The 57,671-nt window shown below is 35.4% G+C and carries 45 protein-coding genes (2 of these 45 cut by a window edge); 13 read left to right on the forward strand and 32 right to left on the reverse strand.

Annotated features, from left to right (window positions below; all coding sequences use genetic code 11):
* Both AC000W_RS08640 and AC000W_RS08645 read right to left on the reverse strand, forming a co-directional pair.
* Positions 1 to 266 carry the start of an ATP-binding protein gene (locus AC000W_RS08640; RefSeq protein ID WP_474747604.1) on the reverse strand. Its footprint begins 3,094 nt before the window's first position, so the window shows 266 of its 3,360 coding nt (coding positions 1–266); the start codon lies at positions 264 to 266; the stop codon falls past the left edge of the window.
* A 171-nt stretch (positions 267 to 437) separates the two neighbouring features.
* A complete protein-coding gene (locus tag AC000W_RS08645) occupies positions 438 to 851 on the reverse strand; it encodes a DUF2141 domain-containing protein (protein ID WP_474747605.1) in 414 nt (137 codons plus the stop codon).
* A 267-nt stretch (positions 852 to 1,118) separates the two neighbouring features.
* Here AC000W_RS08645 and AC000W_RS08650 point away from each other — a divergent pair, with 267 nt between their 5' ends.
* Entirely contained in the window at positions 1,119 to 3,281 is a 2,163-nt protein-coding gene (locus AC000W_RS08650) for a TonB-dependent receptor (RefSeq protein ID WP_474747607.1), read from the forward strand.
* Positions 3,282 to 3,353: 72 nt separating this feature from the next.
* On the opposite strand, the gene AC000W_RS08655 is transcribed toward AC000W_RS08650, so the two are convergent.
* Positions 3,354 to 4,187, reverse strand: a complete 834-nt coding sequence (locus AC000W_RS08655; RefSeq protein ID WP_474747608.1) for a DUF4249 family protein — start codon at positions 4,185 to 4,187, stop codon at positions 3,354 to 3,356.
* Between the two features lie 4 nt (positions 4,188 to 4,191).
* A complete protein-coding gene (locus tag AC000W_RS08660) occupies positions 4,192 to 6,558 on the reverse strand; it encodes a TonB-dependent receptor (protein ID WP_474747610.1) in 2,367 nt (788 codons plus the stop codon).
* A gap of 328 nt (positions 6,559 to 6,886) precedes the next feature.
* Here AC000W_RS08660 and AC000W_RS08665 point away from each other — a divergent pair, with 328 nt between their 5' ends.
* Positions 6,887 to 8,590: a PorP/SprF family type IX secretion system membrane protein gene (locus AC000W_RS08665; protein WP_474747612.1), complete on the forward strand. Its 1,704-nt coding sequence runs from the start codon at positions 6,887 to 6,889 to the stop codon at positions 8,588 to 8,590.
* A gap of 62 nt (positions 8,591 to 8,652) precedes the next feature.
* On the opposite strand, the gene AC000W_RS08670 is transcribed toward AC000W_RS08665, so the two are convergent.
* The 6 genes from AC000W_RS08670 to aqpZ form a co-directional block, all read right to left on the reverse strand.
* Positions 8,653 to 9,792 (reverse strand): cellulase family glycosylhydrolase, encoded by a 1,140-nt coding sequence (locus tag AC000W_RS08670; RefSeq protein ID WP_474747613.1) that lies wholly within the window; start codon positions 9,790 to 9,792, stop codon positions 8,653 to 8,655.
* Positions 9,793 to 9,910: 118 nt separating this feature from the next.
* Positions 9,911 to 10,288 (reverse strand): hypothetical protein, encoded by a 378-nt coding sequence (locus tag AC000W_RS08675; RefSeq protein WP_474747615.1) that lies wholly within the window; start codon positions 10,286 to 10,288, stop codon positions 9,911 to 9,913.
* Positions 10,289 to 10,400: 112 nt separating this feature from the next.
* Entirely contained in the window at positions 10,401 to 11,003 is a 603-nt protein-coding gene (locus AC000W_RS08680) for an FMN-binding negative transcriptional regulator (RefSeq protein ID WP_474747616.1), read from the reverse strand.
* 2 nt (positions 11,004 to 11,005) lie between these two features.
* Positions 11,006 to 11,737 (reverse strand): 23S rRNA pseudouridine(2604) synthase RluF, encoded by a 732-nt coding sequence (gene rluF / locus AC000W_RS08685; RefSeq protein WP_474747618.1) that lies wholly within the window; start codon positions 11,735 to 11,737, stop codon positions 11,006 to 11,008.
* 71 nt (positions 11,738 to 11,808) lie between these two features.
* Positions 11,809 to 12,756, reverse strand: a complete 948-nt coding sequence (locus tag AC000W_RS08690; RefSeq protein ID WP_474747620.1) for an MBL fold metallo-hydrolase — start codon at positions 12,754 to 12,756, stop codon at positions 11,809 to 11,811.
* Between the two features lie 83 nt (positions 12,757 to 12,839).
* Complete coding sequence (gene aqpZ / locus AC000W_RS08695; protein ID WP_474747621.1) at positions 12,840 to 13,532, reverse strand: aquaporin Z; 693 nt, start codon at positions 13,530 to 13,532, stop codon at positions 12,840 to 12,842.
* 169 nt (positions 13,533 to 13,701) lie between these two features.
* On the opposite strand from aqpZ, the gene AC000W_RS08700 reads away from it, so the two are divergent.
* The 7 genes from AC000W_RS08700 to AC000W_RS08730 are packed head-to-tail and all read left to right on the forward strand — an operon-like array spanning position 13,702 to position 17,662.
* Positions 13,702 to 14,325 carry a hypothetical protein gene (locus tag AC000W_RS08700; protein WP_474747623.1) on the forward strand — a complete coding sequence of 208 codons (624 nt, stop codon included), beginning with the start codon at positions 13,702 to 13,704 and terminating at the stop codon, positions 14,323 to 14,325.
* 6 nt (positions 14,326 to 14,331) lie between these two features.
* Entirely contained in the window at positions 14,332 to 15,660 is a 1,329-nt protein-coding gene (locus AC000W_RS08705; protein ID WP_474747624.1) for a 2TM domain-containing protein, read from the forward strand.
* A 5-nt stretch (positions 15,661 to 15,665) separates the two neighbouring features.
* A complete protein-coding gene (locus AC000W_RS08710) occupies positions 15,666 to 15,968 on the forward strand; it encodes a 2TM domain-containing protein (protein WP_474747626.1) in 303 nt (100 codons plus the stop codon).
* Positions 15,969 to 15,979: 11 nt separating this feature from the next.
* Complete coding sequence (locus AC000W_RS08715) at positions 15,980 to 16,258, forward strand: 2TM domain-containing protein (protein ID WP_474747628.1); 279 nt, start codon at positions 15,980 to 15,982, stop codon at positions 16,256 to 16,258.
* Positions 16,259 to 16,291: 33 nt separating this feature from the next.
* On the forward strand, positions 16,292 to 16,573 hold the full coding sequence (locus AC000W_RS08720) for a 2TM domain-containing protein (RefSeq protein ID WP_474747630.1): 282 nt from the start codon (positions 16,292 to 16,294) through the stop codon (positions 16,571 to 16,573).
* Entirely contained in the window at positions 16,563 to 16,898 is a 336-nt protein-coding gene (locus AC000W_RS08725) for a 2TM domain-containing protein (protein ID WP_476658672.1), read from the forward strand. The genes AC000W_RS08720 and AC000W_RS08725 overlap by 11 nt, the downstream gene beginning before the upstream one ends.
* A gap of 8 nt (positions 16,899 to 16,906) precedes the next feature.
* Positions 16,907 to 17,662 carry a LytR/AlgR family response regulator transcription factor gene (locus tag AC000W_RS08730; RefSeq protein ID WP_474747633.1) on the forward strand — a complete coding sequence of 252 codons (756 nt, stop codon included), beginning with the start codon at positions 16,907 to 16,909 and terminating at the stop codon, positions 17,660 to 17,662.
* Between the two features lie 96 nt (positions 17,663 to 17,758).
* Here the strand turns inward: AC000W_RS08730 and AC000W_RS08735 are convergent, their stop codons facing one another.
* The 4 genes from AC000W_RS08735 to AC000W_RS08750 all read right to left on the reverse strand — a co-directional run bounded on the left by AC000W_RS08735 (position 17,759) and on the right by AC000W_RS08750 (position 23,945).
* Positions 17,759 to 18,943 carry an LETM1-related biofilm-associated protein gene (locus AC000W_RS08735; protein ID WP_474747634.1) on the reverse strand — a complete coding sequence of 395 codons (1,185 nt, stop codon included), beginning with the start codon at positions 18,941 to 18,943 and terminating at the stop codon, positions 17,759 to 17,761.
* A 433-nt stretch (positions 18,944 to 19,376) separates the two neighbouring features.
* Positions 19,377 to 20,027, reverse strand: coding sequence for a hypothetical protein (locus AC000W_RS08740; RefSeq protein WP_474747636.1), 651 nt, complete (start codon positions 20,025 to 20,027; stop codon positions 19,377 to 19,379).
* 52 nt (positions 20,028 to 20,079) lie between these two features.
* On the reverse strand, positions 20,080 to 23,292 hold the full coding sequence (locus AC000W_RS08745; RefSeq protein ID WP_474747638.1) for a VPS10 domain-containing protein: 3,213 nt from the start codon (positions 23,290 to 23,292) through the stop codon (positions 20,080 to 20,082).
* Between the two features lie 77 nt (positions 23,293 to 23,369).
* Entirely contained in the window at positions 23,370 to 23,945 is a 576-nt protein-coding gene (locus AC000W_RS08750; protein WP_474747639.1) for a YdeI/OmpD-associated family protein, read from the reverse strand.
* A 112-nt stretch (positions 23,946 to 24,057) separates the two neighbouring features.
* Between AC000W_RS08750 and AC000W_RS08755 the strand changes: the two genes are divergently transcribed.
* A complete protein-coding gene (locus AC000W_RS08755; RefSeq protein WP_474747641.1) occupies positions 24,058 to 27,468 on the forward strand; it encodes a ThuA domain-containing protein in 3,411 nt (1,136 codons plus the stop codon).
* Positions 27,469 to 27,518: 50 nt separating this feature from the next.
* Here the strand turns inward: AC000W_RS08755 and AC000W_RS08760 are convergent, their stop codons facing one another.
* The 9 genes from AC000W_RS08760 to AC000W_RS08800 all read right to left on the reverse strand — a co-directional run bounded on the left by AC000W_RS08760 (position 27,519) and on the right by AC000W_RS08800 (position 39,104).
* Complete coding sequence (locus tag AC000W_RS08760) at positions 27,519 to 28,586, reverse strand: DUF3500 domain-containing protein (RefSeq protein WP_474747643.1); 1,068 nt, start codon at positions 28,584 to 28,586, stop codon at positions 27,519 to 27,521.
* Between the two features lie 262 nt (positions 28,587 to 28,848).
* The gene (locus AC000W_RS08765) at positions 28,849 to 30,357 is read right to left on the reverse strand and encodes a S41 family peptidase (RefSeq protein WP_474747644.1); all 1,509 of its coding nucleotides are present in this window, start codon (positions 30,355 to 30,357) and stop codon (positions 28,849 to 28,851) included.
* A 16-nt stretch (positions 30,358 to 30,373) separates the two neighbouring features.
* Positions 30,374 to 31,234 carry a hypothetical protein gene (locus AC000W_RS08770; RefSeq protein WP_474747646.1) on the reverse strand — a complete coding sequence of 287 codons (861 nt, stop codon included), beginning with the start codon at positions 31,232 to 31,234 and terminating at the stop codon, positions 30,374 to 30,376.
* Positions 31,235 to 31,576: 342 nt separating this feature from the next.
* Positions 31,577 to 32,287 (reverse strand): membrane or secreted protein, encoded by a 711-nt coding sequence (locus AC000W_RS08775; protein ID WP_474747648.1) that lies wholly within the window; start codon positions 32,285 to 32,287, stop codon positions 31,577 to 31,579.
* A 260-nt stretch (positions 32,288 to 32,547) separates the two neighbouring features.
* Complete coding sequence (locus tag AC000W_RS08780; protein WP_474747650.1) at positions 32,548 to 32,949, reverse strand: hypothetical protein; 402 nt, start codon at positions 32,947 to 32,949, stop codon at positions 32,548 to 32,550.
* Positions 32,950 to 33,283: 334 nt separating this feature from the next.
* Positions 33,284 to 34,915 carry a M1 family metallopeptidase gene (locus AC000W_RS08785; RefSeq protein WP_474747651.1) on the reverse strand — a complete coding sequence of 544 codons (1,632 nt, stop codon included), beginning with the start codon at positions 34,913 to 34,915 and terminating at the stop codon, positions 33,284 to 33,286.
* Positions 34,915 to 36,246, reverse strand: coding sequence for a M28 family metallopeptidase (locus tag AC000W_RS08790; RefSeq protein ID WP_474747653.1), 1,332 nt, complete (start codon positions 36,244 to 36,246; stop codon positions 34,915 to 34,917). The genes AC000W_RS08785 and AC000W_RS08790 overlap by 1 nt, the downstream gene beginning before the upstream one ends.
* 2 nt (positions 36,247 to 36,248) lie before the next feature.
* The gene (locus AC000W_RS08795; RefSeq protein WP_474747654.1) at positions 36,249 to 36,887 is read right to left on the reverse strand and encodes a TMEM175 family protein; all 639 of its coding nucleotides are present in this window, start codon (positions 36,885 to 36,887) and stop codon (positions 36,249 to 36,251) included.
* A 9-nt stretch (positions 36,888 to 36,896) separates the two neighbouring features.
* Entirely contained in the window at positions 36,897 to 39,104 is a 2,208-nt protein-coding gene (locus AC000W_RS08800; protein ID WP_474747656.1) for a bifunctional alpha,alpha-trehalose-phosphate synthase (UDP-forming)/trehalose-phosphatase, read from the reverse strand.
* Between the two features lie 103 nt (positions 39,105 to 39,207).
* Between AC000W_RS08800 and AC000W_RS08805 the strand changes: the two genes are divergently transcribed.
* The gene (locus AC000W_RS08805; RefSeq protein WP_474747657.1) at positions 39,208 to 41,010 is read left to right on the forward strand and encodes a glycoside hydrolase family 15 protein; all 1,803 of its coding nucleotides are present in this window, start codon (positions 39,208 to 39,210) and stop codon (positions 41,008 to 41,010) included.
* 70 nt (positions 41,011 to 41,080) lie between these two features.
* Here AC000W_RS08805 and AC000W_RS08810 read toward each other — a convergent pair whose 3' ends face one another.
* The 8 genes from AC000W_RS08810 to purL form a co-directional block, all read right to left on the reverse strand.
* Positions 41,081 to 42,892 carry an acyl-CoA dehydrogenase family protein gene (locus AC000W_RS08810; protein WP_474747658.1) on the reverse strand — a complete coding sequence of 604 codons (1,812 nt, stop codon included), beginning with the start codon at positions 42,890 to 42,892 and terminating at the stop codon, positions 41,081 to 41,083.
* A gap of 16 nt (positions 42,893 to 42,908) precedes the next feature.
* Positions 42,909 to 44,099 (reverse strand): acetyl-CoA C-acyltransferase, encoded by a 1,191-nt coding sequence (locus AC000W_RS08815; RefSeq protein WP_474747660.1) that lies wholly within the window; start codon positions 44,097 to 44,099, stop codon positions 42,909 to 42,911.
* 8 nt (positions 44,100 to 44,107) lie between these two features.
* Positions 44,108 to 46,504 carry a 3-hydroxyacyl-CoA dehydrogenase/enoyl-CoA hydratase family protein gene (locus AC000W_RS08820; protein WP_474747661.1) on the reverse strand — a complete coding sequence of 799 codons (2,397 nt, stop codon included), beginning with the start codon at positions 46,502 to 46,504 and terminating at the stop codon, positions 44,108 to 44,110.
* Positions 46,505 to 46,521: 17 nt separating this feature from the next.
* The gene (locus AC000W_RS08825; protein ID WP_474747662.1) at positions 46,522 to 46,974 is read right to left on the reverse strand and encodes a MarR family winged helix-turn-helix transcriptional regulator; all 453 of its coding nucleotides are present in this window, start codon (positions 46,972 to 46,974) and stop codon (positions 46,522 to 46,524) included.
* A 124-nt stretch (positions 46,975 to 47,098) separates the two neighbouring features.
* Positions 47,099 to 47,338 (reverse strand): hypothetical protein, encoded by a 240-nt coding sequence (locus AC000W_RS08830; RefSeq protein ID WP_474747664.1) that lies wholly within the window; start codon positions 47,336 to 47,338, stop codon positions 47,099 to 47,101.
* A gap of 38 nt (positions 47,339 to 47,376) precedes the next feature.
* Positions 47,377 to 49,146 carry an AMP-dependent synthetase/ligase gene (locus AC000W_RS08835; RefSeq protein ID WP_474747665.1) on the reverse strand — a complete coding sequence of 590 codons (1,770 nt, stop codon included), beginning with the start codon at positions 49,144 to 49,146 and terminating at the stop codon, positions 47,377 to 47,379.
* A gap of 104 nt (positions 49,147 to 49,250) precedes the next feature.
* Complete coding sequence (locus AC000W_RS08840) at positions 49,251 to 49,919, reverse strand: DinB family protein (protein WP_474747666.1); 669 nt, start codon at positions 49,917 to 49,919, stop codon at positions 49,251 to 49,253.
* A gap of 69 nt (positions 49,920 to 49,988) precedes the next feature.
* Positions 49,989 to 53,678 carry a phosphoribosylformylglycinamidine synthase gene (gene purL, locus AC000W_RS08845; protein WP_474747668.1) on the reverse strand — a complete coding sequence of 1,230 codons (3,690 nt, stop codon included), beginning with the start codon at positions 53,676 to 53,678 and terminating at the stop codon, positions 49,989 to 49,991.
* A gap of 287 nt (positions 53,679 to 53,965) precedes the next feature.
* Between purL and AC000W_RS08850 the strand changes: the two genes are divergently transcribed.
* Positions 53,966 to 55,564 carry an amidohydrolase gene (locus tag AC000W_RS08850; protein WP_474747669.1) on the forward strand — a complete coding sequence of 533 codons (1,599 nt, stop codon included), beginning with the start codon at positions 53,966 to 53,968 and terminating at the stop codon, positions 55,562 to 55,564.
* 16 nt (positions 55,565 to 55,580) lie between these two features.
* Here the strand turns inward: AC000W_RS08850 and AC000W_RS08855 are convergent, their stop codons facing one another.
* Complete coding sequence (locus AC000W_RS08855) at positions 55,581 to 56,792, reverse strand: RsmB/NOP family class I SAM-dependent RNA methyltransferase (RefSeq protein WP_474747670.1); 1,212 nt, start codon at positions 56,790 to 56,792, stop codon at positions 55,581 to 55,583.
* Positions 56,793 to 56,863: 71 nt separating this feature from the next.
* Between AC000W_RS08855 and AC000W_RS08860 the strand changes: the two genes are divergently transcribed.
* Positions 56,864 to 57,671 carry the 5' portion of a WD40/YVTN/BNR-like repeat-containing protein gene (locus AC000W_RS08860; protein ID WP_474747671.1) on the forward strand. The gene runs 221 nt beyond the window's last position, so 808 of the gene's 1,029 nt are visible here — the first part of the coding sequence; its start codon is at positions 56,864 to 56,866; its stop codon lies off the right edge, out of view.

Genomic DNA, 57,671 nt, shown 5'->3' on the forward strand with positions numbered 1-57,671 from the left:
TCATAGTTTCCCTTCTGTCTTTCAAGAACCCCATATTGATAATTGGCGATTGCCACCCCTCTTGAAGAATTCACTTTTTGACTTAATAAAAGAACACTATCAATGTATTTTTCGGCCATGGGCATGTTAGACCTATTGTTAAGATACTCCCATGAAATATTCTTTAAAACTTGAATTTTAGCAGAATCTGAAACTGTATTTTTTAATTCTATTTGAAGACTATCAATTTTATTTGTTTGGCCATAAAGAATATTGCCAAATAACATAAACAACAGAATTATTATATATACTGAATTTTTAATAATGTAGTGGGTTTGGTTAAAAATTGGTTTTTTAAAAGTACAGCATATAGTTTAATAACCAAAATAGGATAAAAAGCAAAAAGGCTTGCCATTTGGCAAGCCTTTACTTATTGATTTTGATTGATGAATATGGTGTTAGAATCGGACTTTTAAATCCAAATCAGAATCAGTTACTTCAAACTTGGCTCCCTCAAAGGACGGTGGTCCAAAACTCATATCATTACCAGACATTCCATAGGCTTCTTTTGGCATTCCACTAGCTTCAAAATCCATTTGTCTATTTTCATTAACATCATGTAAAGCCATAATCGCATAAGTGCCAGGATTAACATTTTCAAAAGTAAAGTTGACCTTTCCATCTTCTATAACACTTTCTAAGTTTTGGATTCCAGGACCTTTCATAAAAGTGTCAGCTGTATGTAGTGAGACCATCACTTTACCTTCATTGCTTTGTACATTATCAATTGAAACTGTTATGGTTACGTTTTCTTGCGCCATAGTTATTAGGCTTGTTAATAGGCATCCGATAATAAAGATTACTTTTTTCATTTTGTTTGTTTTTTTATGCTGAATTAATTTCAGTATGTGGTTAATAACACTACAAAGATGGGTTGGCAGGCTAGTTTTTTAAAAAGGCACTTACTCAATTGTTGATTTTTTATACTGAATTGTAAATCCAATTATGGTTATTCATTTCAGTCCAAAAAAATGACAGTTCGGTATTTCTTAATTGATAGGCAATGGACTTCTTTTCAATTTTGTCTTATCAATTAATCAATAGTTGAACTCAAACAAGTTCAGCATAAACGAATAATCATGAAAAACATCACATTACTCACTTTTACATTATTAATTTCACTTTTCGGATTTTCCCAGAGCCCTATCACAGGAACTGTTACCAACGATAAAGACAATCCCATTGTCGGAGCAAATGTTTATCTGGAAGGAACTTATGATGGTAGTTCTACTGATGAAAATGGATATTTCTCTTTTGAGACCTCAGAATTAGGCTCTCAAACATTAGTTATTTCCATGCTTTCATACGAAACCCATTATGAGCTTGGGGAGATTTCTTATTTTAAGGATTTAAAGATACAACTAGTGGAGGCCATGAATACTTTAACTGGTGTAACATTAACAGCTGGAACTTTTGAGGCTGGGGACAATTCTAAAGTATCTGTACTTAAACCTTTGGATATTGTTACAACTGCTGGGGCCGCTGGGGATTTTGTAGGTGCTTTGCAAACACTGCCAGGAACTTCCACAGTGAATGAGGATGGACGGTTGTTTGTACGAGGAGGAGCTGCAGGTGAAACCCAAATATTTATAGATGGATTACGAGTTTTTCAGCCATTTAGCCCAACAGCTAATAATGTACCTACAAGGGGACGGTTTTCCCCATTTCTTTTTAAAGGAATTACATTTAGCACGGGCGGGTATTCGGCAGAATATGGGCAAGCATTGTCTAGTGTATTGCTACTGAACTCTACTGATGTTCCTGATCAAGAAAAAACAGATATTTCCTTAATGTCTGTTGGTGGCGGATTGGGGCATACAGAAATATGGGGAGATGAGTCCTTGAGCATAAATACATCCTACATAAACTTGGCGCCTTACCAAGAATTGGTGCCGCCAAATTCTGGAACACGTTGGAACAAACCGTATGAAAGTATTTCTGGAGAAGCTATTTATAGAAACAAAGGCGAACGCAGCATGTTTAAACTTTATTCTGGATATTCATATTCTAATTTGGATATAGAGCAAGAGGATATTAATTATGATGATTATGTGCGTTTTAGTTTAAAGAACAACAACATCTATTTCAATGCCAACTACAAACATTTCTTTGAAAATAATTGGACCATGTTTACTGGAGCAAGTATTTCCCATGACACCAACGATATAGGAATACAGGAAGATGATATTGATGCTAAAGAAACATCGTCCCATCTTAAGGCAACCTTATCAAAAAGCTTTAATAGCAGGTTTAACATAAATTTTGGAGCAGAATATTTTATAACCGACTATGATGACACTTTTACAAGTACTGATGGATTTACTTTTGAGAGTGGTTTTGATGACCAGATTGCTGCCATATTTACAGAAGCTGATATTTTCTTTAATAACAATCTAGCAATGAAATTGGGAGTTAGAGCAGAAAACAGCTCGGTATTAGATAAATTTCTGATTTCTCCAAGAATGTCTTTGGCTTATAAGAGTAGTGAAAAAGGTCAGTTTTCATTGGCGTATGGGGATTTCTATCAAAACCCTTTAAACGATTATTTAAAGTATAACCAAAATTTGGATTCAGAAAAGACATCACATTATATTTTAAATTACCAATATGTTGGAGATGGAAAAACGTTTAGGGCCGAAGCCTACTACAAGGACTATGACAAGCTTGTAAAGTATGATACAGAGCTTGCACAGTTTAATTCTAACTTTAATAATGCAGGTGATGGCCATGCAAGTGGACTGGATATATTTTGGAGAGACAACAAGAATATAAAAAACTTGGACTATTGGGTTTCTTATTCTTATTTGGATACGGAACGGGATTATAGAAATTTTAGAGAGAAGGCAACCCCTAATTTTGCTCCTAAGCACAGTCTTTCAGTAGTGACCAAGTATTGGGTAGATGATTTACGGTCCCAAGTTGGAATGTCTTACAATTTTGGGTCTGGAAGACCATATGATAATCCGAACACTGCAAATTTTATGGCAGAGAAAACCAAAGCCTACAATAATTTAAGTGTTAACTGGGCATATTTAATTTCACCTCAAAAGATACTTTACTTCTCTGTAAGCAATATATTGAGCTTTAATAATATTAATGGATATCAATATTCCAGAACACCCAATGCAAACGGAAACTTTAATCGCAGAGCACTTACCCCAACTGCAGATAGCTTCTTTTTTGTTGGTTTCTTTTGGACCATTAGTAAAGACGGTACAAGCAATCAATTAGATAATTTATAGAATAGTATTTATATATAAAAAGGCTGCTTCAATTTAATAAAGCAGCCTTTTTATTATCTTAAAAAAAAAAATCTATTCAATGGTATATGAAGTTTTTACAACTTGTGTTAGCCTAAAATAGCCGTTTGCATAATTTTCTGGGTTGGTATAGTTTACGCAATTTCCTTTTAATGCAACTGGTGTTGTACTAAATGGGCCATCACTTTCTGTTTGTTCTATAAGAATATACATATAGTTGTAATAGGCTTCAGAAATGCCATAAATGTAAATATCCACTATATCGCCAGGAGTTAAGGGAGTATCCTCATCATCATCAATTTCATACCACCAATCTATTTCATTTCCATTTACAAACTCATCATTGCCAACCTCCAAGTAAGGCAAAAGGTCTCCTTGCCTATGAAATTTAAAAAGGTAATTGTTTCCTTCTTCTTGTGGGTCTGTAAAAATGGTACTTATTTCTAAGGCATCCTCATCAAAACCCTTGTCTTTGGACTGTATAACATCATCTATGTCCACAACAGGGTATAAAGTATCGTTTGCAGTATAGATTTCTCCATTATAGACTACCTCTAAAGTGTATGAATTGCCTATTATAGGGACAAAGTCTGTTGCAATATAACTACCGTTGTTTTGGTCCATGAAAATAAATTCCGTCCCATCCATATCATTGGTCACTTTAACGGAAGCACCTGCTACGGGTGAATTTGTTGTTGTATTATAATATTCTGTTGAGGTACTCAACTTTATAGTTTGATTATTGCCCGCTGTACCTTTTTCCCAGTCCAGAGAGGCTTCAATGACCAATCTAGAAGGTGCTGTTTGTACATCAACATCGATAACATCTGTACAAGAAGTAAACACGATTATTAAAAATATGATTGATAGTTTTATGTAGTTTTTCATCTTTTTAAAATTTAAAATTATAGGTTGCTGATGGCACCATGCCAAAAATGGCAGTTCTTGTAGCTTCATTTGCCCCAGTTTCAACATTTTGTCCAAAACTTATGGAAGCAGCATTCTTACGGTTATAGACATTGTAGATTCCAAAGACCCATTCGCCCCGTATCTTCTTATGGGGTTTTCTGTTTGGAGTCCATGTAGCGGATAGATCCAATCTATGATAAGCTGGCAACCTGTCCGAGTTTCTTGGGGCAAAACTTGTAATGGATATTCCTTCATACTCATACTGTCCATTAGGATAGGTTACGGGCCTTCCCGTTTGATAGACCAGATTGGCTCCAAACTTCCATTTATCATTGAACTTATAAGCTCCAGTGACCGATATATCATGGGTTCTGTCATAGGGTGTGGAATACCAATTACCATTGTTTATTCCAAGTCCACCAGCATTACCGCCGGGAGCTTTTTGTTCAGATTTGGATAGGGTATAAGCTATCCATCCCGTTAGGTCGCCTTCGTTTTTTCTAAGTAATAATTCTAAACCATAAGACCTTGACTCACCATTTAAAATTTCTTGCTCAATGGTATTGTTTCCGATAAGGTCAGAACCATCTATGTAGTCAATTCTATTGTCAACGGTTTTATAATAAATTTCGGATTCCAATGAATATTTGCCATCCTTAAAGTTTTTAAAATAGCCAAGTGCATATTGGTCAGACAATTGGGGTTTAATGTACTTTCCGCTGGGTGTCCAAACATCTAAAGGCGTAACCCCAGAAGTATTGGAAAGTAAATGGATATACTGAGCAGCCCTAGAATATCCAGCCTTTAGGGAAGAATCATCATTTATTTGATAGGCCATGGATGCTCTTGGCTCAAAATTATCAAATTTGGCAATGGTCTTTCCTTTTTCGTAGTTGGTCTCCCCAATTGGGGTTCCCCTTTCATAAATACCTAATAGAGAGTTATAAACTACAGGTTGATTATTTGCATAATCTACCATGGCTTGGCCTCCCAGTCTATTAAAAGTGCTATATCTAAGCCCATATTGCATGGTAAGTTTATTGGTAAGCTTGTGTTCGGCATTTATATAGGCACTGTTTTCCAGGGCTTTTTTACGGTCCAAGGACAAGGCATTGATAGCGGATGTTTCTGTAGTTGGTCTTATTTGCCCAGGGTCAAAATCATAGTAAATACTACTTACGCCAAAATCCAGCTTGTATTTATCGCTCAAATAATATTTAAGGTCATATTTTATATTAAAGTTTTCTATGGCAGATATCCAATCGAACTCTGCAATAGTAATGCCCAGGTCATAATCATATTTACTATAGATAAGGGACAAATTAGAGAAGAGACGCTCGTTAAAAATGTGGTTCCATCTTAGGTTGCCAGATAAATTACCATAATTACTTTTAAAACTGTTACCAATTTTAAAGTCATCCCTTCCAAAATAGCCAGATAAGTACAATCTGTTATTCTCATTTATGCCATAATTGCTTTTTAAATTTAAATCATAAAAACTTACTGCATCTTCTTCCCCGGCTGCTTTTAGTAGGTGATGGACATACGAGGTTCTACCGGCAACCAAAAAAGAACCCTTGTTATTGAACATGGGACCTTCCATGGCCAATCTACTGGAAATTAGCCCAATACCACCTGTCATAGCAAAATTTTTATTGTTCCCGTCTTTTTGACGTATATCCAGAACCGAGGAAACACGCCCACCGAAACGAGCAGGAATACCACCTTTGTAGAGTTTCATATCCTTAATGGCATCTGCATTAAAAATTGAAAAGAAGCCAAGCATATGGGAAGAATTGTAAATAATGGCTTCGTCCAAAAGAACTAAATTCTGATCTGTAGCACCTCCACGCACATGGAAACCACTGGAACCTTCTCCATTATTGGTAACTCCGGGGAGCATTTGTAATGATTTAACAATATCTACTTCGCCTAAAACCACAGGCATTTGCTTTACAGTGCTTATGTTTAATTTATTAACACTAACCTCTGCTTTTTTTAGGTTTACACGCTCTTTTTCTTCATCGGTTACCACAACCTCTTTAAGTTGGGTAGATGTTTCTTTTAGTTCAATATTTAGTTTAATGTTGCCATTCAACTCTATTTCCTTAATGAAATCGGAATAGCCCATATAGGAAACCACTAAGGTGTATGCCCCCTTGGGAGCGGTGATGGAATAAAACCCATATTCATTGCTAATACCACCAATAGAGGTGTCTTTTAAATAAACTGATGTTCCAAAGAGGGATTCTCCATTGATTTGGTCCGATATGGTACCGCTGACCGTAAAACTCTCCTGCCCCATAAGAATAGAGGAAGAAAATAGAATTAATAAAAGGATTTTTTTCATGTAACTGTTTTTTGATTGTTTAATTATAGACAGACCAAAAAACCATAGGTTGCATAGAAAGGCAATTTTTTTTAGTATAGAAGAAGGAATGGTTCTTAAGAACCTATGTATAATAACTAGGTTTTATTAAAAAGCGAGTAATACATCGAAAAAATAATTCTGTTTACCCAAAAAGATATAACTTAGAGTATAATCCCAAATCAATAACAAGTTTAACCTATGCTCTAAAAACTACTCCTACACTCATTTTATTTTCATTTTTATTACCTATACAATAGGTATTATTCCTATTGGGGAGATGCTTTTTAGTGCGGAAAATACGTATGCTATGTTTTGTATAAAGCTAACTAACTCAAAAAATACCAATTTTGGCTTTTCCATAAGCACATTTTTATTCCTGTTCTTAATGGGAACTGTATTCAATACAGTTTCTGCTCAAGAAGAAAATCCTTACGTATCCTATGATGTTCCATTCCAAAACCTGTTAAAATTTAATAGGTTTTTAATAAACCCAACTTTTTCAACAGTAAGAGAGGATAAGTCTTATATAAACATGTTTCATAGAAGCCAGTCTGCTTACTACCAAGATAATGTTCAGAATTACTTTCTAAGTTATAGTGGCAGGATTAATGACCGTACAGGGCTAGGGATAAGTTTTTACAATCAGCAAGAAGGTGTTATTTCAAATTTTGGTGTACTTATGAATTATGCTTATGGTATTAAGCTAAGTGATAAGAGCAACATGACCTTTGGGGTAAATATACCTTACTACAATAGCAGTTTTGACCAAAACAGAGCTATTACAGTTGAAAATGATGTTTTATTGAATGATTTGGAAGATAGCTCCATTTTGGCTTTTCAACCTGGGTTGAATATTTCTTATGGAAAGTTTGATTTTGGTGTGTTTGCAGAAAACCTTTTTGATTTTAATCTTAAGACGGGCGAATCTTTAACGGAGTTCAATGAAAAAACATATTCTGGACACATACAATATACACATGAATTAAAGAATACCCGAGGTGCTTTTGAAAATGGTAGGCTTTTACCTTTATTGAGAGCAAGATTAAAAGGAGAAACGGGTGTTGTATATGGAGGGGGGCTTATTTTAGATTTACCCAAATTGGGTTGGCTACAAGGTGGCTATGATAGTCATTATGGAGTGTCAGCAGGTACAGGCTTTAATCTTAATCGTAGACTTTCTTTTGGATACAATTTTGAAAAAGGACTTTCTAACAGTGTTACAAATCTTGGAGTTACCCATGAAATTTCTGTTGCTTATTCTTTTGTTCCGAATCTTACAGAAGATATGGTTAGCAATGATATTGATGTGCCTGAGAATGCAAAACCGATTGATGAAAAAACAGGAATGCCATCATATAATTCCTTATTAAACGAAATTGAAAAGCTTAAAAAGCAACATGGTGAAAATTATGCTGTAATTAATGAATTGATGTTTAGGTTAGATTCATTAGAAGCCAATAGAAATAATGATTTGGAGAATCGTTTTGTGTCGGTAATGAGAATGGTGAAGCGAGAGACAAAAGGTGAACGTCCAGATATAGAGAAGAGAGCTAAGCAAATATACTTTGTTAATAATGACAAAAATGTAAAAGAGGAAAATGCGGGGCTTACCATGTTGGATGAGGCCAAGCTGAACCTTGACAAACAATTGGCCGCTATTAAAAACGACGGTGTTGGCATGGCTACCAATAAGAACGATATTAAAATAAAAGAGTTTAGAAATCTATCTGGTATTAGTGAAGGGCACTATATTGTGGCCAATGTATTTGGTACCGAGAAATATTTGGAAAATTTTGTTAGTACCCTTAGAGAACAGGGACTAGACGTAAAATACTTTACCAACCCCGAAAACAACCTAAATTACGTGTACCTAGAACGCTATGAAAATAGTGTTGAGGCCGAAAACGCCTTTAGATCCAATTTTAACGGAAAGTACTTTGAAGACATGTGGGTAATGCATGTAGACAATAGCCGTTATGAAGGAATGGCTACTTTGGAACTAGAGGATTAACAAAACTGTGCCGTACATCTCATCCTTTCCTGGACTTTCATGTTCAGGAAGGGTGTTTTGTACTAATACTCATCTACATCATCTAACAAAGATTGTGGCCTAATAGATGTTTTTTGAACACTATTTTCATCATCTACCATGGTTAATCTTCCCCAATCATTGTTCCAGTTTCCATATAAACCATCAGAAGTAATATTATATTTACTTTCCCCATCTGGTTGGTCGCAATCGCCATTGTTTACAGCTCCCCAAGACCAGTTGAGCCATCCAATTTCTTTTTCTTGACACTGCTTCATTGCATTTACATAAGGAAAAGCGGTGTTGCAATCGTACCCGTTGGGCTGTGGGCCTTCACCAAAAAGGAACGGAATACCATCGCTTACAACTAAATCTAAAAAGCTGTCCAATCTACTTTGGCTGTTGTTTACCCAATAGGTATGTACAGAGAACATTGTATTATTTAGAGGGTCGTGGTTGAACAGTTCTTCCCAATTACGGGCAATAATACCTTCATCTTTTCCCCAATCCGATGAATCTATGATTAATGGAACTTCATAACCCTTGTCTCTTAGTTTGGTAATGGCATCTTTGTAATTGGTTAGGAATATTGAATCTCCACCACTAGGCCCAACTTCGTTTGCTATATTAAGCAATACCCATTTTTTGTATTTGTCCATTACTGCCTTTACATCATCTTGTAACCAATAATCTACGACCGCTGGTAGTTTAGTCCAATCTCCTGTTGCATCATGCATTTCTACCATTGGTATCATACCATTTCTTATGGAGTTGGCAATAAGCTCGTCCAGTTCTGTTAAATTTCCAGTTGTTAACCATACTAAACGAATTGTATTGGCACCGGTTTTGGCAATTTCCGATAAAATAGAAGCACCAGTTCTATCGCTGGACCATATCATCATTTCATTAACACCACGCATTATTACTTTTTCACCAGTCATTGTATATAAGAACCTGCCTTCCACATACATAGTTTCTGGAGTTGATGATGTCTCTTCTTCTTCTTCTTCTTCCGTTTCCTCTTCCTCAGCTTCTTCTTCTTCTTCTTCTTCTTGCATTTGTTCCTCTTGTTCTTCTACTTTTTCCTCGGCTTGTTCCTCAAAAACAGCTGAGTTTGTGGATGTACATCCAGTAAAAAATAGAAAAGAAAGAAAGAAGATAAACAGGGTAGTTGGGTATTTCATAGAAGTATGTAATATGGTTTATAACCCAACAAAGTTATCCTTAATGCAGTGATACTTATGATTAAGAAATGTCAATTCCTGATAGAATATTGCGGATTTATCTATTTTTACCGATAAATTAGTTAAAAACATCAATTTTATTCCTTTTTCCTATGATTTCAATAATCCAATAAATCAATTGCCCAATACCCCCAACAAAAATAAAGAGCAATACCCAGACCAAAATCATATTATTTTCTTTAAGGTTTGGATTCTGCACAGCATGTATAATGTAGAAAATAAGACTGCCTAGGCATATAAAAATCATTAAAAATATCATTATAAAAAAGAAACCAAAACCTCTCCAAAATTCTATTGGTGGTTGCCCATCATTTTCAAGCTCTGGTAAATTGCTGAAAATGGAATATATAAAGAAAAAATATCCTATAAGCATTAGGAATAATGAAATGAAAGGAGCCAAAGCAAAAAATCCTTGCCAAAATTTATTGTGTAACATAATCCTATGATTTAAAAAACTATTTATCCGAAATTCCGAGTACTCGTAGGGGAATCAGCTTTTGTAAGTGGGTTAAACCCCAATTGGCTATCGCCCTACGATTTAAAGATAGTTATTTTTTCATTTGTTTGGCAATGGCATCACTACCGGGATTGCCAGTTTCTTCTAGTTCTTCAATAATTTTTGGATGATCCCCTGGCCTTCCTTGGGAAAGTTTATAAGCTGCCTGTATATCTGTGATTTCAATTTTAAAACCGACTACACCTTTTATTTGTCGCATTGTTTTTGAAGATAAGGTATCAATGGAAATTGGATTTTTAGAGCCTTTTTCATACTTGTTTACCAATTTATGCATGGAGTCCAGAACCTCATTTTCCGAAAGAATTTTAACTGTACCGTAGACATGCACGGCAATATAGTTCCAAGTTGGCACTTCCTCTTTTTTATACCAAGATGATGAAACATAACTATGGGGCCCATTAAAAATGCACAAAACTTCTGTGTTTTCAGAAAAGGTTTTCCACTGGGGGTTTACTTTGGCAATATGGCTTACTAAGATATCTTTTCCATTTTCATCAGTGTCCAATTCTAATGGAATATGCGTTGCCCATGGTTTCCCATCTACCTGATTTATAAGAATGCCAAAGCTATTTTGTTGTATAAAACTTTTTACTTCTTCTAGGTTTTCATTTTTGTAATAATGTGGAATGTACATAGCTAATCGGTATGGGTTTTGGCCGAGGTTTCTACTAATTTATTTATGCCCAAAAGTTCTTCTTCTGTAAGATTTCTCCACTTACCAACGGGAACATCCAGAGTAACATTCATAATGCGGACTCGCTTTAGTTGGGTTACTCTATAATCCAAATACTCACACATTCTTCTAATTTGACGGTTAAGCCCCTGTGTAAGAATTATTTTAAAAGTGTTTTTGCCAGTTTGTTCCACATGGCATTTTCTGGTGACTGTATCCAGAATAGGAACACCAGCACCCATTTTAGTAATAAACTCTTTAGTAATGGGTTTGTTCACTGTCACTATATATTCTTTTTCGTGATTGTTACGAGCTCTGAGTATTTTGTTTACAATATCCCCATCATTAGTCAAAAAAATAAGGCCTTCACTTGGTTTGTCCAATCTGCCAATAGGAAATATACGTTTGGGATACCCAATAAAATCTATGATATTGTCTTTTTCTACCCCCGTATCTGTGGTGCAAACAATACCCACAGGTTTGTTTAATGCTATGTATACATAGTCTTCTTTTGACGGAGAAATAAGCTCACCATCTACACGAACCTCGTCCTTAGCAACAATCTTGGTTCCCATCTCTGGGACACTACCATTTATGGTCACTCTGCCTTGTTCAATAAGCTTATCTGCTGCTCTACGTGAGCAATAACCAACTTCGCTTAGGTATTTGTTTATTCTTGTTGCTTTATCTTCCATTGTGCTAATACCACTTTCTACAAAGCAAAATTACGATAATGAATTGGTTTGTAATTTTTGGAAGGATTTAGTTATTTAGATTGACTAAGTTCAAGTTCAATTTTTCGCCATGGGTAAGGTCCAAAATGTAAATCCAGAGCCATACGTATGGCGTTCATCTCAATCCAATCCTCGTAATTGTCCCAATCATGGTATTTTGGTAGGTCTATGTATTTAGGAATATCAGTTAGGCCAGTGCCTTTATCAAACTCAATTTTTACAGCGGCTCTTAAATCTTCTAAGAACTCTCTAACTTCAGTTACCTGAGTTTTATCTCCAATAAATTTACCATCCGTTCCGTGAGCAAAAAGGGCGGTATTAAATTCCATTGCTTCAATTTCTTTTAAAGTGCGAATCCATTCGGTAGGAGTAAAGTCGGGCACAATGGTATAAACAACACGGTGAGGAATTACCAAGTCCGCGATGTATACAATTTTCTCTTCAGGAAGTCTAAAAACCGTCATTCCCATTCCATGGTTAATTCCATGATAGCTAAGTTCTAGTTGCTTGCCGCCCACATTAAAAATGGTATCCTTTCCTTGCCAATACGTATCTGGTTGTACTAAATCCTCATGAGGGTTTGCCTGTAACCATTCATAAGCTTCTTTATGAGCAATAAGGGTTGCGCCAGTCTTTTTAAAGGCTTTTCCACCTTTAGAGTGGTCCCAATGGTTATGACTCATAAAAAGATGAGTAATGGGTTTGCCTGTAAGTTTTTTAATTTCAGCTACTACTAATTCTGCATGTGTATTGCGTGCGGGGTCAATAACAAGAACGCCATCATCTGTAATTATAGCTAAAGAATAAAAATTACCTTCTTTTTTACCAATGCTATAGACACCATCAGCAAGTTTAATAGCATTGGGTTGTTTTTCTGCTTTTATATTTTGAACAGTATTGTCTTTACTTTCTATGGATTTCTTTTGCTTACACGAAAGGAGTAAGAAAAAAAATAAAAAAAATGTAACTAATTTATACATGATTGGTAGTTGGTTTTGGCACGATAATATACAAATAAAAAAGTCGCTTTATAGCGACTTTTAAATTACAATATTATGTTATGTTAGTCTCCTTTCTCGGGAGAAATATATTTATAAACAACTCCAGCTAAAAGAGCACCTACTATTGGAGCTACCCAAAATAACCATAATTCTGACAATGCCCAATCACCAACAAATACTGCCTGACTTGTACTACGAGCAGGGTTTACAGAGGTGTTTGTCACTGGAATACTAATTAAATGAATTAAAGTAAGCCCAAGACCAATTGCCAAACCAGCCAAATACTTGGGAGCTTTAGAATGTGTTGCTCCTAAGATGATGATTAAGAACATAAAGGTCATTACAATTTCAGTAATTAGTGCCGCACCCATACTAAAACCTCCAGGAGAATGCTCGCCATATCCATTAGCTGCAAAACCACCAATACCATTAAAGTCAGCTTTGCCAATAACAATCATATATAAGATTCCTGCACCAGCTATAGCGCCTAGCACTTGTGCTATAATGTATGGCACAATGTCTTTGGCATTAAAACGGCCGCCTGCCCATAATCCTAAGGTAACGGCTGGGTTTAAGTGACAACCAGATATGTGACCTATGGCATATGCCATAGTAACAACAGTAAGACCAAAAGCCAAGGATACCCCTACAAAGCCAATTCCAAGTTCTGGAAATCCTGCCGCAAGGACTGCACTTCCACAGCCACCTAAGACCAACCAAAGGGTGCCAATAAATTCTGCTACTAATTTTTTCATTTTTAAATGTTTATAGTTAATAATTACGGTTAAAGTGTCTTTAAATGTACTAAAAAAGTGATTATATACAATTCATCCTTTAATAATTACAATTCGGTATTTCTTATTCTGAAAAAGAAGTAAAGCACCACATCTTTGTAGTGTATTAATCAAATTAAAACAAACAGTTATGAAAAAAATAATCACTTTATTTCTTCTTTTAGCTATTACAGCCTTGAGTGCCCAAGATCAGTATACCAAAGGAATGCAAAAGGCATTTGATTTTTGGGGAGAAGGAAAAATTACAGAAGCCTCCAATCTTTTTGAACGAATTGCCATGGCAGAAATGGACAATTGGTTGCCCAATTATTATTTAGCGCAAGTAAATACAGTTGCTGCTTTTACAGAGAAGGACAAGGATAAACTTGCTCAGTTATTAGGAAAGGCCCAGGAGGCAATAGACATAGCGAAGGCTATTTCTCCAAACAATGTTGAGATTATGGTTCAGCAGGCAATGATACACACAGCATGGGTAGCTTCAGATGGAGCTACATATGGTATGACACTTTCTCCAAAAATTGTATCAATATATAATAAGGCTCTTACAATTGCTCCAAATAACCCAAGAGTAATCTTAAACAAGGCCGAATGGGATATGGGCAGTGCCAGCTATTTTGGTCAGGATACGGCTCCATATTGTAAGGATGTAGAACGCTCCTTAGAACTTTTTGCTAACTTTAAACCAGAATCACCTTTTCATCCAAATTGGGGAAAAGAAAGAGCCGAACAAGTATTGGCTAACTGTAAAGAATAATTAAAAATGAACGGGACAATTAAACAAATAGCAACCCTTTTTGGAATAGGTACTGTTATATTTCTGATAGATAGTGGTATTAGTGCGGGATTTCAATTTAAAAGTTTCAATGACGCATTGATTAACTTTGGTTTTCATCAATTGTATTCTTTTGTCCTAGGTTATATAAACATCTATTATTTTGACTATTTAGAAAAAAGAAAATGGAAGCGTACACGTAGGGACCAAATTAAGAGAATATTAGTGGGTGTTATTGGGTCTGTAGTATTTACCCTAATAGGATTGTTTTTACTAAATATGGTTACAGAAATGACTGTAGGTGGAGAGTCATTTCAAGAGTTTATAGATGGGGAGAGCTTAGAGGATTATCAATTTGGACTTTGGATTACCCTATCAATAGTAGCTATAGGACATTTTATTTATTTCTATAATAGATATCAACAAACTAAGGTAAAAGAATCACAAATTGTTGCCAAGACAGAGTCGGCTAAGTTTGAATCTCTTAAGAATCAATTAGATCCACATTTTTTATTCAACAGTTTAAATGTGTTGACATCTTTGATAGGAGAGAACCCCCCTGCTGCAGAGAGGTTTACAACAAAATTATCTAAGGTATATAGATATGTATTGGAGCAAAAAGACAAAGATTTAATCTCTTTGGAAGAAGAATTAAAGTTTGCCAAATCATATATGGAACTTCTTAAAATGAGGTTTGAGGATGGTATTGATTTTAGTATCCCAGAAACTGTGAGCAATCCAGAATTAAAAATTGTTCCCTTGTCCTTGCAGTTGCTATTGGAAAACGCTGTAAAGCATAACGCCATTACTTCTAGTAACCCCCTAAAAATTAGAATTTTTGAGGAGAATGGTTATTTGTCAGTTGAGAACAATATAAGCCCTAAAACGGCTTTTGAGAAAAGCACAAAAGTTGGTTTAAAGAACATTAACCAACGATATAGCTTAATTACAACCAATAAGGTTGAGGTGACAAATGACAATAAAACATTTAAAGTAAGATTACCATTATTAACACAAGAAATTAAAAAAATGAAAACAGATTATATAAACGACAGCAACAAATACATTAGAGCAAAAAAGCGTGTGGACGACTTAAAAGAGTTCTACGGAAGTTTACTGGCGTACTGCCTTGTAATTCCTTTTTTAATTTTCATCAACTATAGAACATATTGGGGTCACCAGTGGTTTTGGTACCCAATGTTAGGTTGGGGATTGGGACTAGCTATACAAGCTTATAAGACTTTTGGTTATGGCTTTAATTGGGAAGAGCGTAAGATACAAGAGTACATGGATAAGGATAAAAACAATAAACTTTAATTGCTATGGAAAGGGATTATATAGAAGAGGATCGTTACCTAAGAGCTCAAAAGAGAGTAAAAGATTTAAAAGGATTTTATTGGCATGCATTCTGGTATGCTGCTGTGAATATTTTTATCCTTATAATGATTTACCGGAATTTAGGAAAGAACGAAAGCTTTTTCCAATATGGACATTTTGCCACAGCCTTTTTTTGGGGAATAGGACTAATGTTTCATTGGATAGGTGTTTTTGGTGTCAGAGGTATTTTTACAAAAGACTGGGAAAAGAGAAAAATAAAGGAATACATGGAAAAGGATAATAATTAATAATACAAATTATGGACTTTGAAAATTCAGAAGAAAATAGAAAATATATAAAGGCAAAAAACCATGTGGATAAAATGAAGAGTTTTTATACTCACATTATAGCATATGTTATACTAATACCTGTATGGATATTTATAAATTATAAAACATATTGGGAATTTAAATGGTTTTGGTTTCCTGTCATAGGAATGGGAGTCAGTATTATTATTCACGCTTTTATGGTCTTTGGATATGGCAAGGATTGGGAAGAACGTAAAATGAAGGAGTTGATGGAAAAAGACACATTATGAGTTTTTTTAATTATGCCATTAAAATATAGGGCAATGGAAATTATTGAAAATAAGGAAAACAGAAAGTACATAAAAGCAAAGAAAAAGGTAGAAGCTTTAAAGGGGTTTTATACTCACACGTTTGTAATTGCATTGGTAATACCGTTTTTAATTTTTATAAATTATATGACCTATTGGGATTATCAGTGGTTCTGGTTTCCATTGGCAGGAGGCGTGTTAAGTGTGCTTATTCATGGGATTGTGGTATTTGGGAACAACTCAGGTTGGGAACAACGCAAGATTAAGGAGTTTATGGAAAAGGAAAATGAATATTGATTTTCATACTATGAATAATGACTATTTAGAAGAAGAACGCTACTTAAGAGCGGAAAAAAGATTAAAAAATGTAAAAGGGTTTTACTGGCATCTTTTTTCTTATATCATTGTAAATACTGGTTTTACCTTATTTATGCTAAATAGTGACCTACCTGTAAAAGAGGGGATGGATATGGGATTTAACGGCTTGGGAGTGTATGCCATTTGGTTCCTTTGGGGCATAGGGTTGTTGGCTCATTGGTTATATGTTTACGGCGTAGAATTTATTTTTTCAAAAAAATGGGAAAATAAAAAGACAAAGGAGTTTATGAAAAATGATAAATAAAATTAAAAATGAATGTACTAATCATTGAAGACGAAAAACCGGCGGCAAGACGCTTGTCTCGTTTGTTGGGAGAGTTTGGAGTAGAGGTTTCTACGATGCTTCATTCTGTTGAGGAATCTATAAACTGGTTTAATAACAATGAACATCCTGATTTAATTTTTCTGGATATCCAATTATCAGACGGACTTTCTTTTGAAATTTTTGATGAAGTAGAGGTGAGTAGCGCTATTATTTTTACAACGGCATATGATGAATATGCTTTGCAAGCTTTTAAGCTAAATAGTATAGATTATTTGTTAAAACCTATCGATGAAGAGGAGCTAGAAAGTGCCGTAAAAAAGTATCGAAATTTGATGCCTTCCAATCAAAAAATTTCATTGGATTTTAATGATATAAAAAAGCTATTAGGAAACCCGATTGAGAGGGAGTATAAAAAAAGATTTACAACTAGGGTAGGGCAGCATTTAAAAATTATAAATGCAGATGAAGTGGAATGTTTTTATAGTGAAAACAAAGGCACCTATGCGGCAACAACGGATGGGCGAAATTATTTATTGGATACTACTTTGGAAAACTTGGAAGAAGAACTTTCCCCCAAATTATTCTTTAGGGTTAGTAGAAAGCATTATGTAAACATAAACCATATAAAAGATATAGTTTCTTATACAAATTCTAGACTAAATATTAAGATGAACAGGTTTAATGACCAAGAAATTATAGTAAGTAGAGAGCGTGTAAAAGACTTTAAGTTATGGTTAGAGTAAAATAATTTAATTATCTGGTACATAATATTTTAAAACAACAAAAAAGCAACTATAAATAAAACTTATAGTTGCTTTTTTAGGTCTTTTTTATAAAAATTACTCCACTCGATTGTCATCAAAAGATGAAGGTAGTAATTTGGGGATTAATTTAATAAAAATTGGTAATAAAACAGCACCTCCAGGTAAAATAAATATTGCTAAGGATGGAATACTTTTAAAAATATCTAACAACTGATTTTGGATTTTTTTCTTCTCTTCTTCGGTTAATTCTTTTACGGTGGATTTAGAAATAAGAGTTACCAATTCTTTGCTTTCAGACAATTCTTTTTGTAGTCGTTTACTATTTCTAAGAATTAATTTCTTAACAACTTTGCTCATGCTATCATAAAACTGATAGGCCAAATTATGGTCTTTTAATTGAGGTATAAAGCGTTCATTTTTGTCAAAAAATGAGGCGATATTTCCAAGGTGATTTAATACCTTTTTTTTGCTAAATCCTAAGTCATTTCCAACTTCAAAAATAAATTCGGATTCTTTAAAATCCAAAGACTGATCTTCCCATACAGTTAGACAGGTTATATCCAAAAAATATGTATTTTCTTTTGTGGTTGATTGTCCAATTATTTTTGTTTTTAATGTTTCATCAAATTTTCTTTCTACCCCATTAATAAAAGTTAAGGATGACGCAAATAGCTGGGCCAACTTTTTATCCTTTTCGTTTGTCTCTTTAGAATTTAAAGCATGGTATGCCAAGTTTATGGTAACATGTTCTATGTTTTGTGCATACTTAACAATGTTTTTTTCTCCTTGTAAATACTTCTCAAAGACCAATACATCTATAAAAAGAAAAGAATTGGTAATACTACTGTTAAAGGTTTTGCTTATAACGTTATCTTCTATATATACTCTTGAGTTTATTAGTTTTTCTAGTTGGGATGAAGTTTTTTTTCCTGTAAGTAGTTTGCCTAAAAACGATATGCTTGCTATATCTAGTTTTTCATAGAAGTTAAATAGACACTCCAGAAAATCAATAAATTCTATTTTTCTTTTTTTAAAGGAGTAAGTATAATACAGGGCAGTAAGCAAATTAATTTTAGCCTTTTCATCTTCTGTAAGCTCAAGTTCTATTTGAAAGAAATTTGGTACGCCAACATTTAACCCATAGATAAACCCTGTTTGTTTAAGGGAATCATATAAATCGTTAAAATTAGCATAGGGTGAAGGTATTTCCCCTACCAAATGCCCAAACTTATCTATCCAACCAGATGCAGAGGGGTTCATGGGCTTTTTTATTATTCAAAAGTATAACAAAAACTTATTAGAAGTACTGTGAATACTTGTTAATCAAAAATAATTCTTTTTAAATAATTTAAATAAAATAGTAGGAAAAATATTACATATAAAGTATATTTGTCTTTTTGATATACACTCTATTTTTTTGGTATATAAAAGTTTAAAATATTGAAATTCCCCTAAATCTGCCAATTATGGAGTACTATCTTTTTATTTTATGGATTTTTATAATGCTATCCCTGATAGCACGTGTAATTTATGCACATAGAACCTTATTAAAAACTAAAGAAGGACATAATGGTTAGTGTTTATTAAAAGTTCCCTTTATTTCTTTTTTTTTTGATAAGATATTGTTTAAGTCTATAAATTAAAAAAGCCGCTCATTATGGGCGGCTTTTTATATATAGTAAGGTTATACTTTTCAATTCTTGTTGAGAAATATGGTCCCCATTACTGCTACTTCATTCCACGTTTTACTAACACCATCCGGTCCTGTATGAAGTATTTCACATGCTTTATTTAATGAAGCTAACGCATCTAAAGCATTCCAGTTTTCTAAATTTAGAGTGCCTGTAAAATTAACATGATTATCCTCTGTGATTTCATAATCCAATGGTAATGTTGCCGAAACTCCATTCAAACTTAAATTTACAGAACATTTTTGGTCAGCATCAATTGTTAAAGTTCCGGAGATTAACTCTGTATTTTCCATCATACCAAAGAAGAATTCAATGATTTTTGGGTCTCTAGTACCAGTTGCATCATTAGTAAAAAGGCTACTCACGGGTATAGAAAATTCTAGACCATTAAGTGTCTCAATTTGTGTTACTGCCGGAGAGGAATTCTTTAATTCCACCTTAGTAAACTTACCACCAACAGGTAGTTTGTCACTGGTTTTATAAGCCGTAAAACTTACAGAAGTTGAATCTGACACTATGCTGTACATTTCTTCCTTTTCGGCCTCCTTTTTGGCATCATCATAACCGTCTTTAAATCCTTTTTTAAAATCTTTGCAACCAGTAGCTATAATCAACATAGCTCCCAAAATTTCTATTAATATCCACTTTTTCATTTTAAATGTTTTATTTGTGTTTAAAGTTACAGAATAAATTGCTCTACTATTTCTAATCAATACTAAATGTTTTAGTTTCTTTAAATGGGGAAACATCCAATTTATTAATAGCTTCTCTATAGGTCTTCCATGTATCGGTAAAAAAGGAGTTGGTCTTTTCAAGAGCACTTTTTAGCTCTTCCTCAGCAAATTGAATCAGCTGCTTTTCGGTTGCAGTGACCCCGTTTTTTCTTGTAGAAGTATAATAGTCAGCATTCCCAATTCGTTGCATAACGGTAATTTCCGGGTTTCTGGTAATTCCTTGTCGTTTGTCCACTTTTCCAATATAAAGTGCTACTATGGAGTCTATTTCTTTTACAATATCCTTGGAAGCTTTTATTTGATCTTTGTATTTTTCTTTATCTAACTCTTGCAGTTCCTTTTTATATTTTTCGGCCACATTTTTACTTTCATTAAGTTGTTTTACCGCATCAGCAGAGATTTGGGTGAGTTCTTGGATTTTTTTGCCAGTTTCATACACTTCGTTAATGGATGACACGGATACATTAAGTCTTGGATCGCTCTTAACTTCTATTGTTGTTTCCTCAACTAGATCCCCATAATGCATTTCTACTTTATAAGTTCCTGGTTTCACTTCCAGCCCACTTCGTTCATTATTGCGCTTACTAATTTTTCTTGTAGGTCTATCCGGTCCTTTTTCGTCCATACTCCAATACATTCTATGGAATCCGGCTTTTTTAGGTGTTTTTTGTTTTAAGGTACGAATCAAATTATCACCATCATAGAACTTAAAGAAAATGGTATCCTTTGTTTTTTCTCTTACTTTGGTTGAGTCGGTTTCTTCTTTGTTTTCTTCACCTTTGTCACCATCCTTTTTTTCTTCTTTTTTCTTTGCTACTTCTTTTAGGTAATAAGTGAACATAGCCCCCGATTTTTTGTTCTCACCGTTATAAATTGCATCACCACCAAATCTACTGCCCGTTGGTTGTTGGTAAGCGGCTTGATAAGCAGTAGGTGGGTCAAACAACTCTATTCCCTTGCCTAAAATTGATTGATTGGCAGCCAAAGCTCTTAGTGGACGAATATCATCTAATACCCATGCAGCACGACCAAAAGTTCCAATAATTAAATCTTGCTCCCTTGGATGAATTGCCAAATCTTTAACAGAAACGGTTGGAAATCCTTCTGTCCATTTTTGCCATAAAGTACCAGCATTAAAGGAAATGTAAAGTCCGTCATCTGTACCTAAAAAGATAAGATTAGGGTTTTCTGGGTCTTCTATAATGGAAAGCGTATAACTTTCTACATCGTTGGCATCAACTATTCTAACCCACGTTTTTCCGTAATCTTTTGTTCTGTAGGCATAAGGAGTATAATTAAAACGTCTGTAATCATTGGCAATCAATAATGCCTCTCCCTTATTGTTTTTTGATGCCTTTATTTGTGGAATCCAACTACCTTTTGGTAAACCTTTTATGTTTTGGGTAACCTCTATCCAGGTTGCACCTCCATTTTGGGTATAATGTACGCGACCATCATCAGTACCTGCCCAAAGCATATCTTTCTCTATCGAAGAAGGTTCTATAACCAAAACAGTACAATGGTTTTCCGCCCCAGTGGCATCCATAGTTAATCCCCCACTTTCACTTTGTTTTTGCTTCTCTGGGTCGTTTGTGGTCAAATCCGGAGAAATAACCTCCCAAGTAAGTCCTTTGTTGGTACTTTTGTGTACAAACTGACTTCCAAAATAAACGGTACTATTATCAAAAGGGTCTTGACCAATACCAGCATTCCAATTAAACCTTAGTTTGGTCTTAGCATCTGGTGGGGTAGGGCGTACAATATAATTATTGCCAGTTTTCCAATCATAACGAGAGACAAACCCCTGTTGACTCATGGCATATCCAAACTGGGAATCATCCAAATCTGGAACAACATCAAAACCGTCACCAAAGGCAATTTCTTGCCAATAACTGTTGCGTATTCCCTGAGCACGCCATACATAGGCAGGCCCACGCCATGATCCATTGTCTTGCATTCCCCCATAGACATTATAAGGATATTCATTATCGTAATTAATATGATAAAATTGCGCTACAGGTAGGTTGCCTATAAAACGCCATGATTTCCCACCATCTTTGGTAATATTTAATCCACCATCATTACCATCAATCATAAATTGACCATTGTCTGGATGTATCCACCATGCATGGTGGTCTGGATGAACACCATTATCCACATTATAGGCTGGCATTAATTGTTTAAAACTGTTACCACCATCTTCTGATACATTGATATATGTAAAAACAGAATACAATCGGTTTTCATTTTGAGGGTCTACATAAATTTCTGAATAGTAAAAAGGTCTATTGCCAATATGTGCTTTATCATTTATTTTTTTCCATTTAAAGCCTCCATCTTCAGATTTGTATAAGGCATTCTTCTTAGCTTCAATAAGAGCGTATATTATGTTGGGCTTGTTTTTACTTATTGTAATACCAATTCTTCCCATATTTCCTTTGGGCAATCCATCTTCATCTGTTAATTTCTTCCAGTTTTTTCCGCCATCATGGGTCATATAAAGACCACTGCCTTCCCCACCAGACTTAAAAAACCAAGGATCCCTTTTATGTTCCCACATGGCAACAATCAATTTATTGGGATTGGTGGGGTCCATAACCATATCGGCCACACCAGTTTTGTTGTTTACAAAGAGAACTTTCTCCCAGGTTTCCCCACCATCGGTGGTTTTAAATACACCGCGCTCTGCATGTTCACCCCAAGGAGAACCAATAGCTCCAACATAAACTACATCTGGATTCATAGGGTTTATTAATACTCTGTGGATGTGTCTGGTTTTTTCCAAACCCATGGATTTCCAGTTTTTTCCGCCATCCAAGGATTTGTAGATTCCGTAACCGCCATTAAGACTGTTTCTAGGGTTCCCTTCACCTGTTCCTGCCCAAATTACAGAAGGATTAGATTGTTGTATGGCCACAGCTCCAATGGATGCTGTAACTTCTTTTTCAAAAATGGGTTCCCATTTAACTCCGCCAGAGGTAGATTTCCATAAGCCACCAGAAGCGGTTCCTACATACATAATATCAGGATTGGAATGTACCACATCTATTGCGGTGACACGACCGCTCATACCGGCTGGGCCAATATTTCTGGGTTTCATGTCTTGAACCATGTCCATTTTAAATTGTTGTGCTGAAGTAGATAACAGTGCTAAAAATAGCACTAAAGAAAGTAGTTTTTTCATCTGTAAAAGTTGAGTTAATTAGTCTTTCTAAAGATAAAGAAATCTTATAATTATAACCTTAAAAAAGTATGGGGAAATTACCAGGTATTCCTAGACTTTATATTTTCTTTACACAGTCTTATAATTTCATTGATTCTCTTAAGCCTTGTTGCTTCTCTTTTTGCCTGATTAAGCCAATACAAATAGCTTTTGCGATATCCTGGAGCAAAATTTTGATAGTTTGTATGTGCTAACTTATTTTGGTTAAAAGCTTTTTGTAAATCAGTTGGGACAACACCATTTTCCACATCATCTAAAACTGTCCAAGAACCATTTTCTTTGGCCACTTTTATTGTTCTCTTACCACTTTGGTGCATTAACCCTTCTTTTGTTAAAGTCTTTATATATGTTTTGTTTAATTTGCTCCAAACACTTTTAGGATTTCTGGCACAAAAATATTGTCTGCGTTTTCCATCTCCCAAGCTCTTAACCGTACTATCAATCCAACCATAGCACAGGGCCACTTTTACCGCTTCTTCCCAACGCATACTATCCATAGGATGTTCTACTTTATAGAATATAAGATAAATTCCTTCTGAGGATTTATGATTTTCATGTAGCCATTCCCTCCAATCAGTGTCATTTTTAAAATAGAGCTCGGGTATTTCTTTCATTTTTTCACTTTTATTTAACATTCAATATCTATAGGAGATTATGAAGATGCAAATTACTATCACTATATTTATTGACTTAATAACTTATCAAACTAAAAATAAAGATTTTATCATGAAAAACATGTTTTGGTTAGCAATAGTACTTGTGGGTCTATTGGTTGTGGGATGCGGAGAAAAGAAAAGAGCAGGAAAGGCAAAAGTATTGGTGTTTTCTAAAACCATGGGATTTAAACACTCATCCATTCCTAATGGGATTGCTGCTATACAAAAATTAGGGGAAGAGAATAATTTTGAAGTTGATACTACAACGATTTCTGATTCTTTTAAAGATGAAAACCTTGAAAAATATGCGGCGGTTATCTTTTTGAATACAACAGGAGATGTACTTGATAATAAACAAGAGGTTGCTTTTGAACGTTACATACAAGCTGGAGGAAGTTATGTGGGTGTACATGCAGCTGCGGATACGGAGTATTCATGGGGTTGGTATGGCAAATTGGCGGGAGCATGGTTCCAAAGTCACCCAGCTGGAACACCAGAAGCTGACTTTCATGTAAAAGACGCCACTTTTGGAGCTACTAGTTTTTTGACTGATTCTATATGGCACAGAGCAGATGAAATGTACAACTACAAAAAAATCAATCCAGATATTAATGTGGTACTTACTGTAGATGAAAGCACTTATGAAGGTGGTGAAAACGGAGATTTTCACCCAATGAGCTGGTATCATGAGTTTGATGGGGGTAAAGCTTTTTATACTGCCTTGGGACATACAGAAGAAAGTTATACAGAAGAAAACTATTTAAAACATTTATTGGGAGGAATACAATATGCTATAGGTGAGAATTTAGAGTTGGATTATTCTAAAGCCACTTCTATGACGCCTCCTGATGCCAATCGTTTTACAAAGGTAGAATTGGTTGTAGGAGATTTTTATGAGCCTACGGAAATGGCAGTACTTCCCAATAGAGATGTATTGGTTGCACAAAGAAGGGGTGAAATTATGTTGTACAAACATGAAACCAAAGAAGTCTCGCAGGTTGGGTTTTTAGATGTGTACCATATGACATTGAACACCCCAGGAGTAAATGCAGAAGAAGGGCTTATGGGCTTACAGAAAGATCCTGATTTTGCCAATAATCATTGGATATATATGTACTACGCACCAACTGGTGATAAATGGGTAAATAGACTTTCCCGATTTAAATTTGAGGATGATAATATTGTAATGGATTCTGAACAAATTATTCTTGAAGTGGATAGTCAAAGAGAGATATGCTGTCATACAGGTGGTTCCATTGCCTTTGGTGGAGATGGTCTGTTATATTTGTCTGCTGGGGATAACTCAACACCTTTTAATGAGCAAGGAGAAAAATATGTAAATAATGGTTTTGCACCATTGAATGATACTCCAGGACATAAGCAATATGATGCTCGTCGTTCTTCTGGAAATTCCAATGATTTACGAGGAAAAATTATGCGTATAAAGGTCAATGAGGATGGTAGTTATGATATTCCTGAAGGAAACCTCTTCCCAGTGGGAACGCCAAAATCCAGACCAGAAATATATACAATGGGGCATAGAAACCCATATAGAATTTCTGTTGACCAAAAGAATGGATATTTATATTGGGGAGATGTGGGGCCAGACGCCCGTGCAGATAGTTTGGAAACCAGAGGTCCAAGAGGGTATGATGAAGTTGGACAGGCAAAGGAAGCAGGCAACTATGGATGGCCTTATTTTATAGGAAACAACTTTCCGTATAGAGAATACAATTATGAAACTGGGGAGAGTGGTATGGCCTTTAATCCAGAAAAGCCTTTAAATAACTCTAGGAACAATACTGGTCTTACTGAATTGCCACCTGCCAAATCAGCATTTATATGGTACCCATATACAGCTTCTTCTGATTTTCCTGGAGTTGCAACGGGAGGGAGAAATGCAATGGCTGGACCCGCATATTATACAGATATGTATCCAGAAGGTGATGCTAGATTACCAGATTATTATGATGGAAAAGTAATAATTTATGAGTGGATAAGGGGCTGGATGAAAGCAGTGACCCTAGATGATAATGGTGATTTTAGTAAAATGGAACCTTTTGCTCCGGATATTAAACTTAATAACTTAATTGATATGGAAGTTGGTCCAGATGGAAGAATTTATTTATTGGAATATGGAAGTGGGTGGTTTGCAAACAATGATGATTCTGGATTAAGTTATATAAATTTTAATGGCGGAAATAGACCTCCAGTTATTGAAGGAGTTGAGGTAGATGTAACTTCAGGAAAATCACCTATGGCAATCAATGCCAAAGTAAATGCTGAAGATTTAGAAAGAGACGCTATTACATATACCTGGAATTTGGGTAATGGAGAAACAAAAAAAACTACAGAACCAGAATTAGCATACACCTATTCAGACAATGGAGAATATAAAATATCCGTTGAAGCAAAAGATGATGCTGGAGCTGCAGCCAAAAGCGAGGGAACCAATGTTTTTGTTGGAAATACAAGGCCGGAAGTCAAAATAGATATTGTAGGTGGCAATCAGTCTTTCTTTATTCCTGGACAAGCTGTGGAATATACAGTTTCTGTAACAGATGATGGCAGTGCAGATAGCGTAGACGAATCCAATATTTATGTGTCTGTTAACTATATGGAGGGGATGGACGAAGCATCACTCTCCAATGTAGGACACCAACAGGCTTCTGCAACCATTGCAGGGAAAGTACTGACACAAACTATGGATTGTAAATCTTGTCATAAGGAGAGCGAAACATCTATTGGACCTTCTTATTTAGAAGTATCTAAAAAATACCAAGTAGGAAGAAGAAGTAGAAACTTTAGATATCTGCAAGAGAAAATAGTTGAAGGTGGTAGTGGAGTCTGGGGCGAAGTAAATATGCCTGCGCATCCAGATATTACAGCTGAAGAAAAAGCCCAGATTGCTAATTGGATATTGTCCTTGGCTGATACCAGACCTAAAAAGCCCTCTTTGCCATTGTCTGGTAAGATAATTCCAGAAGCCAGTAATTCTGGGTCCACTATGGTTATAAGCGCCAGTTATACAGATGGAGGGGAGAATAATATTAAACCTTTGACAGGAGTAAAATCTGTAGCGTTATCTAGCAATACGGTCGCTTTTAATCCAGAATTAGAAAAAGAAGGCTTTATGGACATTAACTATAATGGAATGGACTTGTTGATTGTCAATAGTGCCAATGGATGGTTTACAATGCCCAATATGGATGTTACAGGAGTAAAGGCCATTACACTAATGGCAATGTGGCAAGCACCACCTGCTGTTGGGTTTAATTTTGAAGTGCGTTTAGACAATGCCGAGGGCCAATTAATTGGTTCTGGGAGTTTAAACACACCGTTATCTGGTCAGGGAGCACCAATACAAATTCCTTTGACAGCAGCTGTAAATGGGAAACAAACTTTACATATTAGTTATACCAAGCAAAAGGATACAGAAGAAGCTGTAATGGTTGCACTGGCCAATGCTACGTTTAATTAGAATTAAATTAAAACTATACTAAAAAAGGGTCGACAATTGTCGACCCTTTTTTAATGCTTGTGTTCCAGATAATGTGTTTTTAGAATATCTTCTCCAAAATCATTTCCTTTTTCCCGCCATATGCTGTGAATGTGGTTGCCATCTTTTTGAAACCCAACATTGTCATACTCAATAAGAAAATCGGGACCATTTATAATATAGTAATGAGGGCTTTTGGGCTCATAACTACCAATCCATGCAAAGTATATTTCATCTATACCGGATTTTTCTATGGCCAAGAAGGCTGCACTAGCTTTTTCGTGCTCCAAATTGTTTATATATTCCTTAATAAGGCGTTCCAAAATTTCTTTTTGGGAACTGGTCATATCTGTACCCTTAATACCATAATAGGTAGTGATTCTTTGTTCATGGGATGGATTGGTTATAATGTCCCCAGGAACCTCACCACTTAATGTGGCCACCTTTTTTTGGTCGTCTGATAGCGAATTGATTAAGAGAAAGCCATAATCCTCTTCTTTGCTCAATACCCGCAGGCCAGCATATTTTGTGATTTGCACTTCTGATGGGTCAGTTCCCAAAAATAGGGGAGTCAAGGATACTTTGTCTCCCACTACAGATAAGTTGATAGAAAGATGATGTCCACCAAATTTTAATCCCCAAGGTTCTGTGGGGTTAGGGGTGTTCCATATAGATACAAAGTAGTTTTTATAATCCCAATCCAATCTTTTTATTTGCTCAAGAGTTTCTTTACTAATTGCTTTTCTCTCATAGGCAGTGGCATAGACTTGGTTTAAAACATCATCCAAATTCATGATACTGGTAGTTTTTAAATATCCCTGTGAACTAAATAAGGTAGTAAGAATATGGTGAAACTTAATTTTGCTTGCTTCTGGTAAATCTCCAAAACGTATTCCGGGCCTTTTGGCCAACCCTACAGGCAGATTGGTCCATTTGGTACGTAGTGTATCATTAAACTCATATGAAATGGTTTTTAGCTCATCTTCATTTAAAGTCTTAAGAAATGCAGAGGTAACCGTATTTATTTCCTTTGCTGTTTGGCCAAAAAGGGTTGAGGTTTGAAATAATAAAATAACTAATACAGTGAAAATGGATTTCATGGTTGGGTAGGTTTAAAAATGAATTGTTTTATGACTTAAAAGTACGTATATATTTTACAGATAGGTAAAAACTTTTACTCTAAGGAAACTATAGCAACAAAAGTACGCCGCAGGCGTATTCGACATCATCGGTCTCGGCTATGAGTAGTTGCATGGTTTTGCGATTAACTTTGCAAGTACACTCCAAACTGAAAATCCGAGAAGATTTTCAGAAGTAGGCGAGAACAAGCAATTACTTATAGCCAATGCTGTGAGTAGTTTTTTAATTTTCATTCTTTATTAAATTCCGTAATTTTTCAAGTTGTGTATCCGATTGCCAAAGAACTTGCTTAATATCTCTCTCAAATTTTATATCGGGTTCTGTTCCGTAACCGTCCAAAATTTTTCCATTTTTTTGAAAAGAAACCATTGTGCTGATTTTTCCAAATAATTTTGAGTTAGGCAAGTCAACCCAATCGCTGTTGCCACTTGAGCCGTCTGTTATTGCTCCGGCAATTTTGATGTTCGGCAACCCTTTAAAAGCAGAAACAAAAACTGATGCTGCGCTAAAAGTCTTTTCGTTGGCTAAAATGTAAACAGGTTTGTTGTAGTAAAAAGATGGTTTGGCCAACTTCTTTCCGTTCAATAATCCAAAATAGTATTCACTGTATTTTTTTTCATCTAGTTCATAGATTGGTATAAAGGTTTTCAAAAATTCAGTTGCCTTTTTTTGTTCTCTTTTATCCAATTCGGAAAGGGAAAACAAAAAACGGCTATGCAAACTTTTCTTGTAATCTTCTGGTAATGGTAGCGGTCCTCTTTGTTTGGTGGCGTTTATAATATAAATAGAATCTTGATGTATCAAATATTTTGCAAATTCATACAACAAATCGCGGGTTCCGCCATTGTTGGCCCTTACATCAATAACCAAAGATTTGCTATCATTGTGGATTGATTGCATAAATGAATTGACTTTATCAAAAAGAAGAGGTGCTTCATCTTTATTGGCCATTTCAGGAATCTTGATATATGCTATGTTATTCTTTATACTAAATAGTTTTTCAATAATTTCGGGTTTGTTGTAATCTTCGTCTTTTACGAAAAGATAATCTACTTCAAATTTTTCATCCCAAGGTCGTTGTCTTTTGAATTTGTTAACTACTGAAACTGTCAAAGTTGTGTCATTTTCTATAGTTGAATCCGAAAGTGTCAATTTTATTTCTTTAGGTAATTGTCTGTTGAGAAGTATGTAATTTTTTTCAATGTCCCTAATATCTCTTACTGCATATGTAAATTGGGTTTTTTTAGGTGCTTTTATGTCTTCTGGGCGTATTTTTTTAAGGAAATCTTTAATATCGATTCCGTCAATTTTTTTGAGATATGGAAATTTAGGATTGAGTATTTCTAACTCTTTATTTTGATTTTTATTCAAAACAATAACTTTATCATCTACAGGTGCGTAAATGAATGGTAAAAACAGCGATTCGTTTAAATCATAACCTCTTATTGTATTTAAGGAAGAATGTCTGTCTCCAATTTTTGCCAAAGTGTTGGTAATAAACAATCCAAAATCTTCAAGTCTTGTAGAGTCTTTTATTGTTTTTAGATAATTTTCAAATTCATTATTGAAGTCAAAACCGTTTAGATAAGCATAGGAAGATTTATCATTTAAGGTTTTTGTCAGAAATTCAATATCTTCATTTATCTGTTTTTTAGTCAGCCAATTTTTCTGTGCTTGAGAATTGATGGCAAACAGCCCAAACAGAATTGTAATCAGGGTTTTTAATTTCATTAAGGTATTTTTTAAATTACGCACAACGCCGCGCTATGTACGACAGCTGCGAAAGCAGTGTGCGAGAGGGAGCGCTGGCTGTGAATTTTAAGGAAATATAGCAAAATCGGGTGACTGTTATTTGGGAATTTGACTTTTTTTGGTATTTGTGTCCCAAATAACAGACTTCAAGAAGGCCACGTAGTGGCCGTATCTTTTGGATTTTGCGCCTGCCCGCTCCATTCAGGCGGGGTATTGGGAATAAAATTTGTCGACCAGATTGCATAAACGCAGGGGCCCGTTTAAGGACACTTGACGTTTTATGCTTTGTTAGCATTTTTTTTCTTTTTTTAATCGCCTTAAGTCCAAGTATTAACAGGGTAATAATCAATGCTACGAAAAAGACTGTCGTTGTCATACTTTTTATAATGGAAAAAATATTCGTAGCATCCATTGATAATTCCGATTGGTCGGGGTAATTGTTCAACATATTTATGATTCCAAGATTCTCTAAATAATCGGCTATTCCAGCAATTATTGGTAGGAAGCTTAGGTAGAAATAGGTAGAATTTAGTTTATTCATCTTTTTCAAAAAGTAGGCAAACAATAAACAATTACTGATTCCAAAGAGAAATGGATAAATCATATCAACTGGAATTTGGTTATACAAATATACCTCCCGTCCATTTTCTCCTAAGGCTTCAAAGAGAGAGTTTATATATTCTGAATCATATCCCGTTGGCATCATATCCAATAATTTCATCCCCTTAGAAAACGTCATTGTTTTTGGGATTGTAACTATCAGCATTATAACGTAAATAAGATTTGTAAGGACGAAAAGTAATAAAACCTTTTTACCAGCCAAATTCTTAGTTACAATTTCTTTTATTCTCTTCATTTCTTATTTTTTAATGAATGCTAACGCCGCGCTATGTGAAGTCGACTAGCTTTTGGTGCGTATACTGCGATAGCAGTGTAACAAAAGTACGCCGCAGGTGACCGAGCGTAGCGACCGATGAATACTTTTTAAAAACAATAAAAATCAATAAATAATTCGACATCATCGGTTTGTGTATGGTTAGTTGCGTGGTTCAGCAACTAATTTAGTAAAAGGAAAGCGAACGTTAGGGAAATCCGAAGGATTTTCCGAGTACACACGACCCAAGCAATTAATTATACATGTTGTTAGCCTTTAGTTATTTTTAGTTTTATTCTTCAGATGTTGCTCCAATCAACAAAATTATTCCCTCATATTCCAAATTTCGTGTATAGGATCTCCTTTACTGGATACCCCCTTGTGATTCCATTTTCCATCTATCAATTCATAATTAAATTTTAAGCTAAGTCCAGCTTTGGAATCGTCTCTTGAAAAGAATTCGATGTTCTCAGTATATTCACCATTTATGGCTGTGTACGTTCCTCCACCAGTTCCCATAAATTGTTTTGTTTCTGTATTGTAAGCAATCCATTGAAATCGAGTTCCAGATAAAATTTTCATAGTTTTTCTTGGTCTACTTGTATCACGTAAATCAGTTTTGCCTTCTCTTATTCTACCAGACATTAACCAGGCTCCTTGCAATTTTCCTGGTACACCATTATCTATTCTATTCAATTTCATATTGCCATCAACAATTTCAATTACATTATCAGTAATAATCACCTTAAAACGTACCTCAGTACCGACACGTTCAGAATTATCTGTATGAAATTCTACTTTTTCTGTCATGATATCTCCTTCTAATTTCCATGTACCACCATTGGAGTGAATAAATTTTCCAGTAGTTGTATTATATGTTGTTAATACTTGATAGCCATTGGCAAAAATAACCACGTTTCTTAATTTGTCTCCATTTTCAGAAGTTGTATAGTTTTCCCAAGCACCAATAACACTTTGCGCATTAATTCCAAATGACATTATAATACAAATGAGCAATACAAATATTTTTTTCATGACTTTATATTTTATTAATTACTGAGAACATAATATTCAACCTGTTTAAAATATCTTTTTTAATCGCATTAAAATAACCAAGTTCTTTTAATATTATAGAATTTGGTCATAATGAAGGCTAACGTGTTTGTGTATGATTTATGCGGTTAAAAGTGCGATACACTTTCCGCAGTTGCGGAAAGATAATTAATTCGCGTGAATTCCGATTAAGGAATTCCGCAGCAATTAATTATACACGGTGTTGTACAACGTTTTTATTTTCAGTTTGCTATTCCGATTTTCGTAAATAACTCACGAACTTGACTTAATTCTGATTGATCTTTAAAATTCCCCAAGTTCCTTTTTTTTCCATTTTTTAATTCTAATGAAAATCTTTTCTTTCCGAAAATTGTTTTTTCTTTAAGTTTACTTATTTCTTCAATAGAGATCTTTTCCACTGTTGACGTTTTGAATAAGAACATAAAAAGTACAACTAAGGAAACGATTCCCACACCAATCCAGATATATTCAAGAAAACCATATTCAGTTATTTTTTTTCCAAATATTCTGATTAGTGCATTTGTTAAATTAAGTATCATTAAAAATTTTAAAATCAGATATTGGTTTTTTAATCCATCTTTTATTTCAATTATGTTTTCCGATTCGTTAAATTTTATTTTCATCTTTTTCGGGTTTCGTAAATGTTGTACAACGCCCCGCTAAACGTAGTGAGGTTCTGGCTTTTAAAAATAGTGAATTTATTCACTTGTTTTTAAGGGACAATTGAACCTTGCCAAATTGCTTTTAGCGATTGTTGTGTAATGTGCACGGTTAGAACCGGCAGCGCCAAAGCTGTTTGTAGGTATTGGGCACAAGCAATTTGTTTTAGCGGGGCGTTGTGTAAAATTTCCTGTGGGGCGGGAACAACGGAGTTGTGTAGCAACATAGGTCAGCTTCAGCTGAATTTTACACAACAATTAGATATAGATCATATGATCTATATATCTTTTATATGGGTTACTTCTTTTCTGTATCTATATAAAAATTTTCATCAATACTAAACGTAGATATATCCCCTTGTAATGTTTCGGTTTTCCATGCCTCATTCTTCTTGGGGAACAACCAGTGTTCGGTGTTGCCCATAAAAACTCTTATAGGCATATCAAAATCTGCTACCACATTGGTATATCTATATGTAATGGCATTACCCTCCAGCTTATATTCCAATACAGGAATTTTTGTGGTTCTTAGGTATTGGTTAAAAAAGGCAGAGAGGTCTTTTTTTGTTTTTTTACTTATGTAATTTTCTATCTGTGCTGTAGTCACTGTTTGGTGGTAAAATTCTTTGTTAAGCCCTCTTAATACCTGTCGCCATAATTCATCGCCCTCTATTAACTGTCTTATAGTATGTAATATGTTGGCGCCCTTATTATACATGTCACCAGAGCCAGCTTTGTTAACATTATAAGGACCTATAAGAGGCCTATTGTTCCTAATACTTTTTCTTACCCCAAGTACATACTCAGAAGCTGCTTTTGTGCCATAATGGTAATCTAAATAAAGACTTTCGGAGTACATGGTAAATCCTTCGTGTACCCACATATCTGCCGCATCTTTATAGGTAATATTGTTGGCGAACCACTCGTGTCCAGATTCATGGATAATAATATAATCGAACTTTAAACCCCAACCCGTACCAGACAGGTCACGACCCAAGTACCCATTGACATACTTATTGCCGTAAGTTATAGAACTTTGGTGCTCCATCCCCAGATAAGGTACTTCTACCAGTTTAAAACTATCTTCATAAAAAGGGTAGGGGCCAAACCAATGTTCAAAAGCTTCCATCATTAGGGGAGCTTGTTTAAATTGTTCTTTTGCTTTTTCTAGATTATCCCTTAACACATAGTAATCCATATCCAATGTGCCTTTTTCGCCTTCATATTTTTCTCCAAAATGTACATAGTCCCCAATATTGACATTCACCCCATAATTGTTTATAGGGCTTTCTACGGTCCAATGATAGGTTTTGGTATTTTGGTGTTCTTCTACTTTGGTAAGCCTGCCATTGGAAATATTCATTAATTCCTTGGGTACAGTGACACTAATATCCATACTATCTACTTCATCGTACATATGGTCCTTATTGGGCCACCAAACACTGGCACCCAATCCTTGGCAGGAGGTTGCAATAAAATGTTTGCCGTTCTCATCCTTTTTCCAAGAAAAACCACCATCCCATGGAGCTCTTACAGCTTCTTTGGGATAACCAGAATATTGCACAATTAGTTCATTGATTGCACCTTTCTTTTGCTTCTTTTTTAAGGTGATGAAATGTGCATTGCCATTGGATTCAACTTTTAACTCTTTTCCATTTTGGGTAACCTCTTCAATCTTCATTGGAGGTTGTAAATCTACTTGAAGCACCTGGTTTTTTTCTAACACAGTATAACGAATGGTGTTGGTGCCAGCAATATATTTTTCATCGGGTTTTACCTCAATATCCAGATGATAATAGGTAAGGTCCCACCAAGAACGTTCTGGTGTAATACTACCTCTTAAGGTATCTTGTTCCGTAAATTGTTGTACTTGTGCAGAAAGAGTCAAGGTTGCACCTAAAAGGAAAATTGAAAATATTTTTTTTATCATTATCTCAATATTTTATTTGGAAATACCACTAGACTTTCATGCCCATTTTCGCCAACAGCGGCAATTCCGAAGAAGAAATTATCAATCACTATGCCATCTAGGGTATATTGCGTTACATCCCCAACATATCTGCTATAATCCCATGTTGGGGAGGTCGTGTCTCGCCAATAGATTTTATATCCAACAGCCCCATCTACCTTACTCCATTCAAATTTTGCAGAAGGCTCAACTATACCACCAATTTTTACTTCTTTGGGCGCAGGTGGCGCCCAGGCAATAGATGCCAAGTTTATGGCATTTACAGCAGTCAATTTTTTGGCATAATCAAAATTAACGTGTCTTAGTACATCGCCATATTCAATTCCATTTTCAACACGAATATCTTGATGTTGCTGCGTGTAATTCTCATGTGCTTCCATTATCCGTATCCCAGCATAACCTGCATCATTAAAAGGCCTGTGGTGTCCACCACGTCCAAAGCGATCTAACCTATAGATTAGCATAGGGTTCATTTCTGGCATATAGGTTTTAGTGGTTTTATGGACAAAACGTGCCAACTGGCGAGAAATACCATCTACTTCTCCACCATAAAAGCGTCTAGCTCGCCTTTCTTGTTCAGTTTCTGTGGGTGGTACAGGCTCGGAAAATATCCTAAAATCCACATTACTTACTACACCATCTACACCTTTAATATTACCTATCATATCATTGTTCAAAATCCCAATGATCTCCCATCCCATTTCTTTGGCATGAGCGGCCAGGCCTTTACCACCATACAATCCTTGTTCTTCACCAGAAATGCCTGTGTAGATAATACTATTTTCAAATTTATATTTAGACAATACACGTGCTGCCTCTATGGTGCCGGCCATACCACTGGCATTATCGTTAGCACCTGGGGAATCTGAAGTGTAGTTTGTGGGGTCGCTCACGCGAGAGTCTATATCTCCACTCATAATTATGAATCGGTTAGGGTATTTGGTACCGCGTTGTACAGCTACAACATTTACCACCCAAACATCATGCACTATACGGGCATTATCGCCTTTTTTAACCAAATCTTTCTGATAGAAAACATCTAAACAATTGGAACAATTAGAGGATATTGCCTCAAACTCACTCTTAATCCATCGCCTTGCCGCTCCTATGCCCCGGGTTTCAGAAAGGGTATCACTTAGCGTATGGCGAGTACCAAAATTTGCGAGGGTAGTAATATCCGCCTTGATATTTTCAGCGGAGACTGCTTTAATAATATCATAAACGCGTTGGTCTGTTTGAGCAAATAAGATTGAAACAGATAAAAGGGTAACAAAGAGAAGTAGTTTTTTCATTTTTAAATAGTGTTGTATTTTTTATTGAATTGTTTTGCATGGAAATAACAGAAAAGACCAATTAAAGAATATGTAAAACCTGGGGCGCCTATGATTAATCCAATCTCTGAAATTGAAAGTAATATGGAAATGACCGCTACACCGGCAAAAATGGCAAAATGTCTAGTATAGAACAGTAAGGTTATGGCATTATCTATTTCTTTGGTTTTTTTGTAAGCTCTATAATACATTAGAGAAATGCACAGAAATATTAAAAAAAAGCCTATTCCATAGAGTGTAAATAATTGACCAAGTTCCGCTTTCGTCATACCTCCTCCATTTCTTAAAAACAGATTGGTTAAAGAACCAATCATTGATTTTAAAGGAAAAACATAGTATAAAACAACGAACAATAAAACAGAGTTGAATGCAATAATCCAGTTGTCTATATAATTTGTTCTACGAAAAAAATTGTAGTGCATTTTCCAAAGCATAATCAAAACAAAAAAACTAATGGCAAAACCTATAAAGCCAGTAAAACTGATATTTAACACGGAAAATTCATCAACAATCTCCAAAGAAACCACCATTAGTGTCGCTGCAAAGGCAAACACAGCATCACTAAATGCTTCTATTCTACTTATGTTATGAAGAAATTTCATGTGTCTAAATTAATATATAAACTGCTTCAAAAGTTCTCTTACTCTTTTAGTGCTTTCTACATAGTATCTAGCCTGAGTTTTTTGCAAACCTACTTTTACGGTTACTGTACTTTCTGGAAGTTCTTGAAACATATATTCATCTGTCCAATCATCCCCAATAGCAAAGACAAAATCATAATTATCCTCTCCCAACATGCGAGCAGAGGCTCTTCCTTTGTTCACATTACTGCTTTTAACTTCCATTACTTTGTTGCCATTTAACACGCTAATGTCATCATTCCCAATTAAGCCTCTTAAAACTTCATGAAGTTCATTGGCTCTTTTTGCTCCAAAATCTGGGTCTGTGTTTCTATAATGCCATGCCAATGAGTAGTTTTTTTCCTCAATGAATGTGCCTGGAGTACGGTCCACAAAGGACTCCAGAACTGGTTGGATTTTTTCCATCCAATCTCCATTCACTTTTTCCAAAAGCTTAAATTCTTCCCCTTTTCTAGAAATCCAAACACCGTGCTCCACAATCATATTATACTTTTTTGGAAGAAACCATTTGGTAAAGGTTTGTTTGTCACGGCCACTAATTAGGAACAGGGTAGTGCCTTCTTGGTTGTGCAATGCATCCAAAAGTTTATAAAGTTCTTCATCTGGGGAAGCTTTTTGTGGATCTTTGTGAAAACCAGCCAAGGTTCCATCGTAATCTAGAAACAATAATCTCTTTTTTCCTTTCTTGTATTCTGTAGTTACCATGGACAAAATGGAGTCCGTCATTTTTCTGGAAACAAATTCTTTGTTTTCATCTTTTTGGTTAACCAACGTTTCCATAAAACTGTTGGCCCAAGTCTCTACATTGTATCGGCTTAATCTGTTCTGTAGTAATGCATTTCTTCTAATTTGCTCTTCAACAGGCATGGTAATAGCCATTTTTAATGTATCGGCTTGCTCTTCAAAATTGTTGGGATTTATCAATAAAGCCTCATTCATTTCATAGGCAGACCCGGCCATTTCGCTCAGAATAAGCACACCAGTTTTATCTGTTCTGGTCGCTATATATTCTTTGGCAACCAAATTCATTCCATCCCTAAGAGGAGTTAACCATGCAATATCGCTAGAGGTATAAAGATCTATCAGGTTTTCAAATGGGAGCGACCTATAAAAATACCAAATTGGTGTCCAGTTTACGGTTGACAATTCTCCATTTATTCTACCAACTAATTCATCTACTTCTTTTTTAAGTAATTGATATTGAGGAACATTAGAACGAGATGGCACTGCTAAAATAATTAAGCGCACCTTTTCTTTATATTCAGGATATTTATTTAAAAAATATTCAAAAGCATTGATTCTTTTAGCAATTCCTTTACTATAATCCAATCTATCTATGGATAAAATGAGCTTCGTATCTGGAGAAGACTCTTTATGTTGATCCAATCTTTTTTGAAAATCCGAACGATTATCCTTCTTGTTGGTATCATGTACTTTGGCAGATTCATTGAATTTTTTATAATCTATTCCCATTGGGAAAGAATCAACTTTTATTGTTCTGTTCTCTAAATAAATATCATTAAAACTTACCTCTAAACCAAGCAATCTTCTTACAGAACTTAAGAAGTGTCTTTCGTAATCGTAGGTGTGAAAACCAATTAGATCTGCCCCCAATAACCCTTGGAGTAGTTCTTCACGCCAAGGTAATGTTCTAAAAATTTCATAAGAAGGAAATGGAATATGTAGAAAGAAACCTATGGAGGCTTTTGGCCTTTTCTCCTTTATTAGCTGGGGCAACAACATTAATTGATAGTCATGAATCCAAATAATATCATCTTCATCTGTTTGCTCTAGGATGGCATCTGCAAATTTTTGATTCACTTTTTTATAAGATTCCCAAAACCCTAGTTCAAACTCGGAATATTCAAGAAAATAATGGAACAAAGGCCATATGGTTCTATTGCTAAATCCAAAGTAATAACCATCAATATCATCTTGTGTTAGTTTTACTTTGGCACAACCATGGTCTTTTAATGCTTGATCTATTGCTGGTTCAAGTATTTGTGGGGTGTCCTCATCCGTTAATCCGGACCAACCCATCCAAAGACTTTCACTTCCTTGATGCACGGATTTCATACCTGTTGCCAGACCGCCAACACTTGGTGTAGCGGTAATTGAACCGTTATGAATTTGTAACTGAACTGGTAATCTGTTTGAGATTATGATAGTTTTGCCCATAAATTGGAAATTTTTTGCCCTTTCTTGAAAATTATTTCTCTAAATTTCGGCAAAATTGATGGCATAAAAAATTAATAGAAAAAGAATTAAGAATATTGAGTGTATGGATAATTTGGATTACGGAATTATTGGAAATTGTAGGAGTGCAGCGTTGATTTCAAAAACAGGGTCTTTGGATTGGTGTTGTTTACCAGAGTTTGATTCATCTTCTGTATTTGCTAAAATTCTTGATGAGGAAATTGGCGGGAGTTTTGAAATAAATGTTGATGAAACCTATACCATAGAGCAGCGATATAAAAAGAATACGGCAATATTGATTACCACCTTTTCTGATGGTGAAAATACTTTTGAGGTGCATGATTTTATGCCAAGATATTATAAAGAAGATGGTGGCTATCAGGCACCTCCAGAGGTGGTAAGATATATTAGGCATATTTCTGGAAAGCCCAAATTTACTATTAAGTATGACCCAAGGCTAGAATATGCAGCTGGCGAAACAAAGACTTATGTAAAGCATAATTTTGTAGTTAGCTTAGCACAAGGCGAAAAATTCGACACTGTTTTTCTTTATACCTCTTTTAATAAAAATGCAGTAGTAGAAGGTAGAGAAATAGAGGTTGTTGAAGATGGTTATTTCCTTTTTGGGTACAATGAAAAGATTTTATTACCATCCACTCGTAAATTGTACTTGGAATTAGAGCGTACAAAGGTGTATTGGTTAAATTGGACCAATAGAACACCCAATTATAAAAAATATAATACTGAGATTACACGTAGCGCCATTACTCTAAAATTATTGAGTTATGATAAAACCGGCGCTGTGCTGGCCGCCGCTACAACATCATTACCAGAAACAATTGGTGAAGTTCGGAATTGGGACTATCGTTTTTGTTGGATACGTGACTCCTCTATGGTTATAAAGGTTATATCTGAACTTGGACATAAAAATATTGCTAGAAGATATTTACAGTTCATTATTGATTTGATTCCTGATAAGGATGAAAAACTTCAGATAATGTACGGTATTAATAAAGAGAAAAAGCTAACTGAGGTATCACTAGAACACCTGAGTGGATATAAAGGATCTAAACCTGTACGTGTTGGGAATGCGGCATATAAACAAAAGCAAAATGATATATATGGCATTCTAATGGATGTTATTTATCAACAATTAGCAATGTTCACTACAGATATAGAAAATGGTGAAGAACTATGGGGAATTACTAAAGGAATTGTTTGGATTGTTGGTAATCACTGGAAAGAAGCGGATAAGGGTATTTGGGAGTTTAGAGCAGAAGACAGGCATTTTACCTTCTCAAAAGTGTTGTGTTGGGTTGCAATAGATAGAGCTTTAAAAGTGGCTAAAATTCTAGGAAAATCTAGAAAAATTGAACAGTGGTCCATACTGGAAAAGGAAATAAGGGAAGATATTCATCAAAATGCGTGGAATGAAAAGAAGAATGCATTTGTACAATCGTATGGATCTTCTCATTTGGATGCATCGGTACTTTTGATGGAACCTTATGGGTTTATTGATGCTAGAGACCCCAAATATATTGGAACTGTAAAGGCCATAGAAGCAGAATTAAGCAATGACGGATTGTTATACAGATATAAAAATGAGGATGATTTTGGATTGCCTTCATCCTCTTTTACCATTTGTACATTTTGGTTTATAAATAGCCTTTTTAAAATTGGAGAGGAAGAAAAAGCCATAGCGCAGTTTGATAAATTACTTAGTTATAGTAATCACTTGGGATTGTTCAGTGAAGACATAGATTTTAAGACCAAAAGATTGTTGGGGAACTTCCCACAGGCATATTCACATTTGGCATTGATAGAATGTGCCGTAAATTTTTCCAAAAAAGAAGGAGAAGAGAAGATTTTGGAATCCATGAGAGAATAAGACATAAAAAAAACGCTCCCAAAAGGGAGCGTTTTTAAATTCTGCTTCTTCTTTAAAGCACTTACTTGAATTAGTCAAAGGTATAACCATTATCTGCAGCCACCTTGTCCGCAATTTGTGTGCGTAAGGCTACTACATTAGGTTGATTTGTATATTTTGTAAAACGTTTAAGGCCCATAAGCATCATTCGCTGTTCATCTCCTTCAGCAAAAGAAACAATAGCTTCTTTTCCTTTTTTGATAACAATATCTACAGCATTGTATAAGTACAATCTGGACATTGCGATTTGGGTAGCTTGTGCTTCTTCCCCAAAACGTTTTGCATTTTTTTCTGTTCTTAAAATGGTAGACTCTGCCATATATACTTGTATTAGAATGTCAGAAGCAGCCATTAATAATTGTTGATGAGACTCTAAATCGGGCCCAAATTTTTGTACTGCACTACCGGCTACCATTAAGAATACTTTCTTTAATCTGGTTACAAGGTCTTTCTCTTCAGCAAATAGCTCTGAATAATCTGGAGTGTCGAAAGATGGAATACCCATCAACTCTTCACCAACAGCAGTGGCAGGACCTAATAAATCAACGTGCCCCTTCATTGCTTTTTTTACCAACATTCCTACAGAAAGCATTCTATTTATCTCATTTGTCCCTTCATAAATTCTAGCAATACGAGCATCTCTCCATGCCTTTTCCATGGGAGCATCTGCACTAAAGCCCATTCCTCCAAAGATTTGAATACCTTCATCAGTAACAAATTGTACAAGTTCCGAAACGGCAACTTTAAGAATAGAACATTCTATGGCATATTCTTCAACACCTTTTAATTCAGCTTCTTGATGTGAATTGCCAGAAGCTTCTCTTAGAGCAATTCTATCTTCAATATTTTTTGCAGCTCTATAACAACCAGATTCACTAGCATAACAAGCAGTTGCCATTTCAGCAATTTTAGATTTAATAGCTCCAAAAGTTATGATTGGAGTTTTAAACTGAATTCTTTCGTTGGCATAATTTACAGCCTCGCCAATGATTCTTCGTTGGGCCTCTAAGCATGCTGCTGCCAATTTAATTCTACCAATATTAAGAGCATTCATGGCTATTTTAAAACCATTTCCTCGCTCCGAAAGCATATTTTCCACTGGAACCTTTGTTTCATTAAAAAATACTTGTCGGGTAGAGGAGGAGTGAATTCCTAATTTCTTTTCTTCATCACCTAAAGTAATTCCATTTTCTGGGTTATTCTCAACAATAAAACCAGTAATATTCTTGTCATCCCCAATACGGGCAAAAACTATAAATATGCTACAGAAACCAGCATTGGAAATCCACATTTTTTGCCCAGTTATTTTGTAATGCTTTCCATCTTCTGATAATACAGCTTTTGTTTTTCCTGAATTGGCATCAGACCCAGCTCCAGGCTCGGTTAAACAATACGCACCAAACCATTCGCCTGAAGCTAATTTTGGAACATATTTTTGTTTTTGCTCTTCTGTTCCATACAATGTTATTGGCATGGTACCAATTCCTGTATGCGCCCCGAATGCAGTGCTAAATGAACCTGTGGCACCAGAAATATAATCACAAACAAGCATAGTAGAAACAAAGCCCATTCCCATACCACCATATTCTTGTGGTACAGCAATGCTTAATAATCCAAGTTCACCAGCTTTACGCATACATTCCTCAGTGTAGGCATAATCTTTATGTTCAAATTTTTCCCAATGAGCCCATAGTTCGCGATCAACAAATTCTTTGGTTGATTCACGCATCATTTTATGCTCTTCAGTTAAATCTTCAAGAGTAAAAACATCGTCACAGTTTGTTTCTTTGACCAAAAATTGCCCACCTCGTAAGATTTCTTTGTTTGCTATATCTGTACTCATAATTTTAATTACTTAGTTATTTCAAAAATTCATAAATACCTGCTGCACCTTGACCAGTGCCAACGCACATTGTTACCATACCGTATTTACCTTGCATGTTTCTTTTTCTCATTTCATCAAATAATTGAACTGATAATTTTGCTCCTGTACATCCCAATGGATGACCTAAAGCAATAGCACCACCATTTACATTAACAATGTTTTGATTTAAATCTAACTCTCTTATTACCGCTAATGATTGGGAAGCAAATGCCTCATTCAATTCAATTAACTCCACATCATCCTGTTTTAATCCAGCCTGTTTTAATACTTTAGGAATTGCCTTTACTGGACCAATTCCCATTATTCTTGGTTCTACACCAGCGGCTGCATAATTTACCAAACGTGCAATAGGTTCAATATTTAATTCTTTTACCATGTCTTCGCTCATGACCATTACAAAAGCGGCCCCATCGCTCATTTGGGAAGAATTCCCAGCAGTGACACTGCCACCTGCTGCAAATACAGGACGAAGCTTATTCAATACCTCTATTGAAGTACCTTTTCTAGGGCCCTCATCTTTGGTAACAGTATATTTTTTTGTTGCTTTCTTACCATTTTCATCAATGTAAGTTTGCTCCACCTCAATAGGAACAATTTGGTCTTGAAAGCGGTCTTCTGCTTGTGCTTTTAAAGCTTTCATATGAGAATTAAAGGCAAACTCGTCTTGGTCTTCTCTGGATACTTTAAATTGATTAGCTACGGCTTCGGCCGTGTTTCCCATGCCCCAATAGTAATCTTCATGACCAGCTTTAGCCAAATCATAATTTAGTTCCGTTTTATAACCAGTCATAGGTACCGAACTCATACTTTCAGCTCCACCGGCAATAATACAATCTGCCATTCCAGACTGAATTTTTGCTGTTGCAATACCAATTGTTTCAATTCCGGAAGAGCAAAAACGGTTCACTGTTACTCCAGGTACATCAACAATATCCAATCCCATTAAGGAGATTAAACGTGCCATGTTTAATCCTTGAGAACCTTCTGGCATGGCATTGCCCACAATAACATCATCTATTCGTTTTTTATCAAGCTGTGACAATTCTTTCATCATGTATTCAATGGTTTCCGCTGCCAGTTCATCTGTTCTTTTAAAGCGAAATACCCCTTTTGGTGCCTTGCCAACTGCTGTTCTATATGCCTTTACTATATATGCTGTTTTCATTTTTATAACTAATTTCTTAAAGGTTTTCCTGTTTTAAGCATGTGTTGAATTCGCTCTAATGTTTTTCTTTCTGTACAGAGGGATAAGAAAGCTTCTCGTTCTAAATCCAACAAATATTGCTCAGATACTAAGGTTGGCTCGGATAAATCTCCACCTGCCATTACGTAGGCTAACTTATTGGCGATTTTATGGTCATGCTCACTAATATAGTGGCTTGCTTCCATGGCATCTGTACCAACAAGGAACATTCCCAATGCTTGCTTTCCAAGAACTTTTACATCTTTTCGTTTTACAGGTTGGGTGTAACCTGCCTCTGCCATTAATTTTGCATGAGCTTTAGCGGTTGCTACTTGCCGGTCCTTATTGACCACTACGATATCCTTTCCTTTTTGAAGCACTCCCATATCAAAAGCTTCATAAGCAGATGTTGATACTTTTGCCATACCAATGGCCAAAAAATATTCTTGCAGGACATTAAGCTCTATGTCTCCTTTTTTAAAGGAATCCGAAGCTCGTAATGCAAACTCCTTAGACCCACCACCGCCAGGAATAACACCAACTCCAAACTCAACCAAACCAATATAAGTTTCAGCTGCTGCTATGACCTTGTCAGCATGTAGTGAAAGTTCACACCCACCACCCAGGCACATTCCATGTGGAGCAGAAATAGTAGGAATAGATGAATAACGCATGCGCATCATAGTGTCTTGGAACATTTTTATGGCCATATTGAGTTCATCATATTCCTGTTCAACCGCCATCATAAATATCATACCAATATTAGCTCCAACGGAGAAGTTGGCCGCTTGGTTACCAACAACAAGACCTTGGTAATCCTTTTCGGCCAAATCCAAGGCTTTATTTAATCCAGCTAGGACATCACCACCAATGGTATTCATTTTTGATTGAAATTCCACATTTAAAATACCGTCTCCCAAATCCTCTACTACAACTCCACTATTCTTAAATACTTCATTGGCCTTTCTAATATTGTCTAAGATGATAAAGGCATCTTGCCCTGGAATTTTTTCCATTCCTTTTTTAGGAATATCATAGAAATATGTTGCTCCATCTTTTACTGAGTAGAACGAAGTTTCTTTCATATCGGAAACCCAATCAGCTGCGGTTAACCCTTCTGCTTTTATTAGTTCCAATCCTTTTTCTTTGCCAATTGCATCCCATATTTGAAATGGACCATGTTCCCAGCCAAAACCAGCTTTCATGGCATCATCAATTTTATATAGCTCATCGGTAATTTCTGGAATACGATGTGATACATAGGCAAATAATTGCCCAAAACTTTTTCTAAAGAATTCTCCAGCTTTGTCTTTTCCATTCACTAAAACAGGAAAGCGGTCTACAACTTTATCAATGGTCTTGGTGAGTTCCAAAGTGGCAAATTTTGCGCTTTTTTTAGAGCGATAATCCATTGAATCTAAATCCAAGGTCAAAATTTCGCTTTTACCATCTTTACCTTTTACTTTTTTATAAAAACCTTGCCCAGACTTACTGCCTAGCCACTTGTTTTCTGACATGGTTTTGATAAAATCTGGTAGTTCAAAAAGACCTAAGCGTTCATCATCCTTACAATTTTCATGAATTCCATTTGCAACATGAACCAAGGTATCTAAACCAACAACATCAACGGTACGGAAAGTGGCAGATTTTGGTCTTCCAATAACTGGGCCTGTTAACTTATCTACTTCTTCAACCGTCATTCCCATCTCTTTAACTGCATGGAAAAGACTTTGAATACTGAAAATACCAATTCTGTTTCCTATGAATGCCGGAGTATCTTTCGCGATAACAGATGTTTTTCCTAGAAATTGTTCTCCATAACTATTTAAAAAGGACAATACTTCAGGCGAGGTTTTTGGGCCAGGAATAATTTCAAATAACTTTAAATATCTAGCTGGGTTAAAAAAGTGTGTTCCACAAAAGTGTTTTTGAAAATCATCACTTCTTCCTTCACTCATAAATTTGATTGGAATACCAGAAGTGTTGGATGTTACAAGTGTACCAGGCTTTCTATGCTTTTCAATATTTTCAAATACGATTTTTTTAATATCCAATCGCTCCACAACAACTTCAATAATCCAATCAACATGTGCCACTTTAGCAATATCATCTTCTAGGTTTCCAGTAATAATTCTACTGGCAAATTTTTGATGATAAATAGGGGAGGGTTTAGACTTTAGTGCTTTGGTAAGAGACTCGTTTACCAAACGGTTACGAACTACTTTGTCATTTAAGGATAGTCCTTTGGATTTTTCACGGTCATTTAATTCTCTTGGTACTATATCTAATAACAAGACTTCTACACCAATATTGGCAAAATGGCAAGCAATACCACTTCCCATAATTCCGGAACCTATAACGGCTACCTTTTTAATATGCTTGTTCATTAATTTTATTGAATTGATTAATTAGTTGTATTCTGTTTTATAAATATTTCTTTCTCTGCAATGACTTTGTTTATGGTTTCTATTACTTCAAAAAAACTATTTAATTTTTCATCTGACACATGCTCTTTTATAGCATCATTAAATCGTAATACAGCATTTTTAGAATCTTCCCTTTTTTGTAAACCCAATGGGGTTAGATGTATTAGAACTCCTCGACCGTCCTCAGGATTCGGTTTTCTGTAAATAAAACCTTTATCCTCCATTCTTTTTAAAATCCTTGACAAACTTGTTGCCTCCATTCCCATTTTAGGCCCCAATGCCGTAGAGGGAGTACCCATTGAACGACTTATACTAAGAAGAGTAAAACCAACTGCCATGGTAGAATCAAAATTTTTGGCTTCTTCATTATACATTTTAGAGACCGCTTGCCAAGTAGCTCTTAAAGCATAATCTATCGTCATTTCTTTCATAAAGTCATTTTTCAATCTTTCAAATATATAAAAAATTTATTATGCATGCATAATAAATTTAAAATATTCGATAAGAATATTAGGTAAAAAAAGTAGAATGGAAGAATATAAATACTTTCCTTTTTTAACCGCCTCGTTTTTTAATCTCAGAACTTACAAAAACTGAAGCAAAAATTGGAATCATAGCAAGTGGTCCCATAACCGTTGGAACTAGGTAAATTAATATTGATTTTTGCCCCTGTTCCAGTTGATATATAGCAATACCTAATACAAAACACATTATAATTAATGCAGCAATACCAATTCCTAATAAAATTTTATTGTACTTTTTTAGCTGTAGGGTTGTGTGTTTTTCTAAGGCCATTATTTATACCAATTTAATATTGACGATTTAGAAAAGTTTTAACGCTCGTAAATATCATTATATAAATCTAAATATTTTTCCTTGATTATTTTACGCTTAAGCTTCATAGTAGGGGTAAGGTGTCCACCTTCAACAGTCCAAGTATCTGGAGTTAGCCTAAACTGTTTTACTTTTTCCCATTTGGCAAAATTTTCATTACAAGTATCCACTTCTTGTTGGTAGCGTTCCAGAACTGCTGTATTACTCAAAAGATTATTTTTATCTACTTCTGTATAACCGTGTCTTTTTGCCCATTCTTCTAAAAAAGCAAAATTTGGTTGAATAAGTGCAGCTGGCATTTTTTCTCCTTCACCAACAACCATCACTTGTTCAATAAAACGAGATTCTTTCATTGAGTTTTCCAATAATTGAGGAGCCACATATTTACCTCCAGAGGTTTTAAACATTTCTTTCTTACGGTCGGTAATCATTAAAAAACCATCTTCATCAATTTCTCCAATATCTCCAGTATGGAAATAATCTCCAGACATTACTTCAGCGGTTTTTTCTGGGTCTTTATAATAGCCCATCATAACATTTGGCCCCTTGCACAAAATTTCACCATCTTCTGCAATTTTTACTTCTACACCATCCATTATCTTACCTACTTTGCCAATTTTCCATCCATGATTTTTCATTTCACTTACAGAAATACCAGGAGAAGTCTCTGTAAGACCATAGCATTCCATAATTGGCATTCCAGCTGCCCCAAAAATATGCCCAAGCCTTGGTTGTAGAGCCGCACTACCAGAAGCCATCATTTGTAAGTTACCACCCATTGCTTCTTTCCATTTACTGAAAATCAATTTTCGGGCCAGTCCCAACTTCTTTTCATACCACCAACCATTTTTACCATAAGGTTCAAATTTGAAACCTAATTCTACAGCCCAAAAAAACAATTTCTTTTTAATTCCAGTTAACGCTGTTCCCTTGGCTATAATAGCATCGTAAACCTTTTCTATTAATCTGGGGACCACCGTCATGGCAACGGGTTTCACTTCTTTCATATTATCACTTATCTTGTCCAAACCTTCAGCAAAATAAATTTCATAGCAAAGGAATTGATAGGCATAGGAAAATGTACGTTCAAAAATATGACAGATGGGTAAAAAGCTCAAGACTTTGTCTCCCTGTTTTAGTGGCAATCTTGTTTTTGCAGAAAGCACGTTTGATGTAATGTTGTTATGGGAAAGCATAACGCCTTTTGGTTTTCCAGTTGTACCAGAAGTATAAATTATGGTAGCAAGATCTTTTGGCTGCACAGCATTTTTTCTTTCTTCAACCTTATCCTGATTAGAACTGTCTTCCCCAAGTTTTAATACTTCTTCCCAGTTATTGCAATTGTCTAAAGCATCAAAAGAGTAAACATCTTTTACAGTTTTTAGTTTTTGGCTGATTTTTAAAATCTTATGAAGCACTTCACTACAAGAAACAAAAATGTATTTTGCCTCTGAGTGATTGATAATGTATTCATAATCATCTTCAGAAATAGTGGGATAAATTGGAACTGTCTGTGCCCCAATTTGTAACACTCCAATATCCATGATGTTCCACTCTGTGCGGTTGGTCATGGAGATAAGAGCAATTTTATCATTGGGTTTAACGCCCAGCCTTAACAATCCACGACTAATGGCATTTGCCTTATCTATATACTCTTGTGTAGAGGTTGCGACCCACTTACCATTATATTTAGTCACAAGACTTTTTTCCAATGGAAAGTTTTGCAATTGATAATAAGGAAAATCAAATAATCTAGTGACGTTTTGCATACTAAGTATCTAAATGGTAATTGCAAAATAAGAAAAGGAAATGGTTTAATAAAATAGAATTATTAATGAAAAGTGATTTTAATTGATAAATCAGTATTTTATAATTAATTTTTTGAAGATGGCAATCTACTTTTTATCCACTTTATCTGTCCATTATGATTTGATTCATGCTCACAGATATGAAACCATTTACAGTAATTGTTTGTTGGTCCCCACTGCCAATTTTCATCTATTTGCATCAGCCATTCATCATCTCTTTTTGCAAATTCTTTAAAGGTATTCTCTCTAACTTTAGTCATATGGTCAATATAATATTCCAAATCGTTACCTTTAATTTTTTCTCGGGCATTTTGGCCAAGAAAACCTGGAAGATTCAATTCCTCCTTTTCCTTGTCCAGAATTTGGTCATAACTGATGTTTTCCAAAGTAAAAATTTGATAAAACCTGTCAACAGCAGCCAAATGCATAAGCATTGCTCCAATACTATTGGAGTTCTCATCATGTAAATAATCCAAATCTTCAACTGTTAAACCCTTTACTGTTTCCAATACTGTATTTCTCATCCACGTCATCATAGAAACCAGAGTTCCAATCTGTGGTGAATAGCCTTCTTTTGGACCAATAATATTGTCTTGGAAAGTTGAATTTGAGAATATTACCTTTGTATTACTTGAAGAAGCAAGAATATTAGTAGCTGCAATTCCGCCAATTGCAAATAGAGAAGATGTTTTAATGAAATTTCTTCGATTGAAGCTCTTGTTTTGATTTTCCACGGTTAATGTGATTTATCAATCAAATTAACCTTTTTATTTAGGTCATCAACTTAATTTTATCTTAAAAAATCACTTTTTGGTTTTCTCAATCCAATTTCTGGCATTTACAAAAGCTTCTAACCAGGGAGAAACTTCATCTTTTCTGTTTTGTGGATAGTGTGCCCAGTTCCAAGGGAAAATACTACGCTCTATATGTGGCATGGTTACCAAATGACGTCCAGATTTGTCACAAAGCATGGCTGTATTAAAATCGCTTCCATTTGGGTTTGCTGGGTAGCTGTCATATCCATATTTGGCAACAATTTCATAATCATCTTCAGAATGTGGCAAACTGAATTTACCTTCACCATGGGATATCCAAACCCCTAAGGTTAAACCTTCCAGTGTTGAGAGCATTATAGAATTGTTCTTTTGAATTTTTACAGATGTAAAATTACTTTCATGCTTGCCAGATTCATTGTAAGTCAATTTTCCATGAGTTTCATGTTCTGGATTTATCAAATCCAATTCCATGAACAATTGACATCCATTACAGATTCCAACCGAAAGTGTATCATGTCTTGCAAAGAATTTTTTAATGGCTGTATTAGCCTTTTCATTATATTTTATAGCCCCAGCCCATCCTTTGGCACTTCCCAAAACATCAGAGTTAGAGAAACCACCTACAGCACCTATAAACTGTATGTCTTCCAAAGTTTCACGACCAGATATTAAATCGGTCATATGCACATCTTTTACATCAAAACCGGCCAGGTACATAGCGTTTGCCATTTCTCTTTCAGAATTGCTTCCTTTTTCACGAAGGATTGCTGCTTTTGGTTTCTCTACCTTACCAGAAATGACAGGTGCTGTTCCTACAAAATTTACAGGAAAGGAATAATTTAGAGCTTGATTTTTATAATTATCAAAGCGGTCTTTTGCCAAATTTTGGGCAGTTTGTTTATTATCTAGTAAGTACGATGTTTTAAACCATGTATCTCTAAGCGAAGACACATTCAGCCCCATTTCCATCCCTCCATTTTTGATGGTCAATGCACTCCCAGAAACTACCTTTCCAATTTTTTTGAAATCAATCTGGGCATTTTTTAAGATTGTTTCAATAGAGTTGTTTTTGGCTTGAAAAACTATACCGGCATTTTCTGAGAACAATAATTTGATGGTATCCACTTCACCCAAATTGGTTAAATCCAATTCTGCACCTAAATTAGTATCTGCAAAGCACATTTCTAACAAAGTAGTAATTAACCCACCTGAGGCTATATCATGACCTGCTACAATTTCACCATTTTTAATAGCAGTTTGAATAGTATTAAAAACGTTTTTTACATATTCAGCATCCACAACGGTTGGAGCCACATCACCAATTTTATTAAGAATTTGGGCAAAAGATGAACCACCTAACTTGTACGAATCCTTAGATAGATTAATATAATAAATATCACCTCCATTTTTTTGAAGAACTGGCTCAATTACATTGGTTATATCATTACAATTTCCTGCTGCTGAAATAATTACAGTTCCAGGAGCAATTACTTCACTATCCTTATATTTCTGTTTCATGGAAAGAGAGTCCTTTCCGGTTGGTACATTTATGCCTAAAGCAATAGAGAAGTCAGAAATTGCTTTTACCGCTTCATATAATCTAGCATCTTCCCCTGCATTTTTACAGGGCCACATCCAATTAGCAGAAAGAGAAATTGATTTTAGCCCTTCTTTTAATGGTGCCCAAATAATATTGGTCAATGCTTCTGTAATACTATTCAAGCTTCCAGCAGTTGGGTCTATCAACCCAGAAATAGGGGAGTGGCCAATAGAAGTTGCAATCCCTTCTTTACTTTTATAATCCAGCGCCATTACCCCGCAATTGTTTAAAGGCAATTGTAATGGTCCCACACATTGTTGTTTGGCAACACGACCGCCAACACATCTATCTACTTTATTAGTCAGCCAATCTTTACAGGCTACGGCTTCCAATTGCAATACTTGCTCAAGATAATCATGGAAGTTTTCCAGAGAATATGTTAGTGCTTCATATTTTTTTTCAATGGAAGTATCCGTCATTATAGTTTTTGGAGAACTTCCAAACATATCGGACAATGCCAAATCCATGGGTTTTACGCCACTGGATTTGGATTCAAATGTAAATCGGTGTTCACCGGTAACATCACCAACAGTGTACATTGGTGAGCGTTCTCTTTCAGCTATTCTTTCAAGTAAGTCAATATCTTTTTCGCCAATCACAAGTCCCATTCGTTCTTGGGATTCGTTCCCAATAATCTCTTTTGAGGATAGGGTTGGGTCACCAACTGGAAGCTTATCCAAATCAATATTTCCGCCTGTTTCCTCTACCAACTCCGACAAACAATTTAAGTGGCCACCAGCACCGTGGTCATGTATAGAAACAATGGAATTTACATTGTTTTCCACCATTCCTCTTACCGCATTTGCAGCCCTCTTTTGCATTTCTGGATTGGAACGTTGTATGGCATTTAATTCTATTGAAGAATCGAATGCTCCTGTATCTGCACTAGAAACGGCAGCACCCCCCATACCAATACGGTAATTGTCACCACCTAGAATTACAATTTTATCGCCTTTTTTTGGAATGTCTTTTATGGCTTGGTCTGCTTTTCCATACCCAATACCACCGGCTTGCATTATAACCTTGTCATACCCTAGTTTACGCGCTGTCTGGTCTAACGCAGTTGAGACCTCTTGATGCTCAAAAGTTAGAACGGAACCAGCAATTAAGGGTTGTCCAAATTTATTTCCAAAGTCCGACGCTCCATTGGACGCTTTAATTAAAATGTCCATTGGAGTTTGGTAGAGCCAATTTCTTTCAGGAAAAGCATCTTCCCAAGATCTAGTTTGTTCCAGTCTAGAATATGAAGTCATGTAAACAGCAGTTCCTGCAAGTGGTAGAGAGCCTTTTCCTCCTGCAAGTCTATCCCTAATTTCTCCCCCAGAACCTGTTGCTGCCCCATTAAAAGGCTCAACAGTGGTTGGGAAGTTGTGGGTTTCAGCTTTTAAGGAAATAACAGATTCAAATTCTTTTTCTTCATAGAAATCTGGCTTATCGGCACTTTTTGGTGCAAATTGGGTCACTTTTGGTCCTTTGACAAATGCTACATTGTCTTTGTATGCAGATACTATATCATTAGGGTTTTCTTCTGATGTTTTCCTAATAAGTTTAAACAGGGAAGTTGGCATTTCTTTACCATCAATCACAAAAGTGCCATTAAATATTTTGTGTCTGCAATGCTCAGAGTTTACCTGGCTAAAACCAAAGATTTCTGAATCGGTTAATTTTCTTCCTATTTTTTTTGATAGGTCTTCCAAATAATCGACCTCTTCATCATTCAAAGCCAATCCTTCTTGGGTATTATAAGCAGCAATATCCTCGATTTCCAAAATGGGTTCAGGTTGAATATCAATCGTAAAAATACTTTGGGAAAGCCCAATATATTTTTGGAAAAGCATAGGATCAAAATCGGAGAAATCCTTGTTAATTACTTTAAACTCTTCAATACGTATTATTCCAGAAACACCCATGTTTTGGGTAATCTCTGTAGCATTTGTGCTCCAGGGAGTAACCATTGATGCTCTTGGACCAACAAAAATGGCATCTAATGATGCCACATTTATTTTTGGTTGGTTGCCGAACAACCATATGAGTTTTGTAATGTCTTGTTGTGAAATTTCTTGAGTGGTTTGTACTGCAAAAACCTTAGTGTCTAAATCCCCGAAGAAGTGAATCATAGAATGCGAAAATTGTTTAGCTTAAGAATGCACAAATTTACATTAAAAGATATTTTTGTAACATACATGCAGAGGTGTTTTTTACTTAGTTATTAACGATTTAATACTGTTTTAAATATTAAGTTTTGAGTTAGTACTGTATAATTGCCAAAATCTCACAAGGCATTACAACTTATTATTAATTAAGAGAATAAATATTTGCGTAAAACATAATAATGCCCTGTTTGCATTTTTTTTATGATATAATTCCAGTAAATTTAATGGAATTAATGACCAACTATATGATTATGAATGGAAAACGTTTTTTTGGAAGTGTATTGATTGTACTTTCTTTGTGTGTATCTAATATTGGATTTGCTCAACAAAAGTATAGCAAGAGTAAAATTGAGAAGCTAAAACAAGAGGCTTCTGTGATAGTAGAATCTAGTAAGAAGGAAACTCAAGTGATGATTGATAAAATTTTCAGTTTTTCTGAATTGGGTTTTCAAGAGTTTGAATCATCAAAATACCTTACGGGGATTTTAAAAGAAAATGGATTTGAAATTGAAACTTCAATTTCTAATATCCCCACAGCATGGTTTGCCAAGTGGAGTAATGGGGAGGGACCGGTTATTGCGGTAGGTAGTGATGTTGATTGTATTCCAAAAGCATCCCAATATCCTGGAGTTGCATGGCATAAACCTATTGTGGAGGGAGCACCTGGCCATGGAGAAGGGCATAATTCTGGAATTCCAATGAACATTACGGCCGTTTTAGCGGTAAAAGAAGTTATGGAAAAAGAAGGAATAACTGGCACATTGATTGTGTGGCCAGGAATAGCAGAAGAATTAGTTGCTGCAAAGGCTTGGTATGTAAGAGATGGTCTTTTTGACGATATTGATATGTGTATTTTCACCCACGTTTCCAGTAATCTTGGAGTTTCTTGGGGCCCCACTAGGGGAACGGGGTTAATTTCTGTTGAATATTCTTTTGAAGGGGAAGCGGCTCATTCTGCTGGAGCACCATGGAGAGGCCGTAGTGCATTGGATGCAGCTGAATTAATGAATATTGCTTGGAACTATAAAAGAGAGCACTTACATCCTTTAAAAAGATCGCACTCCATTTTTACTGACTCTGGTGATCAACCGAATGTAGTACCATCTAAAGCAGCTATCTGGTTTTATTTTAGAGATATTAAATATGAGGGAATTATGGAAATGTACAAAGAGGCCAATGATATTGCCGATGGTGCTGCTTTAATGACTGGAACCACAGTTACTTCCAAAATTTTAGGTACAGCATGGCCACGTCACTATAATAAGGTCATAGCAGAAACTATGTATAAGAATATTGAAAAAATTGGTTTGCCAGAGTGGTCAGAAGATGATCAAGCCCTTGCCAAGGCAGTACAAACAGAGGTGAGTTCTAAGAAAATCGAAGGATTGAGTACCAAGTTATCTCCTCTTAGAGGACCCGTGTTAGAACCTATTAGTGGAGGATCAGATGATATTGGAGATATTTCGTGGAAAGTACCAACAGTTACTATGGGTTTTCCTTCTAATATACCAGGATTGCAAGGACATCATTGGAGCAATGCTATAGCAATGGCAACGCCAATTGCTCACAAAGGCGCTACTGCCGGAGCTAAGGTAGAAGCGATGACCATCTTAGATTTTCTTTTAAAACCAGAATTACTAACTAAGGCTTGGGATTATTTTAATAACGAACAAACAAAGGAAACAAAATATGAGCCCATGATTTCGGAAGATGACATGCCTCCTGTATATCTTAATGCAGATAAAATGGGAAAGTTTAAATCTCTTTTGGAACCTTTTTATTATGACGAGACAAAATATGATACTTATTTGGAGCAATTGGGAGTAAGCTATCCTACTCTTAAAGAATAGAGAATTAGGGAACTTATTACTTTTTCTCTAATAACGCCATATAAAATCCATCAAAACCACTTTTGGAAGCATAGACTTTATTTTCTTTAACTAATTTAAAGTCTGTGCCTTCCTTAGAAGATAAAAAAGAACTCACCTGATTGGAGTTTTCTTGAGGTAAAATGGAACAGGTGGCATAAACCATTTTCCCTCCATTTTTTATTATTTTGCTATAATTTCTAAGTATCTCTTGTTGTGTTTTGGTGATTTTTTCAAGAAAATCTGGTTGTAATTTCCATTTGGTATCTGGGTTACGTCTAATTACACCCAATCCAGTGCATGGAGCATCAATCAAAACTCTGTCCGCACTGCCATACAATTTTTTATAAACTTTAGAAGTGTCTATTTCTCTAGGTTCAATATTATGCGCTCCGTTTCTTCTTGCGCGTCTTTTTAACTCTTTTAGCTTACTACCGTAAATATCCATAGCAATTAATTGCCCTTTATTTTCCATTAAAGCTGCTAAGTGAAGGGATTTTCCACCAGCTCCTGCACACGTATCAACAACTCGCTGACCAGGTCTTACATCAAGAAGTTCTGCTACTAGTTGTGAGCTTGCATCTTGAACTTCAAATAAACCTTTTTTAAAAGCATCAGTTACAAAAACATTGGCACGTTCTGGTAAACGCAATGCAAAAGGGTATCCCTTTATGGGCTCAGTAGTAATACCCTCATCTTTAAGGGTGTTGCATAATTGTTCTTTTGTATTTTTAAGGGTATTTGTTCGCAAAATAACTTCTGCCTTTTGGTTTAATGCAGCCAACTCTTTTGTCCAAAGTTTATCACCTAAAGCTTTTTCACATAACTCGTCTATCCAATCTGGTACAGCTTCTCTATATTTTCTAATTTTTGAAAGCTCATCAAATTTTCCTTTGATACGTCTTTCTGGTGTAGGCTCAATCTGTTTCCAATCTGGTAATTCAATTCCCTTTAGAACTGCCCAAACAGCCCACATTCGAAAAAGTTCTGGTCTGCTATAAGGTGCCTTTACTTCGGCTATTTCTGCATATAATCTTTTGTACCGAACCATTTCATAGGTGGTTTCGGCAATAAAGCCACGGTCACGTGCTCCCCAACGTTTATCATATTTCAATACTTTTTGCACAACTTTATCGGCATACTCTCCCTCATTAAAAATTAAATTTAAAGCATCAATGACCGCAAAGACCAAGTTTCTATGTAAACGCATCTAAAAAAATTAAGAATGTAAAGGTATTGTTTTGATAGTGATTCCTCTTATTTTTAGCAAAATTTAAAGCTATGAAATACATTTTCGTTTTTGTAATCTTTTGTTTTTTAGTTTCTTGTGTTGAAGAAGAAAAGTCGCATAATTTCACCTCTGTAGAAGTTGAGGAGATTTATAAAGACTCTGTCAGCATTAGAGCTATTGAAATTATGAGCGAGAGTTTGGCCTTTGCTGGTAGTAATGGAATTTTTGGTTCTGTTGACTTAAGCACCAATAAAGTGAGAACAAATGTTCAGAAACATGATTCTATTTCACCTAGCTTTAGAGCTGTAGGACATACTTCAACCGACTTTTTTATGCTTTCTGTAGCTAATCCAGCTTTGTTGTACAAAACTGGTACTAATGGAAAAATGGAATTGGTTTATTGGGAAGAAGGTGAGGGGGTTTTTTATGACTCCATGGCCTTTTGGAATAATGTAGAGGGTATTGCAGTAGGTGATAGTATGGATGGTTGCTTGTCCATTATTATAACACGGGACGGTGGCAATACTTGGAAAAAATTACCTTGTAAACTATTACCTAAAGCTTCTGTAGCGGAAGGTGCTTTTGCGGCCAGCAACACAAACATAGAAGTGGTTGGTGACAAAACATGGATTGCCACAACGAGTAGTAGGGTATATTTTTCACCGGACAAAGGTGAAAATTGGGAGTATGTGCAAACCCCATTAATTGGAGCAGAACCCACACAGGGTATTTACTCCATTGATTTTTATGATTCAACTATTGGTTTTGTAATAGGTGGAGATTTTACCAAGCCAGAAAATAATCATGCGAACAAAGCAATTACTGTAGATGGGGGAGAGACCTGGAAATTGGTTGCTA

It is taken from the genome of Saonia sp. (assembly GCF_056326165.1).

Coding starts and splice junctions, on each gene's coding strand:
- AC000W_RS08645 (WP_474747605.1), bottom strand. CDS start 851: ATGAAAAAAGTAATCTTTATTATCGGATGCCTATTAACAAGCCTAATA.
- AC000W_RS08650 (WP_474747607.1), top strand. CDS start 1,119: ATGAAAAACATCACATTACTCACTTTTACATTATTAATTTCACTTTTC.
- AC000W_RS08655 (WP_474747608.1), bottom strand. CDS start 4,187: ATGAAAAACTACATAAAACTATCAATCATATTTTTAATAATCGTGTTT.
- AC000W_RS08660 (WP_474747610.1), bottom strand. CDS start 6,558: ATGAAAAAAATCCTTTTATTAATTCTATTTTCTTCCTCTATTCTTATG.
- AC000W_RS08665 (WP_474747612.1), top strand. CDS start 6,887: ATGTTTTGTATAAAGCTAACTAACTCAAAAAATACCAATTTTGGCTTT.
- AC000W_RS08670 (WP_474747613.1), bottom strand. CDS start 9,792: ATGAAATACCCAACTACCCTGTTTATCTTCTTTCTTTCTTTTCTATTT.
- AC000W_RS08675 (WP_474747615.1), bottom strand. CDS start 10,288: ATGTTACACAATAAATTTTGGCAAGGATTTTTTGCTTTGGCTCCTTTC.
- AC000W_RS08680 (WP_474747616.1), bottom strand. CDS start 11,003: ATGTACATTCCACATTATTACAAAAATGAAAACCTAGAAGAAGTAAAA.
- rluF (WP_474747618.1), bottom strand. CDS start 11,737: ATGGAAGATAAAGCAACAAGAATAAACAAATACCTAAGCGAAGTTGGT.
- AC000W_RS08690 (WP_474747620.1), bottom strand. CDS start 12,756: ATGTATAAATTAGTTACATTTTTTTTATTTTTTTTCTTACTCCTTTCG.
- aqpZ (WP_474747621.1), bottom strand. CDS start 13,532: ATGAAAAAATTAGTAGCAGAATTTATTGGCACCCTTTGGTTGGTCTTA.
- AC000W_RS08700 (WP_474747623.1), top strand. CDS start 13,702: ATGAAAAAAATAATCACTTTATTTCTTCTTTTAGCTATTACAGCCTTG.
- AC000W_RS08705 (WP_474747624.1), top strand. CDS start 14,332: ATGAACGGGACAATTAAACAAATAGCAACCCTTTTTGGAATAGGTACT.
- AC000W_RS08710 (WP_474747626.1), top strand. CDS start 15,666: ATGGAAAGGGATTATATAGAAGAGGATCGTTACCTAAGAGCTCAAAAG.
- AC000W_RS08715 (WP_474747628.1), top strand. CDS start 15,980: ATGGACTTTGAAAATTCAGAAGAAAATAGAAAATATATAAAGGCAAAA.
- AC000W_RS08720 (WP_474747630.1), top strand. CDS start 16,292: ATGGAAATTATTGAAAATAAGGAAAACAGAAAGTACATAAAAGCAAAG.
- AC000W_RS08725 (WP_476658672.1), top strand. CDS start 16,563: ATGAATATTGATTTTCATACTATGAATAATGACTATTTAGAAGAAGAA.
- AC000W_RS08730 (WP_474747633.1), top strand. CDS start 16,907: ATGAATGTACTAATCATTGAAGACGAAAAACCGGCGGCAAGACGCTTG.
- AC000W_RS08735 (WP_474747634.1), bottom strand. CDS start 18,943: ATGAACCCCTCTGCATCTGGTTGGATAGATAAGTTTGGGCATTTGGTA.
- AC000W_RS08740 (WP_474747636.1), bottom strand. CDS start 20,027: ATGAAAAAGTGGATATTAATAGAAATTTTGGGAGCTATGTTGATTATA.
- AC000W_RS08745 (WP_474747638.1), bottom strand. CDS start 23,292: ATGAAAAAACTACTTTCTTTAGTGCTATTTTTAGCACTGTTATCTACT.
- AC000W_RS08750 (WP_474747639.1), bottom strand. CDS start 23,945: ATGAAAGAAATACCCGAGCTCTATTTTAAAAATGACACTGATTGGAGG.
- AC000W_RS08755 (WP_474747641.1), top strand. CDS start 24,058: ATGAAAAACATGTTTTGGTTAGCAATAGTACTTGTGGGTCTATTGGTT.
- AC000W_RS08760 (WP_474747643.1), bottom strand. CDS start 28,586: ATGAAATCCATTTTCACTGTATTAGTTATTTTATTATTTCAAACCTCA.
- AC000W_RS08765 (WP_474747644.1), bottom strand. CDS start 30,357: ATGAAATTAAAAACCCTGATTACAATTCTGTTTGGGCTGTTTGCCATC.
- AC000W_RS08770 (WP_474747646.1), bottom strand. CDS start 31,234: ATGAAGAGAATAAAAGAAATTGTAACTAAGAATTTGGCTGGTAAAAAG.
- AC000W_RS08775 (WP_474747648.1), bottom strand. CDS start 32,287: ATGAAAAAAATATTTGTATTGCTCATTTGTATTATAATGTCATTTGGA.
- AC000W_RS08780 (WP_474747650.1), bottom strand. CDS start 32,949: ATGAAAATAAAATTTAACGAATCGGAAAACATAATTGAAATAAAAGAT.
- AC000W_RS08785 (WP_474747651.1), bottom strand. CDS start 34,915: ATGATAAAAAAAATATTTTCAATTTTCCTTTTAGGTGCAACCTTGACT.
- AC000W_RS08790 (WP_474747653.1), bottom strand. CDS start 36,246: ATGAAAAAACTACTTCTCTTTGTTACCCTTTTATCTGTTTCAATCTTA.
- AC000W_RS08795 (WP_474747654.1), bottom strand. CDS start 36,887: ATGAAATTTCTTCATAACATAAGTAGAATAGAAGCATTTAGTGATGCT.
- AC000W_RS08800 (WP_474747656.1), bottom strand. CDS start 39,104: ATGGGCAAAACTATCATAATCTCAAACAGATTACCAGTTCAGTTACAA.
- AC000W_RS08805 (WP_474747657.1), top strand. CDS start 39,208: ATGGATAATTTGGATTACGGAATTATTGGAAATTGTAGGAGTGCAGCG.
- AC000W_RS08810 (WP_474747658.1), bottom strand. CDS start 42,892: ATGAGTACAGATATAGCAAACAAAGAAATCTTACGAGGTGGGCAATTT.
- AC000W_RS08815 (WP_474747660.1), bottom strand. CDS start 44,099: ATGAAAACAGCATATATAGTAAAGGCATATAGAACAGCAGTTGGCAAG.
- AC000W_RS08820 (WP_474747661.1), bottom strand. CDS start 46,504: ATGAACAAGCATATTAAAAAGGTAGCCGTTATAGGTTCCGGAATTATG.
- AC000W_RS08825 (WP_474747662.1), bottom strand. CDS start 46,974: ATGAAAGAAATGACGATAGATTATGCTTTAAGAGCTACTTGGCAAGCG.
- AC000W_RS08830 (WP_474747664.1), bottom strand. CDS start 47,338: ATGGCCTTAGAAAAACACACAACCCTACAGCTAAAAAAGTACAATAAA.
- AC000W_RS08835 (WP_474747665.1), bottom strand. CDS start 49,146: ATGCAAAACGTCACTAGATTATTTGATTTTCCTTATTATCAATTGCAA.
- purL (WP_474747668.1), bottom strand. CDS start 53,678: ATGATTCACTTCTTCGGGGATTTAGACACTAAGGTTTTTGCAGTACAA.
- AC000W_RS08850 (WP_474747669.1), top strand. CDS start 53,966: ATGAATGGAAAACGTTTTTTTGGAAGTGTATTGATTGTACTTTCTTTG.
- AC000W_RS08855 (WP_474747670.1), bottom strand. CDS start 56,792: ATGCGTTTACATAGAAACTTGGTCTTTGCGGTCATTGATGCTTTAAAT.